Annotated in this window: 50 protein-coding genes and 1 tRNA gene (1 of these 51 running past the window's edge); 25 read left to right on the forward strand and 26 right to left on the reverse strand. The window is 67.7% G+C overall.

The window, feature by feature from the left end; all coding sequences use genetic code 11:
• Window positions 1-1,597 carry the 3' portion of a dihydroxy-acid dehydratase gene (ilvD, locus tag RMCB_RS29950; protein WP_062831692.1) on the forward strand. 314 nt of this gene lie to the left of the window's left edge, so 1,597 of the gene's 1,911 nt are visible here — the last part of the coding sequence; its start codon lies off the left edge, out of view; its stop codon occupies window positions 1,595-1,597.
• Here ilvD and RMCB_RS29955 read toward each other — a convergent pair.
• From RMCB_RS29955 to RMCB_RS29970, 4 genes are read right to left on the reverse strand one after another with little or no spacing between them, the layout of a single operon-like run.
• Window positions 1,581-3,071 carry an aldehyde dehydrogenase family protein gene (locus RMCB_RS29955; protein ID WP_062831638.1) on the reverse strand — a complete coding sequence of 497 codons (1,491 nt, stop codon included), beginning with the start codon at window positions 3,069-3,071 and terminating at the stop codon, window positions 1,581-1,583. The genes ilvD and RMCB_RS29955 overlap by 17 nt on opposite strands.
• Before the next feature lie 33 nt (window positions 3,072-3,104).
• Window positions 3,105-4,409 (reverse strand): alanine racemase, encoded by a 1,305-nt coding sequence (locus RMCB_RS29960; protein WP_062831639.1) that lies wholly within the window; start codon window positions 4,407-4,409, stop codon window positions 3,105-3,107.
• Window positions 4,410-4,411: 2 nt separating this feature from the next.
• Window positions 4,412-4,759, reverse strand: a complete 348-nt coding sequence (locus RMCB_RS29965) for a hypothetical protein (RefSeq protein ID WP_029373597.1) — start codon at window positions 4,757-4,759, stop codon at window positions 4,412-4,414.
• A gap of 12 nt (window positions 4,760-4,771) precedes the next feature.
• On the reverse strand, window positions 4,772-6,244 hold the full coding sequence (locus tag RMCB_RS29970; RefSeq protein ID WP_062831640.1) for an APC family permease: 1,473 nt from the start codon (window positions 6,242-6,244) through the stop codon (window positions 4,772-4,774).
• Between the two features lie 232 nt (window positions 6,245-6,476).
• On the opposite strand from RMCB_RS29970, the gene RMCB_RS29975 reads away from it, so the two are divergent.
• Window positions 6,477-7,172 (forward strand): FadR/GntR family transcriptional regulator, encoded by a 696-nt coding sequence (locus RMCB_RS29975; protein ID WP_062831641.1) that lies wholly within the window; start codon window positions 6,477-6,479, stop codon window positions 7,170-7,172.
• 44 nt (window positions 7,173-7,216) lie between these two features.
• On the opposite strand, the gene RMCB_RS29980 is transcribed toward RMCB_RS29975, so the two are convergent.
• The 4 genes from RMCB_RS29980 to RMCB_RS29995 form a co-directional block, all read right to left on the reverse strand.
• Window positions 7,217-8,653 (reverse strand): amidase, encoded by a 1,437-nt coding sequence (locus RMCB_RS29980; protein WP_062831642.1) that lies wholly within the window; start codon window positions 8,651-8,653, stop codon window positions 7,217-7,219.
• Between the two features lie 141 nt (window positions 8,654-8,794).
• Entirely contained in the window at window positions 8,795-9,280 is a 486-nt protein-coding gene (locus RMCB_RS29985; RefSeq protein WP_062831643.1) for a GNAT family N-acetyltransferase, read from the reverse strand.
• The gene (locus RMCB_RS29990) at window positions 9,277-10,365 is read right to left on the reverse strand and encodes an isochorismate synthase (protein WP_062831644.1); all 1,089 of its coding nucleotides are present in this window, start codon (window positions 10,363-10,365) and stop codon (window positions 9,277-9,279) included. The genes RMCB_RS29985 and RMCB_RS29990 overlap by 4 nt, the downstream gene beginning before the upstream one ends.
• The gene (locus tag RMCB_RS29995; RefSeq protein WP_062831645.1) at window positions 10,362-10,976 is read right to left on the reverse strand and encodes an acid phosphatase; all 615 of its coding nucleotides are present in this window, start codon (window positions 10,974-10,976) and stop codon (window positions 10,362-10,364) included. The genes RMCB_RS29990 and RMCB_RS29995 overlap by 4 nt, the downstream gene beginning before the upstream one ends.
• 57 nt (window positions 10,977-11,033) lie before the next feature.
• Here RMCB_RS29995 and RMCB_RS30000 point away from each other — a divergent pair, with 57 nt between their 5' ends.
• A complete protein-coding gene (locus RMCB_RS30000) occupies window positions 11,034-11,831 on the forward strand; it encodes a ParA family protein (RefSeq protein WP_029373590.1) in 798 nt (265 codons plus the stop codon).
• Between the two features lie 9 nt (window positions 11,832-11,840).
• Complete coding sequence (locus RMCB_RS30005; RefSeq protein WP_029373589.1) at window positions 11,841-12,542, forward strand: PP2C family protein-serine/threonine phosphatase; 702 nt, start codon at window positions 11,841-11,843, stop codon at window positions 12,540-12,542.
• 12 nt (window positions 12,543-12,554) lie between these two features.
• On the opposite strand, the gene RMCB_RS30010 is transcribed toward RMCB_RS30005, so the two are convergent.
• Together RMCB_RS30010 and RMCB_RS30015 are read right to left on the reverse strand one after the other, a co-directional pair.
• Window positions 12,555-13,772, reverse strand: a complete 1,218-nt coding sequence (locus RMCB_RS30010) for an Rv3212 family protein (protein WP_062831646.1) — start codon at window positions 13,770-13,772, stop codon at window positions 12,555-12,557.
• Window positions 13,773-13,788: 16 nt separating this feature from the next.
• A complete protein-coding gene (locus RMCB_RS30015) occupies window positions 13,789-15,315 on the reverse strand; it encodes a DEAD/DEAH box helicase (RefSeq protein WP_029373587.1) in 1,527 nt (508 codons plus the stop codon).
• A 298-nt stretch (window positions 15,316-15,613) separates the two neighbouring features.
• Between RMCB_RS30015 and RMCB_RS30020 the strand changes: the two genes are divergently transcribed.
• Window positions 15,614-16,312 (forward strand): ferritin-like fold-containing protein, encoded by a 699-nt coding sequence (locus RMCB_RS30020; protein ID WP_029373586.1) that lies wholly within the window; start codon window positions 15,614-15,616, stop codon window positions 16,310-16,312.
• Between the two features lie 6 nt (window positions 16,313-16,318).
• Here the strand turns inward: RMCB_RS30020 and RMCB_RS30025 are convergent, their stop codons facing one another.
• Window positions 16,319-17,137 carry an MmpS family transport accessory protein gene (locus RMCB_RS30025; RefSeq protein WP_062831647.1) on the reverse strand — a complete coding sequence of 273 codons (819 nt, stop codon included), beginning with the start codon at window positions 17,135-17,137 and terminating at the stop codon, window positions 16,319-16,321.
• Between the two features lie 267 nt (window positions 17,138-17,404).
• Between RMCB_RS30025 and RMCB_RS30030 the strand changes: the two genes are divergently transcribed.
• Window positions 17,405-17,644 carry a DUF3107 domain-containing protein gene (locus RMCB_RS30030; RefSeq protein ID WP_029373584.1) on the forward strand — a complete coding sequence of 80 codons (240 nt, stop codon included), beginning with the start codon at window positions 17,405-17,407 and terminating at the stop codon, window positions 17,642-17,644.
• 10 nt (window positions 17,645-17,654) lie between these two features.
• Here the strand turns inward: RMCB_RS30030 and RMCB_RS30035 are convergent, their stop codons facing one another.
• Window positions 17,655-18,305 carry an HTH-type transcriptional activator FasR gene (locus RMCB_RS30035; RefSeq protein ID WP_029373583.1) on the reverse strand — a complete coding sequence of 217 codons (651 nt, stop codon included), beginning with the start codon at window positions 18,303-18,305 and terminating at the stop codon, window positions 17,655-17,657.
• 184 nt (window positions 18,306-18,489) lie between these two features.
• On the opposite strand from RMCB_RS30035, the gene RMCB_RS30040 reads away from it, so the two are divergent.
• The 3 genes from RMCB_RS30040 to RMCB_RS30050 all read left to right on the forward strand — a co-directional run bounded on the left by RMCB_RS30040 (window position 18,490) and on the right by RMCB_RS30050 (window position 21,729).
• On the forward strand, window positions 18,490-19,524 hold the full coding sequence (locus tag RMCB_RS30040) for a DUF3152 domain-containing protein (RefSeq protein ID WP_029373582.1): 1,035 nt from the start codon (window positions 18,490-18,492) through the stop codon (window positions 19,522-19,524).
• A 120-nt stretch (window positions 19,525-19,644) separates the two neighbouring features.
• Window positions 19,645-20,838 (forward strand): adenylyltransferase/sulfurtransferase MoeZ, encoded by a 1,194-nt coding sequence (gene moeZ, locus RMCB_RS30045; protein WP_029373581.1) that lies wholly within the window; start codon window positions 19,645-19,647, stop codon window positions 20,836-20,838.
• Between the two features lie 36 nt (window positions 20,839-20,874).
• The gene (locus RMCB_RS30050) at window positions 20,875-21,729 is read left to right on the forward strand and encodes a TIGR02569 family protein (protein WP_029373580.1); all 855 of its coding nucleotides are present in this window, start codon (window positions 20,875-20,877) and stop codon (window positions 21,727-21,729) included.
• A 109-nt stretch (window positions 21,730-21,838) separates the two neighbouring features.
• Here RMCB_RS30050 and RMCB_RS30055 read toward each other — a convergent pair whose 3' ends face one another.
• Both RMCB_RS30055 and RMCB_RS30060 read right to left on the reverse strand, forming a co-directional pair.
• Window positions 21,839-22,135, reverse strand: coding sequence for an MGMT family protein (locus RMCB_RS30055; protein WP_029373579.1), 297 nt, complete (start codon window positions 22,133-22,135; stop codon window positions 21,839-21,841).
• Between the two features lie 2 nt (window positions 22,136-22,137).
• Entirely contained in the window at window positions 22,138-22,893 is a 756-nt protein-coding gene (locus RMCB_RS30060; RefSeq protein WP_276063722.1) for an alpha/beta fold hydrolase, read from the reverse strand.
• A 179-nt stretch (window positions 22,894-23,072) separates the two neighbouring features.
• Between RMCB_RS30060 and RMCB_RS30065 the strand changes: the two genes are divergently transcribed.
• Both RMCB_RS30065 and RMCB_RS30070 read left to right on the forward strand, forming a co-directional pair.
• A complete protein-coding gene (locus tag RMCB_RS30065; RefSeq protein WP_109784466.1) occupies window positions 23,073-26,225 on the forward strand; it encodes an ATP-dependent helicase in 3,153 nt (1,050 codons plus the stop codon).
• Window positions 26,226-26,230: 5 nt separating this feature from the next.
• Window positions 26,231-29,500, forward strand: a complete 3,270-nt coding sequence (locus RMCB_RS30070; RefSeq protein WP_062831693.1) for an ATP-dependent helicase — start codon at window positions 26,231-26,233, stop codon at window positions 29,498-29,500.
• On the opposite strand, the gene RMCB_RS30075 is transcribed toward RMCB_RS30070, so the two are convergent.
• From RMCB_RS30075 to RMCB_RS30085, 3 genes are all read right to left on the reverse strand, one after another.
• Window positions 29,497-29,988 carry a DUF2231 domain-containing protein gene (locus RMCB_RS30075; RefSeq protein WP_062831650.1) on the reverse strand — a complete coding sequence of 164 codons (492 nt, stop codon included), beginning with the start codon at window positions 29,986-29,988 and terminating at the stop codon, window positions 29,497-29,499. The genes RMCB_RS30070 and RMCB_RS30075 overlap by 4 nt on opposite strands.
• Window positions 29,989-30,019: 31 nt before the next feature.
• Window positions 30,020-30,733, reverse strand: coding sequence for a VIT1/CCC1 transporter family protein (locus RMCB_RS30080; RefSeq protein ID WP_062831694.1), 714 nt, complete (start codon window positions 30,731-30,733; stop codon window positions 30,020-30,022).
• A 69-nt stretch (window positions 30,734-30,802) separates the two neighbouring features.
• Window positions 30,803-31,192: a DoxX family protein gene (locus RMCB_RS30085; protein WP_029373573.1), complete on the reverse strand. Its 390-nt coding sequence runs from the start codon at window positions 31,190-31,192 to the stop codon at window positions 30,803-30,805.
• 53 nt (window positions 31,193-31,245) lie between these two features.
• On the opposite strand from RMCB_RS30085, the gene RMCB_RS30090 reads away from it, so the two are divergent.
• The gene (locus RMCB_RS30090; RefSeq protein WP_029373572.1) at window positions 31,246-32,340 is read left to right on the forward strand and encodes a potassium channel family protein; all 1,095 of its coding nucleotides are present in this window, start codon (window positions 31,246-31,248) and stop codon (window positions 32,338-32,340) included.
• A 92-nt stretch (window positions 32,341-32,432) separates the two neighbouring features.
• The gene (gene nudC / locus RMCB_RS30095) at window positions 32,433-33,299 is read left to right on the forward strand and encodes an NAD(+) diphosphatase (protein ID WP_072278579.1); all 867 of its coding nucleotides are present in this window, start codon (window positions 32,433-32,435) and stop codon (window positions 33,297-33,299) included.
• Between the two features lie 85 nt (window positions 33,300-33,384).
• Here the strand turns inward: nudC and RMCB_RS30100 are convergent, their stop codons facing one another.
• A complete protein-coding gene (locus RMCB_RS30100) occupies window positions 33,385-33,633 on the reverse strand; it encodes a mycoredoxin (protein WP_062831652.1) in 249 nt (82 codons plus the stop codon).
• A gap of 108 nt (window positions 33,634-33,741) precedes the next feature.
• On the opposite strand from RMCB_RS30100, the gene RMCB_RS30105 reads away from it, so the two are divergent.
• From RMCB_RS30105 to RMCB_RS30130, 6 genes are all read left to right on the forward strand, one after another.
• A complete protein-coding gene (locus RMCB_RS30105) occupies window positions 33,742-34,896 on the forward strand; it encodes an acyl-CoA dehydrogenase family protein (protein ID WP_062831653.1) in 1,155 nt (384 codons plus the stop codon).
• Window positions 34,881-35,921, forward strand: coding sequence for an acyl-CoA dehydrogenase family protein (locus RMCB_RS30110; RefSeq protein WP_407662156.1), 1,041 nt, complete (start codon window positions 34,881-34,883; stop codon window positions 35,919-35,921). Before RMCB_RS30105 ends, RMCB_RS30110 begins: the two co-directional genes overlap by 16 nt.
• Window position 35,922: 1 nt before the next feature.
• The gene (locus tag RMCB_RS30115) at window positions 35,923-36,777 is read left to right on the forward strand and encodes an HTD2 family dehydratase (RefSeq protein ID WP_062831654.1); all 855 of its coding nucleotides are present in this window, start codon (window positions 35,923-35,925) and stop codon (window positions 36,775-36,777) included.
• 88 nt (window positions 36,778-36,865) lie between these two features.
• Window positions 36,866-38,980 (forward strand): ATP-dependent DNA helicase UvrD2, encoded by a 2,115-nt coding sequence (locus tag RMCB_RS30120; protein WP_062831696.1) that lies wholly within the window; start codon window positions 36,866-36,868, stop codon window positions 38,978-38,980.
• 107 nt (window positions 38,981-39,087) lie between these two features.
• Window positions 39,088-39,393 (forward strand): hypothetical protein, encoded by a 306-nt coding sequence (locus RMCB_RS30125; RefSeq protein WP_234792287.1) that lies wholly within the window; start codon window positions 39,088-39,090, stop codon window positions 39,391-39,393.
• Window positions 39,394-39,539: 146 nt separating this feature from the next.
• Window positions 39,540-39,857 carry a WhiB family transcriptional regulator gene (locus RMCB_RS30130; protein WP_036426048.1) on the forward strand — a complete coding sequence of 106 codons (318 nt, stop codon included), beginning with the start codon at window positions 39,540-39,542 and terminating at the stop codon, window positions 39,855-39,857.
• 84 nt (window positions 39,858-39,941) lie between these two features.
• On the opposite strand, the gene RMCB_RS30135 is transcribed toward RMCB_RS30130, so the two are convergent.
• The 3 genes from RMCB_RS30135 to RMCB_RS30145 are packed head-to-tail and all read right to left on the reverse strand — an operon-like array spanning window position 39,942 to window position 43,593.
• A complete protein-coding gene (locus RMCB_RS30135; protein WP_029373563.1) occupies window positions 39,942-41,276 on the reverse strand; it encodes a macrolide-binding ATPase MABP-1 in 1,335 nt (444 codons plus the stop codon).
• Window positions 41,277-41,318: 42 nt separating this feature from the next.
• Window positions 41,319-42,161: a TOMM precursor leader peptide-binding protein gene (locus RMCB_RS30140; protein WP_062831656.1), complete on the reverse strand. Its 843-nt coding sequence runs from the start codon at window positions 42,159-42,161 to the stop codon at window positions 41,319-41,321.
• Window positions 42,162-42,213: 52 nt separating this feature from the next.
• Window positions 42,214-43,593, reverse strand: a complete 1,380-nt coding sequence (locus RMCB_RS30145; RefSeq protein ID WP_062831657.1) for a zinc-dependent metalloprotease — start codon at window positions 43,591-43,593, stop codon at window positions 42,214-42,216.
• A gap of 91 nt (window positions 43,594-43,684) precedes the next feature.
• Here RMCB_RS30145 and RMCB_RS30150 point away from each other — a divergent pair, with 91 nt between their 5' ends.
• The 4 genes from RMCB_RS30150 (at window position 43,685) to RMCB_RS30165 (ending at window position 49,542) form a co-directional block, all read left to right on the forward strand.
• Entirely contained in the window at window positions 43,685-44,719 is a 1,035-nt protein-coding gene (locus RMCB_RS30150; RefSeq protein WP_029373560.1) for a YlbL family protein, read from the forward strand.
• A 96-nt stretch (window positions 44,720-44,815) separates the two neighbouring features.
• Window positions 44,816-47,803, forward strand: a complete 2,988-nt coding sequence (locus RMCB_RS30155) for a UPF0182 family protein (RefSeq protein WP_062831658.1) — start codon at window positions 44,816-44,818, stop codon at window positions 47,801-47,803.
• Between the two features lie 184 nt (window positions 47,804-47,987).
• A complete protein-coding gene (locus tag RMCB_RS30160) occupies window positions 47,988-49,382 on the forward strand; it encodes an FAD-binding oxidoreductase (RefSeq protein ID WP_062831659.1) in 1,395 nt (464 codons plus the stop codon).
• A gap of 86 nt (window positions 49,383-49,468) precedes the next feature.
• Window positions 49,469-49,542, forward strand: a tRNA-Met gene (locus RMCB_RS30165).
• Between the two features lie 119 nt (window positions 49,543-49,661).
• Here RMCB_RS30165 and RMCB_RS30170 read toward each other — a convergent pair.
• The 3 genes from RMCB_RS30170 to RMCB_RS30180 are packed head-to-tail and all read right to left on the reverse strand — an operon-like array spanning window position 49,662 to window position 53,159.
• Window positions 49,662-51,065, reverse strand: coding sequence for an MFS transporter (locus tag RMCB_RS30170; RefSeq protein ID WP_062831660.1), 1,404 nt, complete (start codon window positions 51,063-51,065; stop codon window positions 49,662-49,664).
• Between the two features lie 43 nt (window positions 51,066-51,108).
• On the reverse strand, window positions 51,109-52,410 hold the full coding sequence (locus RMCB_RS30175) for a flavin-containing monooxygenase (protein ID WP_062831661.1): 1,302 nt from the start codon (window positions 52,408-52,410) through the stop codon (window positions 51,109-51,111).
• Window positions 52,411-52,445: 35 nt separating this feature from the next.
• Window positions 52,446-53,159: an SDR family NAD(P)-dependent oxidoreductase gene (locus RMCB_RS30180; protein WP_062831662.1), complete on the reverse strand. Its 714-nt coding sequence runs from the start codon at window positions 53,157-53,159 to the stop codon at window positions 52,446-52,448.
• A 196-nt stretch (window positions 53,160-53,355) separates the two neighbouring features.
• On the opposite strand from RMCB_RS30180, the gene RMCB_RS30185 reads away from it, so the two are divergent.
• Window positions 53,356-54,384: a LysR family transcriptional regulator gene (locus RMCB_RS30185; RefSeq protein ID WP_063979685.1), complete on the forward strand. Its 1,029-nt coding sequence runs from the start codon at window positions 53,356-53,358 to the stop codon at window positions 54,382-54,384.
• Window positions 54,385-54,747: 363 nt separating this feature from the next.
• Window positions 54,748-55,008 (forward strand): hypothetical protein, encoded by a 261-nt coding sequence (locus RMCB_RS30190; RefSeq protein WP_062831663.1) that lies wholly within the window; start codon window positions 54,748-54,750, stop codon window positions 55,006-55,008.
• Window positions 55,009-55,027: 19 nt separating this feature from the next.
• Here the strand turns inward: RMCB_RS30190 and RMCB_RS30195 are convergent, their stop codons facing one another.
• Both RMCB_RS30195 and RMCB_RS30200 read right to left on the reverse strand, forming a co-directional pair.
• Window positions 55,028-56,116 carry an IS630 family transposase gene (locus tag RMCB_RS30195; RefSeq protein ID WP_062831664.1) on the reverse strand — a complete coding sequence of 363 codons (1,089 nt, stop codon included), beginning with the start codon at window positions 56,114-56,116 and terminating at the stop codon, window positions 55,028-55,030.
• 36 nt (window positions 56,117-56,152) lie between these two features.
• On the reverse strand, window positions 56,153-56,560 hold the full coding sequence (locus RMCB_RS30200; RefSeq protein WP_234792288.1) for a cupin domain-containing protein: 408 nt from the start codon (window positions 56,558-56,560) through the stop codon (window positions 56,153-56,155).
• Window positions 56,561-56,758: the final 198 nt, after the last annotated feature.

Consider the following 56,758-nt stretch of genomic DNA (forward strand, 5'->3'; position numbering starts at 1 on the left):
GTACATGGTCAACGCGCACCGCGCCGACGCGCTCGTGTGTATCTCCAACTGCGACAAGATCACTCCCGGCATGTTGATGGCGGCGCTGCGCCTCGACATTCCCACCGTCTTCGTCTCGGGCGGTCCGATGGAGGGCGGCACAGCCACGCTGGTCGACGGAACGGTGCGCAGTGGCCTGCACCTCATATCTGCCATGGCCGATGCGGTCGCCCCCGACATCTCCGACGCCGACCTGCAGCGCGTCGAGTCCGCGGCGTGTCCGACCTGCGGATCGTGCTCGGGCATGTTCACCGCGAACTCGATGAACTGTCTCACCGAGGCGATCGGACTGGCCCTGCCGGGGAACGGGACGACACTGGCGACCCACACCGCGCGCCGGCGGCTCTACGAAGACGCAGGCGCGACGGTGGTCGAACTGGCGAGGCGCTACTACGAGGAGGACGACGAGCGCGTGCTGCCGCGCAATATCGCCTCTGCCGCGGCATTTTCCAATGCCATGGTGGTCGACATCGCCATGGGTGGTTCGACCAACACGATCCTCCATCTGCTCGCAGCGGCGCGGGAAGCCGAGGTGGACTTCGACCTCACCGACATCGAGTCCCTGTCGACGCGGATTCCGTGTATCTGCAAGGTCGCACCCAACGGCAGGTATCTGATGGAGGACGTGCACCGCGCCGGTGGTATCCCCGCGGTGATGGGTGAGCTGCGGCGCGCGGGTCTGCTCGACACCGAAGTGCATGCCATACACGCCGATTCGCTCGCCGCGTGGCTCGATGAGTGGGATCCGAGGTCGCCGACGGTCTCGGCCGAGGCGGTCGACCTGTTCTACGCCGCGCCCGGTGGCGTGCGTTCGAGTTCGGCATTCTCCCAGTCCCGCCGTTGGGAGAGCCTCGACCTGGATGCGGAGGCCGGCTGTATCCGCGATGTCGCCCATGCGTATTCCGCGGACGGCGGCCTGGCGATCCTGCGCGGGAACCTCGCCGAGGACGGATGCGTGGTCAAGACCGCCGGGGTCGACGACTCGATCCTGCGCTTCAGCGGACCCGCGGTGGTCGTGGAATCGCAGGAGGAGGCGCAGGACGTCATCCTGACCGGCAGGGTGCGGCCCGGTGACGTCCTGGTGGTGCGATACGAGGGGCCGCGCGGTGGCCCGGGGATGCAGGAAATGCTCTATCCCACTTCGTATCTCAAGGGCGTCGGGCTTGCCAAGGTGTGTGCGCTGATCACCGACGGACGGTTCTCCGGCGGATCGTCGGGGCTGTCCATCGGGCACATCTCGCCCGAGGCCGCGGCCGGTGGCCTCATCGCTCTGGTGCAGGACGGGGACCGCATCGACATCGACATCCCGGCTCGCCGCATCGAATTGCAAGTCGACGCTGCCGAACTCGATGCCCGCCGCCATCGACTGGAGCAGGGCGGTGGGTATTGGCCCAAGCACCGCGACCGGGAGGTGTCGCCGGCATTGCGGGCCTACGCCGCGATGGCCCTCTCGGCGGATCAGGGGGCGGTGCGCGACGTGTCGTTGATCGAAGCTGCGAGTCGGGCCGGCGCCCCGGCCCGACTCGCAGCGACGGGAGCGCCTACAACGCAATGTTGACGGCTTTGGTCTGGGTGTAGAGGCCGATCGCCGCTGCACCCAGTTCCCGGCCCCACCCGGACTGCTTGTATCCGCCGAACGGCATCGCCGTGTCGAAGCCGTTGTACTGATTGATCCACACCGAGCCTGCCTGCAGTTGCCGGGCCAGCCGATGAGCCCGCGAGAGGTCACGCGTCCAGATCCCTGCCGCCAGTCCGTAGATCGAGTCGTTGGCCGCGGCGGCGATGTCGTCGTCGGCCCGGAACGGCATGGCAGCCACCACCGGGCCGAAGATCTCTTCGGAGACCACGCTGAATTCGGGTTGTACATCGACGAATACGGTCGGCTCGACGTAGAAACCCGTGTCGCCCCATCGCTTTCCACCACACAGGGCGCGCGCCCCGTCTGCCAGACCGGCGGCCAGGTAGCCGGTGACCTTGTCGAACTGGCTCTGTGAGATCAGCGGTCCGAGCTGGGTCACGGGATCGAGGCCGTGGCCGATGGTGACGCGTGACGCGGCGTCGGCCACCGCTGCGGTGAACTCGTCGAATATCTGGTCCTCGACGAACAACCGCGTTCCGGCGACACAACACTGGCCGTGGTTGAACAACCAGGCGTTGAGTGAACCGGTCACCGCAGCGTCGAGATCGGCGTCGGCGAACACGATGTTGGGGCTCTTGCCGCCCAGCTCCAGCGACACCTTCTTGAGGTTGCCGCCGGCGGCAGCCAACACCCGTTTGCCGACCTCGGTGGAACCCGTGAACGCGATCTTGTCCACGCCGTCGTGTGCGGCCAGCGCGGCGCCTGCGTCACCGAACCCCGTCACAACGTTCACCACGCCGGGCGGGAAACCGGCTTCGATGAAGAGCTCGCCCAGCAGAACTGCCGAAAGTGGGGTTTGCTCGGCGGGTTTGAGCACGACGGTGTTGCCTGCCGCCAGTGCCGGGGCGAGCTTCCAGGCAGCCATCAGGATCGGGAAGTTCCACGGCACGATGAGGCCGCAGACGCCGACGGGCTCACGCAGTGTGTACGCGTGGAACTGGCCGCCCGCAACGAAGGGCATGGAGACGTCGACCGTCGTGCCCTCGATCTTCGTGCACCAGCCGGCGTAGTAGCGGAAGACGTCGGCGGCCCAGGCCACGTCGACCGCCGCCGCGACCGTGGCGGATTTGCCGTTGTCGAGCGCCTCCAGCTGGCCGATCTGTTCGGCGCGTTCGGAGAGCAGATCACCGACCCGCCACAGGAGGCGCTCGCGTTCATTGGGTTTCAGGTTGGGCCACACATCGAAAGCGCGGCGGGCAGATCGCACGGCCCGGTCGATATCCTGCGCGTCTGCCCGGGCGACGTCGGCGAGCCACCGTCCGGTACCGGGGTCTTCGGTCGAGAACGTTCGGCCGGAGCCGGAGTCGACCCACTGGCCGTCGATCAGCAGGCGCTTCGGACCGTCGAGGAAGCGGGCGACCGCGGGCAGAACGGCATGGCCGGCAACGGTCATGGGATCGGTTGTCGTGGATGGCATGGTCTTGCCTCAGTTCTCGGCGCGGTAGTGCCGGCCCACCGCATCCAGTCGGTCGAGGGTGTGCTGCAGCGGTAGGACATTGAAGGTCTCGTCGAGTTGGTTGCAGGCGGCGTCGAAGACGCCTTCGACGCGCGGCTCCCCGGTGGAGATGCCGCTGACCGCCGCGGTGTAGCCACGTTCGAGGAAGGCCTGGGGATGATGGACCACCAGCACGGTGTCGCCGATCGCGGGCATCGGCTCGCCCGGGCCGAATACCCCGTGGGCATCCACCATTTGGTTGTAGAGGTAAGGAATCCGGCAACCGCGAGCGGTGTCGAGATCGGTGCCTGCGGCCGCCGCCATGGGTTCGGGGTCATAGAGGTCGGAGACGAAGCTGAAGACGCCACCGGTCGTGTAGACATTGTCACCCCAGAAGTGGCTGACTTCGCTGACCACGACTTGCGCCGGCCGTTCGGCCATGTCCTGCTTGGCGTGGAAACCGCCCGAGCCGGCGAGTGACACGCCGGGCTCCACCTCGGTGACGCCGTAGCTCGCCAGCACCGGAAACGTCCCGACGTTGGCGTTGCCGCCGACGTTGAGATGCAGATCCCGCAGACCGAGCTCACGCTCCAGCAGTTCCTTGGCCCGCAGCATCGTGAAGAATGCCTCGGTCGGTTTCACCACCGAAGGATCGCCGGTCTCCCCGTAGCTGATGGCCGAAAACTGGGTCAAGCCGGCGACTTCCACGTTCGGCAGGTCCAGCAGCGGCCGGATGCCGGCAACACACGTATCCTCGGTCCACCCGCCGACCAGGCCGCTGAACGCGCCGTCGTCGACCCCGACAATCGGCGTTCCCGTCGACGCCTGGTTGGTCACTCTGACATAGAGTCGCTGCGTGATTCCGAGCCGCGATGCGGCCGCGGACACCCGCTGGGCGGCTTCGTAGGTGTAGACGGTGATGAACTCGGGGCGCATGGCGACCACGGCGGGCACCTGGGCAGCCGGGATGTTCTGGATGTGGCCGACGTTGCCGAGCGGGAAGCCGTAGCGGTGAATCCGATGTGCCTGAAGCGTTTCCACCGCACACGTGGACGGGATGCCGCACTCCAGCATCACCTTGGTCATGAACGGGTTCAGGCCGTTCTGCTTGGTCATGGCGTACACCCGCAGCCCGTGCTTGTCAGCGGCCGCGGCCGTACGCCGGGCATTGGCGGCGATCATGTCCAAGTCGATCAGTTGCGTCGCCGACGGAACCGCCCCTGCTCGGTGCAGCTCGATGGCCGCGGCGAGCATGGCTGGGTTGAGTTCGAAGGCGCGGTCGAGAAGTGTGCTCATATCTAGCTTTCGGTGTAGTAGGCGGCCAGTTCCGGAAGTGACATGGCCGGGGGATTGTCGAGGTCGAGTCCTGTGCAGCTGCGCAGACGGTCCTTGAACCACCGGTCGAACGGACGTGACGATGCGCTCATCCTCTGCACGGCCACCGAGAAGTCGACGGATTCCAGGTACGCCACCAGGATGTCGTCATCGCCGGATCGGGCGATGAACCATGCCTCCTTGCCGACTTCGAGTTCGCGTTGTGATTCGGCGTAGGCCTGCGCGCGAGGTCCGGCCAGTTCAGCCAGGAACTCCTTGGTGGCCGGGGTCTGTTCGGCGAGGATCGGGAGGTGCAGGAGCGTGGGGGACATAGGGTTTCCTTTTCACTTGGAGGGGGTGGAGACGGTGGTTGTGGTGTCGCCGTCGGGTACGGGGTCTCGGTGGCCGAAGTCGGCGTAGTCGGCCGGCCGTGCGCGACGCATGTAGTACGCGCCCAGCAGGCCGAGCCCGAAGGCCACGGGTAACAGCACCCAGAGATGGTTCATCAGGTTCGACGTCGCACCTGTCAGCGCCGGGAAGTGCCAGATGGACAGGCCGATGCCGGTTGCGAGGAGTACGGCCGCGGCGGTGGGTGCGATGGTGGTGCGCCACAGTTCGCGGTCGGCCCGGTGTGCGAAGAACCCGACCACCGCGCAGCTGGCAAGCCCTTGCAGGCACAGCATTCCCAACGCGCCGAGGCCGAGGAAGCCGGCGGCGATGTCCTCCACGTCGAGGCGGGTGAGCGCCATGATGACAAGGACCGCGCCCGCGAATCCCAGCTGAGTCCGGCTCGCGACGTGTGGTGAACCGTGTCGCCGGTGTACCCGGGCGAGCGTGCGGGGCAAGGCACCGTCGCGGGCCAGCGCGAACATGTAGCGGGCCGTGGCGTTGTGAAAGGCGAGCAGCGCGGCGAACAGACTGGTGCATACCAGCAGATGCATGATGTGGTCGGATATTCCGCCGACGTACAGGCTGTTGGCCTTGAAAACGAAGTCTGAATCCTCTTGTGCCGCTTGGACTGCGCCGTCGGCCCCGAACGCCGCGATCAGCGACCACGTGGTGAGCACGTAGAACCCCGTGATGAGCGCCAGCGCGATGTAGGTTGCTCTCGGGATGGTGCGACGTGGTTCGCGTGCCTCCTCGCCGTAGATCGCGGTGGCTTCGAAGCCGGTGAACGACGAGAAGGCGTAGACGATGCTCACCCCGATCGTTGCGGTGAACACCGAGCTCGGTGTGAACGATTCCAAGGGGAATGCGCCGGGGCCGTTCTTGACCAGGACCATCACGTCGAGCAACCCGAGGATGACGAACTCGGCCGCCAGTAGGACACCGAGCACTTTGGCGCTGAACTCGATCCGGAAGTAGGAGAGCGTCACGAGCACCAGGTAGGCCAGCAATGACCAGACCTGCCAGGGCAGTTCGATACCCAAGTCGGCTGACGCGGCGCCCTGGGTCGAGATGCCGACGAATGCGATCAGCGCGACGACGTAGGCGTTGTAACAGATCAACGCGATCATGGCCGCCCCCATACCGAAGGCACGGCCCAGCCCTCGCGTGATGTACACGTAGAAGGCGCCGGCGCTGACCACGTGGCGGCTCATCGCCACGTATCCCACGGCGAACAGCGCGAGGGTCACGCCCGCGATGACGTAGATGCCCGGGGTCCCGATGCCGTTGCCGTGGCCGATGGATGCGCCGGCCCCGACGAACATCGCTCCGAGCGGGGATGCTGCCGCCACGACCATGAAAACGATTGCCCCTGTGCCGATCTGGCCGGATCGCAGAGTTGGGGGAGGATTGCCGTCCGAGGAAGCCATACTGGCCAACTTTCTTGGGTGATGAAAGGGTCTGCGGCCCAGGCGCTGTCGAGGCCGCGGGCCGGAGAGGACGCCGCATCGGCGGCTCACAGCAGCGTATAAGTCATCAGACAACCTGACAAGAGGAGCCTCGTGATTGGGTCAACATCGAGGCGCCCGGGGTTGGCTGGCTCACGCGCCGGGTCCGGGTGGTTGCGGCCAGACACGTCAGACAAGCTGATAGCGTTTCGCCATGGCAGAGCTTCGGAGGTTCTCGCTCGTAGAGCAGGCGGCAGACCAGATCGCGGCGCGTATCACGGCGGGCGAATGGGAAATCGGAGCCAAGTTGCCCGCCGAGTCAGCGCTGGCCGCCGAGCTCGGGATCGGCAGATCCACGGTGCGCGAGGCGGTCAAGGAGCTGCGAGGTCGGGGACTGGTCGAGGCCCGGCAGGGCTCAGGCGTATTCGTCATCGCACTCGAGCGATCCGAGGAATGGGATGCGATACTGCGCCGGGCCGACATCGACGACGTCCTCGAAGTGCGGGAGGCCATCGAGGTGAAGGCCGCTGAGTTGGCCGCCGGCCGTAGGGATTCCAGGGATCTCAGCCGGCTGAAGGCAACGCTGAAGAGCCGAGCCGATGCCGAGGGTGGCCGATCGGATGACAAGCTGGTGGATGCCGACATCGAGTTCCACCGCGCGATCGTGCGCGCCGCGCACAATCCGGTGCTGTCCGAACTCTTCGAATCGTTTGCGCCGCGCATCCGGGCGGCGATGCTGGACATGCTGGGTATGTCCCCCGACGACCGGCACCGCCATGACCAGGACGCGCATTCGCAGATCATGGAGGCGATCCGCCAGCGCGACCCGGTCAGGGCCGCGGCAGTCATGCTGGGGCAGCTGGAATCCGACCGCCGGGGTAACGAACAAGCGGCCACGCCGGCCGACTGATACCGGTGTTGCCGCCGTATGCACGGCGGCAACACCGAACCCGGCTAGCCTTGGGCGGCAAGCACATCCGGGCGGTGATGCAACCACGGCCGGACACGCTCAAAAGCCGCCGCGGCTCGCAGCACCGCGGCGTCGGCCCGTAGGCCACCGACGATCTGCAGCCCGACGGGCATTCCCGCGGCGGTGAATCCGGCGGGCACCGAGATCGCCGGATTGGTCGTCATGTTGAACGGGTAGGTCAGCAGCCAGCCCATGAGCTGGTGCGGCAGTGGCGCATTCGACAAACTCTCGGGACAGAACTGGTCGGCGGCGAACGTGGGTTGGGTGGTGACCGGCGTGACAAGGTAGTCGAAGTCCCGCATGAACGCCGTCATCTGGTCCACCATGCGACCGCGTGCGGCGTCGGCTCGCTGGATATCGCGTGCGCCCAGACGTGCGCCCGCCGTCATCACTTCGATGAGTTGTTCGTCGACGCGGCCTTTCTCTGCATCCCAGTCGGCAGCGTCGAGCATCGACGAATACACCGGCGCCCAGACGCCTTCCCACATGACCTGTTCGGGATTGTCCCAGCCCGGATCGGCTTCTTCGACAACGCAACCCAGTTCGGCGAATGCCGAGACCGCGCTGCGGCAGATGTCACTGATCTCGGGGTCGACGGTGGCATATCCCAGACCTGGCGACCAGGCGATGCGCGCACCTTCGATGCCCTGGTTCAGCGCCGCAACGTAGTCGACGCCGTCCGACGGCAGCGAGAGTGGATCGGCCGGGTCGAATCCCGCCATGGCGTTGAGCATCAGCGCGGTGTCGGCCACCGTGCGGGTGATCGGGCCGTGGTAGGCGAAAGTGTGAAACCTTCCGGCGAGCCGCGTCTGCGGGATCCGGCCCAGCGCCGGTTTGAACCCGACAACGCCGTTGATGGCAGCCGGAATGCGTACCGATCCACCGCCGTCGGTGCCCTGCGCGAGCTGGCCGATGCCCGCTGCGACAGCTGCGCCCGCACCACTGCTCGACCCGCCCGCGGTCATGCCGTGCTGCCAGGGGTTGTGCGTCGTGCCGTAGAGATGGTTGGAGGAGTTGGCCTTGTACCCGCCCTCCGCCGGATTGGTCTTGCCGAGAAACAGACCGCCCGCCGACTTCAACCGCGCGGCGACCGGTTCGTCGTGCTCGGACACGGCATCCTTGAACGCGACGATGCCGGAGGTCGCAGGCGTGCCTGCCACGGCGCACACTTCTTTGAGGCTGAACGGGATGCCGTGCAGCGGCGAGACGTGTTGTCCGCCCGCGAGCTGCTCGGTGAGCACCCTTGCATCGGCCATCACCTGGTCGGGGTCGTGGTAGACGAACGCGTTGAGCTTCGGATTGACGTCGGACAGCCGTCGCAGCACGGCCTCGGCGACGTCGAGCGGCGTGACTTCGCGCGCGGCGATCCTGCTGGACAACTCGACCGCAGGCATCCAGCACAGATCTTCGTAATCGGACATGGCCCTCACTTTCCACGGGTTGCTTGAAGCAGGCCTGCCCGATGAAGCCTACAACTTATCAGACAACCTGATAAGTCCCACGGGTGCGAAACCGCCCCGCGGCGATGGGAGGGACCCGTCGAGCGGTCGGGGCCGAAGCCGTCAGCCGTGCTCGCGAGCCAGCGCGGTGAGCTCCGGGCCAGACACGCGGTAGGTGGTCCATTCGGTCTGCGGTTTGCCGCCGACGGCGTCGTACAGCGCGATCGCGTTGACGTTCCAGTTCAACACCGCCCAGGTGAGCCGGGAGTACCCGTTGTCCACGCATTCGGCGGCCAAGGTGGCCAACAACTTTCGGGCCAGACCGCGGCGCCGGAACGCGGGCCGTACATAGAGGTCTTCCAGGTAGATCCCCGCGACCCCGTCCCAGGTGGAGAAGTTCAGGAACCACACCGCGGTGGCAGCCATTTCGCCATCGATCTCGACGATGTGCCCGTAGGCCACCGGCTTCTCGCCGAAAAGCGCGGTGTGCAACTGGGTTTCGGTAACAGTGCACTCGTCGAGCGCCTTCTCGAACTCGGCGAGCTCGCGGACCATCGCGGCAATCTCGATCTCATCGCCGGGCCGGACCCGTCGGATCACTTCGGTCATGTTGCCCCCAGTCCTCTCAGGATGGTCCGGAATTTGGTGGTGGTCTCGTCGACCTCGTCGTCGGGGTCCGATTCGGCGATGATGCCGCCGCCGGCGTGGGCCAGGGCTTCCCGGCGGTCCGCGGACAGCACCGCGCACCGGATCGACACCACCCAGCGACCGTCGCCGTCGGCGTCGCACCAACCCACCGCCCCCGCGTAGAACCCGCGGTCGCCTTCCAACTCGCCGATGAGCGCGGCGGCCGTGTCGGTGGGAACCCCGCCCACGGCGGGGGTGGGGTGCAGGGCGAGTGCGAGATCGATTGCGGTGATGTCTTTTCCGCGTAACCGTCCGCGCATCGGGGTGCTCAGGTGCCACAGGGCGTCGGTGGCGTGCAATTCGGGTTCGGCGGCGATCTGCAGGTCCACGCACAGCGGATCGAGGGCCTTGCGCATGACGTCGACGACCAGTTGGTGCTCGTGGCGATTCTTCGCCGAGGCGGCCAGCGCGTCCGCGTTGGCGCGGTCGGTGCCCGGATCGGCTGACCGTGGCGCCGAACCGGCGAACGGCTGGCAGATCACCGTGTCGCCCTGGCGGGCGACGAGCAGTTCGGGGCTGGCTCCCACCAGGACGGTTCCGGTGTAGCGCGGGCCCGCGGGCGACAGGTCCGCGAGGTACACGGTCGCGGCCGGATCGGCGTCGGCCAGCTTGCGCAGCACGATGCGCGGGTCCCACGCGCCGTCCGCGGTGAGCTGCAGCGCCCGGGCCAGCACCACCTTGTCCAGTGCTGCGGCCGGATCCCGCAACCGCGCCATCGCCTCGGCCACCCGGTCGCGATGCACCGCACTGGCGGGCAGTGTCTGCCGCGACGTCACCGAAGGCGTCGGTCCGGCCGGCCAATCGGGCAGCGCCTCGGCGCGGTGGACCGTCATCGGTTCGTGCAGAGCGGCCGGCTGTGTTGTGTCAAATGGCAAGGCGCCCACAACGATCGACGCTGCGCCGGATCGCAGTGCGGATTGGGCGTCGGGAATCCGCGGATATCCGGTCCGCACACCCTCGGTGATCAGCGCCCCAGACGGGCCGGCCAGCACAAATCCTGGGGTCATTGTGGCGGCAGGCACGGATTGGTATGGCCGGTCAGCCCGAGGGCGGTGATCTGCCGTACCCCGTGTTCGAAACCGCACACCGCGATCGACGCCGCCACCATCGAGAACCGGATGCCCTCTGCCAGCGGGAGCTCCACCCAGCGGGTCAAGATTGCCCGGGAGAAATGACCGTGCCCGACGAACACCACGTCCCGGGTTTCCAGGTATCCCAGCGCCAGCTCGATCGCCTGGTCGGCGCGGGCGCTGACATCGGCCACGCTCTCGCCGCCGGGGCAGCCATGCGTCCACACCAGCCAATCGGGCACGGTCTCACGGATCTGGCTGGTGGTGGTCCCCTCGTAGTCGCCGTAGTCCCATTCGGCGATCAGCGGGGAGACCTCGTCGACGGTCAGGCCGGCGAGCTGGGCGGTGACCTGCGCGCGGTGCCGGGGGCTGCTGATCACCATCGGGTTCTCCAGCTGCAGGTCGGCCAGCGCCTCGGCGGCCAGCTTGGCCTGCTCTCGGCCGGTGTCGGTGAGATCGAGATCCGTGCGGCCGGTATGCCGGCCTGACTTGGACCATTCGGTCTCGCCATGACGAAGCAACACAAGGCGATGCTGCACGACGCTCACACGGCGATTCTGCCGCACGTCCGGCGGAGGCCGTCGGGTGCGTGCTTGGATGAAGGTGTGACGCGGGTATTAGCGGTCGCCAATCAAAAGGGTGGGGTAGCGAAGACGACGACAGTGGCGTCGTTGGGAGCGGCGATGGTCGAACTCGGTCAGCGTGTGCTGCTGGTCGACCTGGACCCGCAGGGGTGTTTGACGTTCTCGTTGGGCCAGGACCCCGACAAGCTGCCGGTCTCGGTGCACGAGGTGCTGCTCGGTGAGGTCGAGCCGGGTGCGGCGCTGGTGCAGACCGATGAAGGTATGACGTTGCTGCCTGCCAACATCGACCTGGCGGGTGCCGAGGCCATGTTGTTGATGCGGGCCGGCCGCGAATATGCGCTCAAACGGGCGCTGGCCAAGGTCGCCGACCAGTTTGACGTGGTGATCATCGACTGTCCGCCGTCGCTGGGCGTGCTGACCCTCAACGGGCTGACCGCCGCCGGCGAGGTGATCGTGCCGCTGCAGTGTGAGACGCTGGCGCACCGCGGCGTCGGGCAGTTTCTGCGCACCATCGCCGATGTCCAGCAGATCACCAACTCCGATCTCACCCTGCTGGGCGCGCTGCCCACGCTCTACGATTCGCGCACCACCCACAGCCGCGACGTGCTGCTCGACGTGGCCGACCGCTATCAGTTGCCGGTACTCGCACCGCCGATTCCGCGCACGGTGCGCTTCGCCGAGGCCACCGCGTCGGGTGCATCGGTGCTGGCCGGGCGTAAGAACAAGGGCGCAGAGGCCTACCGGGAGTTGGCCGAGGCCCTGCGCAAGTACTGGAAGTCCGGGAAAGCGATGGCCACCTTCACTCCAGAGGTGGTGTAGCCGGACCTCATGGCGCGAGTGCTCGCGGCCGCGACGGCCACCGATCAGGGCCCGGTCCGGGTCAGTAACCAGGACGCGGTGCTGGTCGAGGGAGCGCTCTACGCGATCGCCGACGGCTTCGGCGCGCTCGGGGACCAGGCCAGCCGGCTGGCCCTCGACACCTTGCGGGCGGGATTTCTGGCCGCACCCGACCGCGACGGGCTCTTGGCCGCGGTGCGCCGGGCCAACGAACAGGTGTGCGCGCGCGTCGCCTCGGACGGTGCGAGCTCGGGCTGCACGCTGACCGCGGTCGCGATGTTCGACGACGAACAGGGCGGCCCGATGGTCGTCAACATCGGCGATTCACCCCTGTACCGCATCCGCGACGGCCGCATGGAACAGCTCACGGCCGACCACAGCGTTGCCGGAGAGTTGGTGCAAGCAGGGGAGATCACCCGCGAGGAGGCCCGGTTCCACCCCCACCGCCATCTGCTGACCCGCGCGCTGGGTATCGGGACGGTGATCCGGGTCGATGTCGCCGACCTCGAGTGCCGGCCCGGCGATCGCCTGCTGATCAGCAGTGACGGACTGTTCGCCGCGGCAGACGAGGCCGCCATCGCGGACGCGGCCAGTGCGGCAGAGCCCGAGACGGCGGTCCGGCAGCTGATCGAGGTGGCCAACAACGCCGGGGGCAGCGACAACACCAGCGTCATCGTGATCGACCTGGGCTGACCCGACGGATCGTTACGCCGCGCCGAGCGCGACGAGTTGATCGCCGCGCTGCTCCAGCAACGTCGATCCGGCCACCGCGGGCACCACCGGCTCGGCACTCGGCTGGCGGGTCAGCGCGATGTGTCGTTCCCCTGCTCCTGTGCCCGGATCGAACACGTCGTAGCCGTCGCTGACCGGGACCAGCAGGCGTCCGGCCATCTCGGTGGCAGGACCGACCGGGGTGGCCGTGCCCGCCGGGCTGACGGTGTACTTGTAGCGCAGCCCGTTGGCGTCGAACACGAGCACCGAATTGCCCGTCCACCAGGTGACCAGGTCACCGGCGCGGCTGGCCGTGGCCTGCGGGCTCGGCGGGCCGGGGAGCAGGGTGCTGGCGATGGTCGCGCCGTTGCGGTCGATGATGTTGACCGTCGGCTTCGGCGTCGGGACGTAGATCGCCGTGGTGGTATCTGCGACGGCGATGACCTGGGCGCCCGAATCGTCGGCCACCCCCGGCAGTTCCACGTTCCGGGTGTCGGGCTGGTCCTCCTCGTCGGCGGGCCGCAGCAGGGTCAGCCGCAGGTCTGCCCGCTTGGGGCAGGATTCCAGGACCGACACCGCCGACGAGCTGGCCGCCGCCGACACCAGCCGGCATACCGGCGAGGCGGGCACATCGGGTTTGATGCGGGCATCGAGCGACCCGTAGGACAACATCCGGACCATGTCCGAACGCCACATCTCCAGGCGGCTGTCCCCGGCCGAGAGCACCGTGGTGCCGTCGGAGGACAGGCGCACGTCAGGGTCGGAGTAGCTGCTGCGGGCAGGCCCACGGCGGCCGGTCTTGCCGTCGATGGTGCTCACCTGCCCACAACCGCGGCTGTCCGGATATGCCGCGACCGCGTACTGATACACCGAGGTCACGCCGCACAACTCGAGGTCGCGGGCGTAGCTCCACAGCGTTGCGCCGGTCACCGGGTCACGTCCGGTGACGGTGTGCCCTTCGCCGGTGACCACAGACCCGCCGGCGATCACCGGCACCGTGGTCTTGGGACTCGGGGCGGCCCACAACTGCTGTAGCCCGGCGGGTACCTCGCGGGCCGAGGTGAGATAGGGGACCGGCGACGCGGCGGGACGACTGACCGTCGCCCGCTCGTCGCTGGTCCACCAGATCAGGGCGGCGACGACGGCGACGACCACAACGATCGCGGCAGCCGCCACCATGTCGCCACGGGTGCGACGTTCCGGTTTGAGCATAGGTGGCGCGTGTCAGCTAGCCGGCGCTGGCGGCTTCGGTCTTGCGGGGGCGGCGCCGCCGGCGTCGCCGGGCCGCGGCCGGGGCATCGCCGTTGTCGGATTCCGCCACCGGGGCGTCGACGGGCTCCGCGGTCGTCTCGGCCGCGCTGGTCACCGCCTCGGGATGCCCGGTCGCCGGCTGGCCGGCACGGGTCCGGCGCCGCGTGCGGGTCCTGGCGGGCCGCTCCGCGGTGGAATCCGCCGACGAGATGCGCTTTTCCGACTTGTCGCTCTTGTCGCCGCGCTTGGCGGCCGTGCGCCGCGGGCTGCCCACGATGCCGGTGGCATCGGTCGGGATGCCGAGCTCCTCATAGATGTGGGGTGAGCTGGAATAGGTCTCGGCAGGATCGGGGCAGCCGAGGTTCAGCGCCTTGTCGATCATTCCCCAGCGGTCCAGCTCGTCCCAGTCCACCAGCGTGATCGCGACACCGGTCTTGCCGGCACGGCCGGTGCGCCCGATGCGGTGCACGTAGGCCTGCTCGTCCTCTGGGCACTGGTAATTGATGACGTGCGTGACGTCGTCGATGTCGATGCCGCGTGCCGCCACATCGGTGGCGACCAGCACGTCGACCGCGCCGGTGCGGAACGATTTCAGGGCCTTTTCCCGGGCACCCTGGCCGAGGTCGCCGTGCACGGCGTCCACCTTGAACCCGCGCTCGGCGAGTTCGTCGGACACCTTCTGCGCGGTGCGCTTGGTGCGCGTGAAGATCATCGTCGCGCCGCGCCCGGCGGACTGCAGGATGCGGCTCACCAACTCGGACTTGTCCAGCGCGTGGGCCCGGTAGGCGAACTGTTCGGTGGTGTCGTGCGTCGCCGCCGAGTGCGGGGCCTCGGCGCGGATGTGGGTCGGCTGGTTCATGAACGTGCGGGCCAGCGTGATGATCGGATCGGGCATGGTCGCCGAGAACAGCATCGACTGGCGATCGTCGGGAGTCAGCCGCAAGATGCGCTCGATATCGGGCAGGAAGCCCAGGTCCAGCATTTCGTCGGCCTCGTCGAGGACCAGCACTGACAGGCCGCCGAGCTGCAGATGGCCCTGCTGAGCCAGGTCGAGCAGCCGGCCCGGGGTGCCGACGACCACGTCGACGCCCTTGCGCAGGGCCTCGATCTGCGGTTCGTAGGGGCGCCCGCCGTAGATGGACGTCACGGTGAACGGGCGCTCGGAGGCCGTCCCGGTGTCCGCGGTCAAGTACTTCGCCGCTGCGGCCAGGTCGTCGTAGACCTGCAGGCACAGCTCACGGGTTGGCACGACGACCAGGGCACGCGGTGCGCCGGTCAGCGGGCGGGTCTGGTCGCCCGCCACCCGATGCAGCAGGGGTACGCCGAATGCGAATGTCTTGCCCATACCGGTACGGGCCTGGCCGATCAGATCGCTGCCCGCGAGCGCGAGCGGCAGGGTCAGTTCCTGGATGGCAAACGGATGCACGATGCCGTTCTCGGCCAGAGCACGCACGATTTCGTCGCGCACGCCGAGTTCGGCAAATGTTTTGTTGAGATGCGTCATGGTTGGTGGAGGTAGCCTTTCACTGTCAAACCTCATGGGGCGTCCACGCGCGCACGAGTTTCGACAATGACACGGCCGGTTCGCCCGGTACAGGCGGCGGTGCCGATCCGCGGGGCCCAGCGCTACGGGGCGGGCCAACTGCGTGCACGCACATTTCTTCGGTAGCGGCCTGGGCGGCTCGCAAGCGGGCTTTCCAGCCGCTGCAGATCCTGTTACCAGATGCCATTGTAGCTGGTCGGGGTCGCTGGGCCGATTTGCCGGGAAGTCGGCGGGCCCGGCGGAGTCTAAAGTTGGCCCCATGACATCGCCGCAACCCGCCGCAGAACAGATCGCCGAACCGGCTGTCCCGGCCGTCTCGGCCGACCATCCAGGGGTCGATGAATTGTTCGCGGTGCTGGCCTACGGCGAGGTCGCGGCGTTCTACCGGCTGACCGAAGAGGCGCGCATGGCGCCCGATCTGCGCGGCCGCATCAACATGGCAAGCATGGCCGCCGCAGAGATGGGGCACTACGAGACACTGCGAGATGCGTTGGAGCGCAGGGGAGTTGACGTTGTCGCGGCGATGACGAAGTACGCCTCGGCGCTGGAGAACTACCACCGCATGACCACCCCGAGCACCTGGCTGGAAGCTCTGGTGAAGACCTATATCGGCGATGCGCTCGCCGCCGACTTCTACTTGGAGATCGCCGACTCGTTACCGGAGGAGATCGCCTCGGTGGTGCGCTCGGTGCTCTCGGAGACCGGGCACTCGCAGTTCGTCGTCGCCGAGGTGCAGGCCGCGGTGAGCGACAGTGTCCGGCAGCGGCACCGGCTCGCGCTGTGGGCGCGCCGGCTGCTCGGCGAGGCCGTCACCCAGGCCCAGTTCGTGCTGGCCGACCACGACGAGCTGGTCGATCTGGTGATGTCCAGCGGGGAAGGCCTGACCCAGCTCGCCGAGTTCTTCAACCGGCTGCAGCACACGCATCACTCCCGCATGCAGGAGCTGGGCCTGGCCTGACCTCCGCTACTGCGTGCAGGTCGCGATCATCGTGTTGTTGGCCTGCTGGACCAGCACGGCGCCGTTGGCGTCGGTGATCGCGCAGTTGAGCTGACCGGTCACGCTGGTCGCCGTCACCGACTTGAGCTCGACTCCGGGGTTGAGGGTCACGCTCTTGGTCCACGGCAGTGCCACGTTGAACTCGGTCTGCAGGGCGCCCTGCTGATCGGTGTAGACGATGGTGACCAGGTCCAGCAGCGGCCGCGTGCCGGTCACCGTGTACGTGATGGTGCGTGGGCTGGCTTCGGCGGCCGGTGGGGCGGCCGCGGCCGGCGGTGCCGGTTCGGCCGTCGGCTCGGCGGTGGCCCGCGGGCTCGGCGTCACGGTCGTCACCGTCTCGGGCGACATGGCCGGACCGGGCGGCGGAGGTACGGGCTTTGACGTCGCGTCCTGGACCGGGGTGGTGGGCGACTGGCTGGTCGTGGGCGCCGCCGGGGACGTCGTGGTGACCGAAACCGAGCCGCTGTCGCCGCCTCCCAGGATGATCACCGTGCAGATGACCGCCACCAGCAGGATGACGCCCGCGACCGAGGCGACCCACATCCACCGCTTGTCGACAGGCTCGTAGTACTCGTAGATGTCGTCGTCGGCATCGTCGTGGCTGTCACCGGCGTAGGCGTCGTAATCCTCGTAGGCCGCGCTGTCGTCACCGCTGCGGTAGCTGTCGTAACTGCTGCGATAGCGGCTGCGGAAACTGCTGTCCGGATCGTACTGTCCGGGCTGCGGCGAATCGTCACCGAAGCGTTCGGCGGAACTCGTGTCATACGGCGAATAAGGCCTGGTCATGCGGCTTCCCAGTCGTCTCGTCCAATGTCGCTGCTGATGCTATCGAGACGGGTGTGACTGGTGAGGTTCGATGATCAGCGTGTCGGTCACGGTCCGGACTCGGTTCGGTCGCCGAAGATCTCCGTGCACCGCAGGCCGCTCCTCCGGCGTCGTCCGCACGCTTCGCGCACGGCGAACTCGCAATGGCCGACGCTGGCGGCACCGGCGCCACGATGTCCACTAGCCTGCTGAGGGACACGGACAGTAGCGAAAGAAAAGGGGTCCAGCGTGGAGGTCAAGATCGGCGTCACGGACAGTCCGCGGGAGCTGAGCTTCAACAGTGCGCAGACGCCAAGCGAGGTGGAGCAGCAGGTCACGGACGCGCTCAGCAAGGACTCGGGTGTGCTGGCGCTGACCGACGAGAAGGGTCGCCGGTTCCTGGTGCAGAACAGCAAGATCGCCTACGTCGAGATCGGCGCCGCCGATGTGCGCCGTGTCGGCTTCGGCGTCGGGGCCGAGTCCGCCTGAGTGCGGCCGTTCAGACGCGGGTGAGTGGCACGTGTGACAGTCCGCCCCAGGCGAACTGCACCGTGCCCTCCACCGCGGAGTCCTTGTCGATGGGCCGCTCGTTGTTGAGCCAGTAGCGCGCCGAGTCGACGCTGATCGCGACCAGTCCGACCGCGATCATCCGGGCGCGATGCGCCTCCAGGCCGGAATCGCGGCTGATCAAGTCGAACACCGCATCGGTGCACGCTTCTGTGGCCACCTTCACCTGGGCCGCCACCTGCGGCTCGGTGACGTAGTCGTTCTCGAAGATCAGCCGGTAGCCCTGACCGTCGTGCTCGATGAAATCGAAGAACGCCTCCACCGCGGCGCGCAAGCGCTGCCGGTTGTCGGTGGTGGTGCGCAGCGCCTGGCGGACGCCGGACACCAGATTGTCGACGTGGCGCTGCAACACCGCGAGATACAGCTCCAGCTTCGATGAGAAGTGTTGGTAGAGAACCGGTTTACTGACACCGGCGCGTTCGGCGATCTCGTCCATGCCCGCGGCGTGATATCCGCGGTCGACAAAGACCTCGCTGGCGGCTGCCATGAGCTGACCCCGTCGCTCGTCGCGCGGCATGCGGTTTCCCCGTCGACCGGTTGTCCGCTTGTCGGCTCTCCTCTCGGTGTTGGCGACGTCGCTCATGCAGTCCTCAATCTGGATTCCTCTGGCGCGCTTGGTCATGGTCGGCCAAGCTGCTCATCGCACGACAGTACTACCGACGCCGTACTCGTTGCGAAACGTCCGAGGGTTGCGAATTGGTGGCAGCGTGGTCACGGAGCAGACGCACGGGCGTCGTATTCACAGCGGGCTGTGCCATTCTGGATCGGTGACCTACGACCCGGGGCCCCGCGCGGGCAGCCGCGTCCCGGCACTGCGTGACGAATGGCGCGAGCCGCTGCGCGCCCAACGAGATCCGCTCGCGGTCGAGACGGGGCGGCCCCGGGTCAATCGAGACGAACGGGGCCAGTGGCGCAAGCAGACCTGGCTCGGCCGATTCGTCTCCACCTACGGCTGGCGGGCCTACGCGCTGCCGGTGCTCATCGTGCTGACCGTCGTGGTGCTGTACCAGACCGTGACCGGCACCACCAGCGCGCACGGCGGGCACGCCGACGACGGCCCGGTCCAGGGCTCACCCACCATCGACCATGCCGCCACCGCCATCATCGGCGCACCGCCCAAGGGCCTGACCCAGTTCGACGCCAACCTGCCCACGGGCATCCTGCCCGCGGGCGGACAGTTCACCGAGGCCGGCGCCAAGACCTGGCACATCGTGCCCGGCACCACCGAGAAGGTCGGCAAGGGCACCACCAAGTCGTTCACCTACACCGTCGAGGTGGAGGACGGTGTTGACACCACCGCCTTCGGCGGCGACGACGGCTTCGCCCGCATGGTCAGCGAGACCCTGGCCAACCCCAAGAGCTGGACCCACGACGGGATGTTCGGGTTCACCCGCATCGACGCCGCCAGCGGTATCGAGCCGGACTTCCGGGTGTCGCTGACCTCTCCGATCACCGTGCGGGAGGGCTGCGGCTACGACATCCAGCTCGAAGCGTCCTGCTACAACCCGTCCTACGACGGCCAGGCCCGGGTCTTCATCAACGAGGCCCGTTGGGTGCGCGGCGCGGTGCCGTTCCAGGGCGACATCGGGTCCTACCGGCAGTACCTGATCAACCACGAGGTGGGCCACGCCATCGGCTACCAGCGTCACGAGGCGTGCCGCGACGACGGCGCCCTGGCGCCGATCATGATGCAGCAGACCTTCTCGACGGCCAACAACGACGATGCGAAGTTCGACCCCGAGACCGTCAAGGCGGACGGGAAGACCTGCCGGTTCAACCCCTGGCCGTATCCCATCGCCTAGTCCCTGGAGCCGGTCCGGCAGCCGAATAGCGGCTACCGCGGCACGGGAAGCATGTCCGTCGGATTACCGTTGTGCCTACGTACGGTCCATGACTTGAGGAGACATGCGGTGTCCGCGAATTTGGGTGTGACGTTACCGCCGCTGGTTGAACCAGCTGCCGAGCTCACCCGCGAAGAGGTGACGCGCTACAGCCGCCACCTGATCATCCCCGACGTGGGCGTGGTCGGGCAGAAGCGGCTCAAGAACGCCAAGGTGCTGGTGCTTGGCGCAGGCGGGCTCGGTTCACCGACCCTGCTGTACCTGGCCGCCGCCGGGGTGGGAACCATCGGCATCGTGGAGTTCGACGTCGTCGACGAATCGAACCTGCAGCGCCAGATCATCCATGGCCAGGCCGACGTCGGGAAGTCCAAGGCGCTCAGCGCCAAGGAGTCGATCCTCGCGATCAACCCGCTCGTGACGGTCAACCTGCACGAGTTCCGGCTCGAACCCGACAACGCCGTCGAACTGTTCAGCCAGTACGACCTGATCCTCGATGGCACCGACAACTTCGCCACCCGGTATCTGGTCAACGACGCCGCCGCGCTCGCGGGCAAGCCCTACGTCTGGGGTTCGATCTACCGGTTCGAGGGCCAGGTGTCGGTGTTCTGGGAGGACGCTCCCGACGGCCCCGACGGCGAGAAACAGGGCCTCAACTACCGCGACCTGTACCCCGAGCCGCCACCACCGGGAATGGTGCCGTCGTGTGCGGAGGGCGGCGTGCTGGGCATCCTGTGCGCGTCCATCGCCAGCATCATGGGCACCGAGGCCATCAAGCTGATCACCGGAATCGGCGAGCCGTTGCTGGGCAGGCTGATGGTCTACGACGCTCTCGACATGACCTACCGGACCATCCGGATCCGCAAGGACCCGTCGACTCCCAAGATCACCGAGCTCATCGACTACGAGGAGTTCTGCGGCGCGGTCTCCGACGAGGCCACCGCGGCGGCACAGGGCTCGACCATCACCCCGCAGGAACTGCGGGAGCTGCTGGACTCCGGTAAGCCGTTGGCGCTCATCGACGTCCGCGAGCCGGTCGAATGGGAGATCAATCACATTCAGGGCGCCGAGCTGATCCCGAAGCCGACCTTCGAGTCGGGCGATGCCCTCGCCAAGCTCCAGGTGGACCGCACACCCGTTTTGTACTGCAAGACCGGGGTGCGCTCGGCCGAGGTGCTCGCGATCGTCAAACAGGCAGGGTTCTCCGATGCGATGCATCTGCAAGGCGGAATCGTGGCGTGGGCACGCCAGCTCGAACCCGACATGGTGATGTACTGACGGCCAGTTTGCGGGTCAACACCTTAGGCTGAGGTGGTGACTGTCGAGCGGCCGCCGGAACATGTGCTGGCGGCGTTCGGGCTGTCCGGGGTCCGCCCCGTCCCACTGGGTTCGAGTTGGGAGGGTGGTTGGCGCTGCGGCGAAGTCGTGCTGTCCGTGGTCGCCGAGCACGCCCGCGCGGCGTGGTCGGCGAAAGTGCGCGAGACCCTGTTCGTCGACGGTGTTCGGCTGGCCCGCCCGGTGCGTTCCACCGATGGGCGCTACGTGGTGGCCGGCTGGCGCGCCGACACCTTCGTCGCCGGAACCCCCGAGCCCCGTCACGACGAGGTGGTTTCGGCGGCAGTGCGCTTGCACGAGGCAACAGCAACCCTCGAGCGGCCCCGGTTCCTCACGCAACCCCCGGTCGCGCCGTGGGCCGACGTCGATGTGTTCATCGCCGCTGACCGGGCGGCCTGGGAAGAACGGCCGCTGCATTCGCTGCCGACCGGGGCCAGGGTCGCGCCCGGTTCCACCGACGGGCAGCGTTCGGTCGAGCTGATCAACCAGCTGGCCACACTGCGCAAGCCGACCAGGAGTGCCAACCAGCTCGTGCACGGCGATCTCTACGGCACAGTGCTTTTCGCGGGTGCGGCGGCTCCGGGGATCACCGACATCACTCCGTACTGGCGCCCGGCGTCGTGGGCGGCCGGCGTGGTGGTGGTCGACGCGCTGTCATGGGGCGATGCCGACGACGGCCTCATCGAACGCTGGGACACACTGCCCGAGTGGCCGCAGATGTTGTTGCGCGCGTTGATGTTCCGCCTGGCGGTCCACGCCCTGCACCCGCGGTCCACTGCCGCGGCGTTCCCCGGCCTGGCCCGCACCGCCTCCTTGGTGCGCCTGGTCCTGTAACCCGCGGGGGCACCCTTCTCCCGCGAGCAGTCCCCCGCAAGCGGGAGGGGCCCCCAGCGGAGGTACCCCGACACGCCGGCGTTCAAGAACCCAACTGTCTGCTCGCCCTCTAAAACTCGTGGCGGCACTCCCGCAGCGCGATCCGGCCGTCGACCGACAGCACGCCCTCGGCGCGCAGCAGTTCCAGCTGCCGGGTGGTCAAATGGGGCGCGGGCCGGCCCGACGCACGGATCACGCGGTGCCATGGCAGGTCCGACGAATCGGTGCGCATGATCCAGCCGACGATCCGCGGGCTGGAAAGCCCTGCCGCGTCAGCAATGTCGCCATACGTCGACACCCGGCCCGCGGGAATGGCGGCGACCAGCGCGCGGACCGTCTCCACCTGCTCCTCGGTCACCGCCGCCATGGCTAGCCCAGCCGTTCCTGGATCAACGCGGCCGTCTCGGCGGGCCGGGCCTGCGCCACCATGTGATTGCAATCCCAGTCCAGCAGTGTGAAATCGGATCCGAGCCGCTCGGCAAGCGCGTCGATCAGACTGTCCGTGGCATACGGCGGGCTGGTCTTGGTCGCCCGCACGAGCGTGGTCGGTGTCCCGGTGCGCGGCAAGACAACTGGCCGGGCCAACTCGCTCCAGTAGGCCATCATCGCGGGCATACAGATCCGCCAGCCGTATCGGCCGTTGGGCAGTTCGATCAGGTGCTCGTCGAGCTCGCGGTCCAGCTCCGCGGCGTCGACCTCACCCCAGGAACCCTGCACCTTCTCCGCTCGAGCTTCGGCGACGTCGGTGTAGTCCGGCGACGCCATCATGTTCTCGGCGATCTCCCGCATCCACTCACCGTCGAGGCCCACCGCGGGGTCCAGCAACACCAGCCCGGAAACCAGGTCCGGGTAGGTGGCAGCCAGTGTGAGAGCCACTGCGCCTCCGAATGAATGCCCGACCACCAGTGTCGGGCCGTCCAGCAGCGCCGCCAGGGCTTCGACGTTGGCCGCCAGGGTCCACGGCGCCGCCCACGACGACCTGCCATGCCCCAGCAGATCGGGCGCCAGGATCGACACCCCGGGCAGCTGGGAGGCCAGAGTCTGCCAGCGCTGACCGTGCCCGGTCACACCGTGGATCAACAGCAGCTCGGCCGGGGCTGACGGGCCATACCGGAGGACGTTCATATCGGGGGACACCCCCGTGATGGTGCCAGGGTCCGGCGCAGCAGGTTGTGGGACCCCTCGCTCCAATCCGCTCCTCTACTTGTCGGGACCCCTCGCTCCAATCCGCTCCGCTACTTGTCGGGACCCCTCGCTCCAATCCGCTCCGCTACTTGTCGGTGCCCTCTGGTGTCATGCCTTCCATGACTGCACATGTCGAACCGGCACTGGCGGGTACCGAGCTGCTGGCCCCGGGAAGCGCGGGCGTGGTGCGGCTGCTCGGGGGCCCCGGGACCGGCAAGAGTTCGCTGCTGGTCAACACCGCCGTCGACCACATCGCCGCAGGCGCCGATCCGGAATCGGTTCTGCTGCTGACCGGTTCGGCCCGGCTGCGGGCGGCTGCCCGGGCCGCGGTCACCGCGCGGCTGCTGGGAGCGGGGGAGCGGCACGTCGTGCGTGAGCCGCTGGTCCGCACGGTTCACTCGTATGCGTTCGCGGTGTTGCGGTTGGCTGCCCAACGCAACGGTGACCCGCCGCCGCGCCTGATCACCAGTGCCGAACAAGACGGCATCATCCGTGAACTGCTCGCCGGAAATCTGGAGGACGGGCCCAACTCGGGTGTCTCCTGGCCCGAACAGCTGTGGCCGGCGTTGAGCACCGCGGGTTTCGCCAGTGAACTTCGCGACCTGATGGCGCGCTGCACCGAGCGTGGTGTGGATCCGCTTGCGCTGCAACGGCTCGGCCGCTCGGCGCGGCGTCCCGAGTGGCTGGCCGCCGGGCAGTTCGCGCAGGCCTACGAGCAGATCATGCTGCTGCGCTCCGCGGTGGGCATGGCCGCTCCGCAGGCCACCGTGCCCGCGCTGGGTGCAGCCGAACTGGTCGGTGCCGCGTTGGAAGCTCTCGGCACCGACGCCGACCTGCTGGCCGCCGAACGCGCTCGGATCAGCTTGCTATTGGTCGACGATGCCCAGCACCTCGACCCGCAGGCCGCCCTGTTGGTGCGCGTGCTGGCGGCCGGCGCCGGGTTGACCGTGATCGCCGGCGACCCCGACCAGGCGGTGTTCGGCTACCGCGGCGCCGATCCGGTGTTGTTGCGCGACCCGGGCGATGCCGACGACGCGACCATCGTCCTGACCGATTCGCACCGGTGCGCCCCGGCGATCGCGACCGCCATCGCCGGGATCGGACGACGGCTGCCCGGCGTCAGCCCGACCCGCGAGATGCTCGGCGGCGCCACAACCGAGGGCACCGTCACCATGCGGCTCGCCGCATCCACCCACGCCGAATCGACGCTGATCGCCGACGCGTTGCGACGTGCCCACCTCGTCGACGGCGTGCCATGGTCGCAGATGGCCGTGATCGTCCGCTCGGTGCCGCGGGCCGGGACGGCATTGGCCCGAGCCCTCACCAGCGCCGGGGTGCCGGTCGAGTCCGTCGGCGACGTGCCGCCCGTGGCCCAGCAGTCTGCCGTCGCCGCCCTGCTCACCGTGCTCGACGCCGCCGCCACCGGCCGCCTGACCGGCGACAGCGCACTCACCCTGCTCACCGGGCCGATCGGGCGCGTCGACCCGGTCAGCCTGCGCCAGCTGCGGCGCGCCCTGCGTCGCGCCGACGGTTCGGCACCACCACGCGAATTCGGTGATCTCGTCGTCGCGGCCGTGGACACCGAACCCCGAGGGCTGCCGGTTGACCAGCTGCGCCCGCTGCGGCGGCTGCGTGCGGTGCTGACCGCAGCTCACCAGAGTGTGGCCGCCGGAGCCGATCCGCGGCACACGCTGTGGGACGTGTGGCTTGCGTGCGGGCTGCAGCGCCGGTGGCTGACGGCCAGTGAGCGCGGCGGAACCCTCGGCGCGCAGGCCGATCGCGACCTCGACGCGGTGACGACGCTGTTCGACATCGCCGATCAATACGTCAACCGGACGGCGGGCGCGTCGCTGCGCGGTCTCATTGATCACGTCACGGCGCTCGGGGCGCCGGCCGCCCCCACCGATCCGCGTCGACAGCCCGACGCCGTCGCCGTGCTCAGCGCCCACGCCGCGCTGGGCCGCGAATGGGAGTTCGTTGTCATCGCCGGCGTGCAGGAAGGGTTGTGGCCCAACACCGTTCCCCGCGGCGGAGTGCTCGGAACCCAGCACCTGGTGGATGTGCTCGACGGTGTCTCAACGCCGGCCGACGCCGCGGTGTCGACCCGTGCGCCGCTGCTGGCCGAGGAACGCCGGCTGCTGATGGCCGCGATGGGCCGGGCCCGCACCCGGCTGCTGGTGACCGCGGTGGACAGCGACGCCGGTGACGGTTCGCTGCTGCCCTCGCCGTTCTGCACGGAGCTGGCGGCCCTGGCCACCGACGCGCCGGTGCTGCCACCGCTGGAAGCGCCGCGGGTGCTCGTCCCCTCGGCGCTGGTCGGTCGGCTGCGCGCGGTGGTGTGTGCCCCCGAAGGCGCGGTCGACGAAGAATCCCGGACCTGTGCGGCAACGCAATTGGCCCGGCTGGCCCAGGCAGGGGTGTCCGGGGCCGACCCGGCAGACTGGTACGCCATGACCCCGCTGTCGACCGACGAGCCGTTGTGGTCCGGTACCGATCAGGTGGTGACGCTGTCGCCCTCGACGCTGCAGATGCTCGCCGACTGCCCACTGCGCTGGCTGTTGGAACGCCATGGCGGCGGCACGGGGCGCGACGTGCGCTCGACCGTCGGATCGCTGTTGCACGCCCTGGCCGCCGAATCGGGGCGCACCGAGAGTCAACTCGTCAACGAGCTCGAAAAGGTTTGGGATGGGCTGCCTTTCGAGGCGAAGTGGTATTCGGACAACGAGCTGGACCGGCACCGCGCGATGTTGGAGACGTTCACCCGGTGGCGCGCCGACACGCGGTGTCAGCTCACCGAGGTGGGCACCGAGGTCGACGTCGAGGGCGTGATCCGGCCCGAGTCGGGGGATGACGCGCCCGCCGTGCGGGTACGGGGCCGGCTGGACCGGCTGGAGCGTGACGAGGCCGGTCGTCTGGTGGTCGTCGACCTCAAGACCGGCAAGAGTCCGGTGACCAAAGAGAACGCGCAGCGCCACGCCCAGCTGGCCATGTACCAGTTGGCCGTTGCCGCAGGCCTGTTGACGGACGGGGCCGACGGTGATCCGGATGAGCCCGGCGGAGGGCGGCTGGTCTATCTCGGCAAGGCCGGCGCAGCCGGTGCCACCGTGCGCGAACAGGATCCGATGACACCGCAGACCCGCGCCGATTGGCTGACGGCGGTCGGTGACGCGGCGGCTGCCGCCGCAGGACCGCAATTCCTGGCCAGAGTCAACGACGGCTGCTCGAACTGCCCGGTGCGTTCGGCCTGCCCGACACAGGCGCCACGGTCATGACGGCCGTGACAGCCCGCTACAGCCCGGCTGAATTGTCCTCCGCGCTGGGCCTTTTCCCGCCGACGGACGAGCAGGCAGCGGTGATCGCGGCTCCTCCGGGTCCACTGGTGGTGATCGCGGGCGCGGGGGCGGGGAAGACCGAGACCATGGCGGCCCGGGTGGTGTGGCTGGTGGCCAATGGCTATGCCACACCGTCACAGGTGCTCGGGCTGACCTTCACCCGTAAGGCCGCCGGGCAGCTGTTGCGCCGGGTCCGCACCCGGCTGGCCCGGCTGGCCGGTGCGGGTCTCGCGCCGTCCCTGGGCACCGACGAAGCCGCCACCGTCAGCACCTACCACGCATTCGCGGGCACGCTGCTGCGCGAGCACGGACTGTTGCTGCCCGTCGAACCGGACACCCGGCTGCTGAGCGAAACCGAACTGTGGCAGTTGGCCTTTGACGTGGTGTGCGCACACCCGGGCCGGCTCGACACCGACAAGACCCCGGCCGCGGTCACCGCGATGGTGCTGCGTCTGTCCGGGGCACTTGCCGAGCATCTCGTCGACACCGATCAGCTGCGCGACACCCACACCGAACTCGAGCGGCTGGTTCACACTCTTCCGGCCGGGCCGTATCAGCGTGACCGCGGGCCGAGCCAATGGCTGCTGCGCATGTTGGCCACTCAGACCGAACGCACCGAGCTGGTACCGCTGATCGACGCGCTGCACCGCCGGCTGCGCACTGACAAGGTGATGGACTTCGGCATGCAGATGGCCGCCGCAGCGCGGCTGGCGGCCGGTTTCCCGCAGGTCGGCGAGCAGTTGCGGCAACGCTTCCGCGTCGTGCTGCTCGACGAGTACCAGGACACCGGGCATTCCCAGCGAGTTGCGTTGTCGGCGTTGTTCGGTCGTGGTGCCGACGACGGGCTGGCCCTGACGGCCGTCGGGGATCCCATCCAGTCCATCTACGGCTGGCGGGGTGCCTCGGCTACCAATCTGCCCCGGTTCACCACCGATTTCCCGTTGGCAGACGGCACTCCGGCGCCGAGCCTGGAGTTGCGGACCAGCTGGCGTAATCCGCCAAGCACCCTGCACGTCGCCAATGCCATCTCGGCTGAGGCGCGGCGCCGTTCGGTTTCGGTGCGTGAACTGCTGCCCCGCCCCGGCGCCGAACCGGGAACCATCCGCTGTGCATTGCTGACCGACGTTGCGGCCGAACGGGATTGGGTGGCCGATCAGATCGCCGACAGGTACCACGGCGCGCGGCAGGGCGGCGCAGCGGCACCGACGGCCGCGGTTCTTGTGCGGCGCAATGCCGATGCCGCGCCGATGGCTGAAGCGCTGGAGGCCCGCGGGGTCCCGGTCGAAGTGGTCGGGGTGGCCGGGCTGCTGGCAGTGCCCGAGGTGGCCGATCTGGTGGCGATGTTGCGGCTGGTCGCCGACCCCACCGCCGGGCCCGCGGTCATGCGGATCCTCACGGGGCCGCGGTGGCGGTTCGGTGCCAACGACCTCGCGGCGTTGTGGCGCCGGGCAGTCGAGCTGGACGACCGTCCGCACGGGGAGCCCGGTCCGGCCGACATCGTCGCGGCGGCCGCCCCCGACGCCGACGCCGCGTGCCTGGCCGACGCCATCTGCGATCCCGGTGCTGCCGAGAACTATTCGGCCGCGGGTTACCAGCGGATCGTGGCGCTGGGCCGGGAACTGACGATGCTGCGGGCGCATCTGAGCCACCCGCTGCCCGAACTGGTTGCCGAGGTCCGGCGGGTGGCAGGCCTGGACGCCGAGGCGCGCGCGGCTCGGCCCGTGACCGCGGGCTGGACCGGCACCGAACACCTCGACACGTTCTGCGATCTGGTGGCCGATTACGCGAGCCGCTCGGCTACCGATTACGCCGGCCGTCCCGGCTCCGTGGTCGAGGGACTACTGGCCTACCTCGACGCCGCTGCGGTGGTCGAAAACGGGCTTGCACCTGCCGAATTGGCGGTTTCACCGGACCGCGTGCAGATCCTCACCGTGCACGCGGCCAAGGGCCTGGAATGGCAGGTGGTCGCGGTGCCGCATCTGAGTGCGCGGGTGTTCCCCTCGACCGCGTCGGCGCGCACCTGGCTGACCGACGCCGCGGATCTGCCGCCGCTGCTGCGCGGCGACCGCGCCACGATGTCCGAGATCGGTGTGCCGGTGCTGGACACCTCGGATGTCAACGATCGAAAGATCTTGTCGGACAAGATCGCCGACCACAAGAACAAGCTCGAGCAGCGGCGGGTCGATGAGGAACGCCGGTTGCTCTACGTGGCCGTCACCCGTGCCGAGGACACCTTGCTGATCTCGGGGCATCACTGGGGTGCCACCGAGAGCAAGCCGCGCGGCCCGTCGGACTTCCTGTGTGAGATCAAGGCGATCCTGGAGGACGCGGCGGCCCAGGGACACCCGTGCGGCGAGATCGACCAGTGGGCGCCCGAGCCGGCCCCCGGCGAGCAGAATCCCCTGCGGGACAAGGCAGTCGAAGCCATCTGGCCCGCCGAGGCCGGTCCAGGTGACGACGTACGCCGCGGCGCCGAGCTGATCGGCCGGGCACTGGCCGGCGAGCTCGACGCCGGGTCTGACACCGACGGCTGGGCCGCCGACGTGGACGCGCTGCTGGCCGAACGGGACCGCGAGCCCCAGTCAGCGCCTGCTGAACTGCCCGGGCAGGTGTCGGTCAGCACGCTCGTGGAACTCAGCCGCGACCCCCGAGCCGCGCTGCAACGGCTGCATCGCAGGCTCCCGCAGCGTCCGGACCCACACGCCCTGCTGGGCACCGCATTCCACGAGTGGGTGCAGCGGTTCTTCCACGCCGAGCGATTGTTCGACCTGGACGATCTGCCCGGCGCGGTGGACAGTGAAGTGGGCCGTGGCTGCGCCGAGGAACTCGCCGAGCTGCAGGACGCGTTCGTGATGTCGCCGTGGGCGGCCCGCACGCCGATCGACGTGGAAGTGCCGTTCGACATGGTCATCGGCAAGACGGTTGTGCGCGGTCGCATCGACGCCGTGTTCGCCGACACCGACGGGACCACCACGGTCGTGGACTGGAAGACCGGCGAGCCGCCGGATACCCCGGACGCCAAGCAGCAGGCCGCGATCCAGCTCGCGGTGTATCGGCTGGCTTGGGCGGCGCTGCGCGGCTGCCCACCGGAAGCGGTGAGCGCGGCCTTCCACTACGTACGGTCGGGGCGCACGGTCAGACCGGAAACCCTGCCCGGCGCCGAGGAACTGGCTGCGCTGCTGGCCGATCCGGCGGCAGCGCCGGAGCAGGACTAGCCCTTGTTGGCCGAGGTGAGATGCGCGATCTCTTTGCTCCACACCGACTGGGCCCCGGCATCACCGATGCGATAGACCTGCACCATCGAGGCGACGCCGACCAGGATCGCCACCACGGCGACGATGGCGTTGTACAACACCCGGCGGTTGCTGTCGCGCCGCTCGGCGTACCGCAGCGCCACCAGGGCCAGAGCGACCACCAGCAAGGCCACCGAGAAATAGATCATGGTGTCGCCCAGCTCGGCATGTTCCTGCAGGATGGCGTCCGGGCTGCGGCGCAGGTCGTACAGCCAGTTGCCGGCCTGGATCGTGATGGGCGTCAAAATCGTTGTGATGACGGCCAGAACAAGGGTGACCCAGACCAGCTGGCCCCTGCGGGCGCCCGCCCACAGCGCGCAGATGATTTCCAGCACCGCGGTCAGAGGGGCGAGGATGACGATGGCGTGTACGAACAACACGTGCGCGGGCAGGCCGTTGATGACTGTCATGGGACTCCTTGGCTGATGGGAGGTGTCGAGCTCAGGTGATCGCGGCTCCGACCAGATGGCCGATCGCATAGGTGATCGCCAACGCCAGGCCGCCACCGATCACGTTGCGCAGCACCGCACGACCCTTGGGTGCGCCGCCCAGGCCGGCCGACACCGCGCCGGTGAGCATCAAGGCCAGCAGCACCGCAATTACGGTGACCGGGATACGCCACGTGGTCGGCGGCAGCAGGATCGCGAGCAACGGCAACAGCGCGCCGACGGTGAACGACAGCGCCGAGGACAGCGCCGCTTCCCACGGATTGGTCAGTTCGTCCGGGTCGATACCCAGTTCCACTTCGGCGTGCGCGGCGAAGGCATCGTGCTCGGTGAGCTCCTCGGCCACGGTGCGTGCCGTCGCCGGCGAGAGCCCTTTGGCTTCGTAGAGGCCGGCGAGTTCGTCCAATTCGGCTGCGGGGTCTGCTCTTAGCTCGCGGCGTTCCTTGTGCAGTAGTGCCTGTTCGGTGTCGCGCTGCGTGCTCACCGAGACGTATTCACCCAGCGCCATCGACACCGCGCCCGCGGCCAGGCCTGCGATGCCCGCGGTCAAGATCGGCCCGCGTTCCACTGTGGCGGCGGCCACACCGACGACGATGCCTGCGGTGGAGACGATTCCGTCATTGGCGCCCAGCACACCGGCGCGCAGCCAATTCAGCTTCGATGACACCGATCCCACGTGAGGTTCGGCCGGGTGGGCGGGACTCGACACGGCTGCGACGATATACACCGAAACTGTGAGCTGCCAGCAACGATAGGCTTGCCAAACTCCCGGCGGTGGCTAGGAGTTGCGATACACCTTCAGCGCCGTGGTGACCATCGGTACCTGGAGTGGCAGGCGGGCGATCGCCAGGATCCGCATGGGCCACGGCTTGTCCCACCACAGCCGGACCATGTTGAGGTTGCCCGGGAACACCGCAACGAACAGCGCCACCGCGGCAAGGGCGCCGAGCCGCCGGGTGCGCGGGGCGGCGAGTAGCGCGCCGGTCGCCAACTCGCCGACACCTGATGCGTAGGTGTAGAAGCGGGGCGTGCCGGGCAGCTCCGCCGGGATGATCGTGTCGAACGGTTTGGGGGCGACGAAATGCAATGTGCCCATGCCGAGCAGCATGACGGCGAGTCGCCGGGCGGTGCGTGCGGCGGCGGTTCGCTGAGGTGTGGCCGTGGTCATGGTTTCATTGTGGCGTGCGTCCGCTCCGATCGATCCCGGCATGACCGGTACTCGTGGCTAAAGGCAGACTGCGGCGCAGGCTCGCCGCCATTGACGAGAACCTGACCTCGCGGCCGGATGCCGCGCTTGTCGACGTGCTGCGGATCCCGGAGCCATTCGTCAGCCCGGGCCGCAGGATCGCGATGCGCGTGGTGTACGCGTTGACCGCCCTGATGGCGGCGGTGCTCATCGTCTACGCCGATCGGTACGGCTACCGCGACGTCGACAGTGTTCCGGATCCGAACCATCCGCTGTCGTTCCTGGATTGCCTGTACTACGCCACGGTGTCGCTGTCGACGACGGGCTACGGCGACATCACGCCCTATACGGATTCGGCGCGTCTGGTCAACGTCCTGGTCATCACGCCGCTGCGGGTGGCATTCCTGATCGTTCTCATCGGTACCACCGTTGAGACCCTGACCACCCAGTCCCGGCAGGCGCTGAAGATCCAGCGATGGAGGAGCAGAGTGCGTAACCACACCGTCGTCATCGGATACGGCACCAAGGGCCGCACGGCCGTGGCGGCCATGGTGGGTGACGAGGTTGCCCCGGCCGACATCGTCGTCGTCGACGAGAACGCCACTGCGTTGGAGCGCGCGAAGAGCGCCGGGCTGGTGACCGTCCACGGTGACGCCACCAAGTCCGACATCCTGCGGCTGGCCAGTGCGCATCACGCCAAATCGATTGTCGTCGCGACCGACAACGACGCCAGCGCGGTGCTGGTGACGCTCACCGCGCGGGAGCTGGCGCCCAACGCCAAGATCATCGCGGCCGCGCGGGAAGCCGAGAACCAGCATCTGCTGCGGCAATCCGGTGCGGATTCGACCGTGGTGTCCGCGGAGACCGCAGGCCGGCTGCTGGGCATCGCCACGCAGACCCCCAGCGTGGTGGAGATGGTCGAGGATCTGCTGACGCCCGACGCGGGCTTCGCGATCGCCGAGCGGGAAGTCGAACCGAAGGAAGAGGGCGGCTCGCCGCGGCACTTGCACGACATCGTGCTCGGTGTGGTGCGTGGCGGCCGGCTCGTGCGGGTGGACGACCCCGAGGTGGACGCGTTGGAGTCCGGTGACCGGCTGCTGTACATCCGCAGCGCGGACGTCGAGCGGTGACCGGGGGCGAGCGCAGCGACGGGCGGAAGACGACGAGCTTCGCACTGCGCAACGTGCCTCTGCTGTCCCGGGTCGGGGCCGACCGCGCCGACATGGTGCGCACCGACATCGACGCCGCGATCGCCGGTTGGGCCGATGCCCTGCTGCTACGGGTCGACCGCCGCAACCAGGTGCTGATCTCGCAGGGCAAGGTGGTGCTCGGCAAGGCCTCGTCGATCGGGGACAAACCCCCGGAGAACGCCGTGTTCCTCGGGCGTCTGTATGACGGCAGGCACGTGTGGGCGGTGCGCGGCGCACTCGAGGCACCCGAGGATCCCGATGCCGAAACCGAGGTGCTGGATCTCCGCCGCGCCGGTTCGGTGTTCGACGACACCAGCGCGCAGCTGGTGGCCACCGCGACGGCGCTGCTGAACTGGCACGACCAGGCCAGGTTCAGCGCGATCGACGGCGCGGCGACCAAGGCGGTCAAGGCCGGCTGGGCGCGCGTCAACGCCGCGAACGGTCACGAGGAATACCCCCGCATCGACCCCGCGGTGATCTGCCTCGTGCACGACGGTCACGACCGTGCGGTGCTGGCCCGGCAGGCGGTGTGGCCCGAGCGGCTGTTCTCGATCCTGGCCGGATTCGTCGAAGCGGGGGAATCCTTCGAGAGCTGTGTGGTGCGCGAGATCGCCGAGGAGATCGGGCTGACCGTCACCAACGTGCAGTACCTGGGCAGCCAGCCCTGGCCGTTCCCGCGGTCGCTGATGGTCGGCTTCCACGCGATCGGCGACCCGGAGCAGCCGTTCGCGTTCACCGACGGCGAGATCGCCGAGGCCGCCTGGTTCACCCGCGCGGAGATCCGGCACGCGCTGGAGCACGGCGACTGGAGTTCGGTCGATTCGTCGTCGCGGTTGCTGCTGCCGGGTTCGATCTCCATCGCGCGCGAGATCATCGAATCCTGGGCCGCGCTCGACTGACGTTTCCCGGCGAGCAGACGCGCGGGTACCGGAAACGCGGCGTGTCGCGGACCGGAGCGTCTGCTCGCGAGGAAAACGGACGGAACTAGCTCAGCTTGGCTTTGACCTGCTTGACGCTGGGGTTGGTCAGCGTCGACCCGTCGGCGAACTTCACCGTCGGCACCACATGGTTGCCGCCGTTGACCGAACCGACGAACTCCGCCGCGGCGGGGTCGCCCTCGATGTCGACCTCGGTCCAGCTGATGCCTTCGGCGCGCAGCGCTGTCTTCAGGCGCCGGCAGTAGCCGCACCAGCTGGTCGTGTACATGATCAGACCGGGGGACGTAGCAGTCATAGTCCACACAACGTAGCCGAACCGCCGCGGCATACCCGCAGTGACGCGGGTCTCTCGGTCGCGCCGCCCTCGGCGGTAAGTTGCAAACCGCATGGGACGGAGTGGAACATGACCAGGCTGGTGCCGACGGTGGCAGACGACCCGCACGGGCTCGACGACTTGCGGTTGCAGGTCCGGCAGTTCGTCGCCGAACAGCAGCAGGCCGGCCGTATCGGACGGTCTGCCGACTGCTGGTTGACGGGCTGGGACGAGGGCTTCACCCGGGCGCTGGCCGCCAGGGGCTGGCTCGGGATGACGGTTCCCGTCGAATACGGCGGGCACGGCCGCAGCCATCAGGAACGGTTCGTGGTCACCGAGGAGTTGTTGGCCGCAGGCGCACCCGTCGGCGCTCACTGGATCGCCGACCGCCAGATCGTGCCGTCACTGCTCAAGTACGGCAGCGAGGCACAGAAGCGAAAGTTCTTGCCCGCCATCGCCAAAGGCGAGTGTTACTTCGCGATCGGGATGAGTGAACCGGACTCGGGCTCGGACCTGGCCAGCGTCCGGACCAAGGCCGAACCCGTCGACGGTGGTTGGCGCATCACGGGAGCCAAGGTGTGGACGTCGGGCGCCCATCTCGCGCACGCCTTCATCTGCCTGGCCCGTACCGCCCCGTCCGACCCGGCACATCGGCATGACGGCCTGAGTCAGTTCATCGTCGATCTGCGCGCACCCGGCGTCGACATCCGGCCCATCATCTCGATGAACGGCAAGCACCACTTCAACGAGGTCATCCTCGACGGGGTGTTCGTGCCGGACGGCCCCGACGGCATGGTGTTCGGGACCATCGGCGAAGGCTGGCAACAGGTGACCTCTGAGCTGAGCTTCGAACGCAGTGGCCCCGAACGGTTTCTGTCCACCTTCACACTCTTGGCCGACGTCGCCGGGCACATGAGCGCTGGAACGCTGCCCCGGCACACCGATCTCGGTCGGTACGTCGCGCGCATCGCCGGGCTGCATCAGATGTCCATGGCCGTCGCGGGGGCGCTGCAACGCCATGAACCGGCCGACACCGCGGCCGCGGTCGTCAAGGTGCTGGGCACCACCACCGAGGGTGATATCGCCGACTTCGCCGATGTGCTCGGCATTCCCGACGGGATGGATGACGAGCCATACCGCACGATGCTCGCCGATGCCGTGGTGCAGCGTCCCGGCTTCACCTTGCGCGGCGGCACAAACGAGGTGCTGCGCGGTGTCATCGCGCGCGGATTGGGGCTGCGGTGAGCGTCGATCCCGATCTGGCCGAGATGATGTCGGCGGTGTTCGCCGCGCACCGCGAGCGTCACGCACCCACCGAGGGGCTCGACGAATTGTGGTCGCAGCTCGGCGAATTGGGCCTCGTGCGGCTCACCGGGGCTGAGACGTCCGGGGGGAGCGGCGCAAGCTGGGCCGAGGCGGCCGAACTGCTGCGCGCTGCGGCCTGGCACGCCGTGAGTGTGCCTGTGGCAGAACATGATCTGCTCGCCTGCTGGCTGCTGGAGGCCGCCGGGCTCGAGGTGGGCGACGCGAGGCGCACCGCCGCGCTGCTCGATGAGTCCGGCGCCGCGTGGGCGGTGCCGTGGGCCGCGACCGCGGAGCGCATCGTCGTCATCTGGCCCGACCGCGCCGCGTTCCGAGTAGCCGACGTCGACGTGACGTCCGTACGCCTGACCGCGGGTCGCAACGGCGCGGGCGAACCGCGCGACGCCGTCGTCGTCGACACCGGCGCGCTGACCGGGACGCCGGTGCCCGCCTCCGTCGTCGCGCAGTGGCGCCGGCGTGCCGCCCTCGTCCGCGCCATCCAGGTGTGCGCCGTACTCGACCGCATCCTGACGCTGACGGTGACGCACGCCCGCGAACGTATCCAGTTCGGCAGGCCGCTGGCGAAATTCCAGGCGGTGCAACATCTTGTGGCAGATATCGCCGCCGACGCGGCCCTGGCCCGTGCGGCCACCGATGCGGCGCTGGCCGAGGCGATGCGCACGGACTGGGCCTCCTCGCGTGCGGGCCAGCTGGATTTCCTTGTCGCCGTGGCGCGTTCGTGTGCGGGGCATGCCACGTCCGTGGTGGTCCGCAACGCCCACCAGGTGCACGGCGCCATCGGCACCACCCGCGAGCACCGCCTGCACGAGTTCACCGCCCGAGCGCTGGCCTGGCGTTCGGAGTACGGCTCGGTGCAGTCCTGGGACGACGCGCTGACCGAGCACGCCACCACGGCCGGGGCCGACGGATTGTGGGCATTGATCACCGCAACAGATTCGAGGACATGACATGCCGGAGACCTTGACGCGCCACATCGTCGATTGGGCACCCGAACCGGTCGAATCGTCGGATCCGTTGATCCCGCAGCGCGCGACGGACCTGTCAGCCACGCTCGACCTCGACGAAGCGTTCGCCACCGGGTCCGCGCTTCCGCCGCTGTGGCAGTGGATCTACTTCGCGGAATGGCCGCGGACGGCCGAACTCGGGGCCGACGGGCATCCCCGCGACGGGCATTTCCTGCCGCCGATCCCGAACCGCAGGCGCATGTTCGCCGGGGGCCGGATGACGATCAGCTCGCCGTTGGTGCTCGGGGAACCCGCCGTGCGTCGCTCCGAGATCGCCGGGACCGCCGTCAAACAGGGCAGCGCCGGTGAACTGCTGTTCGTGACGGTGCGCAGCACCTACCGCCAGGGCGAGACGGTGCGGCTCGTCGAGGAGCAGGACCTGGTGTACCGCAGCGACGACGGGCACTCGACGACCTTCACCAAGGCCACCGAACCGCTTGCCGCGCAAACGACTCCGTGGTCGGCAGCACCGACGCCCAACCCCGCGTTGCTGTTCCGCTTCAGTGCACTGACCGCCAACGCCCACCGCATCCACTACGACGAGCCGTACACCACCGGTGTCGAGGGCTATCCCGGGCTGGTCGTGCATGGTCCGCTCTTAGCGATCTACATGGCCGAGCTGGTGCGGGCGCACGATCCGCAGCATCGCGTCGGACGCTTCGATTTCCGGCTGCGGCGTCCGGTGTTTCTCGGTGACCGGATCCGGGTGCAGGGCGAGCCGGCCGACGGCACGGTGGACCTGAGCGTGGTGTCCGGATCCGGTGCCGCCCACGCCACCGCGACCGCGACGTTTGTATAACTGATCCGCGCTGGTCACGGCCCCGACATGCGCCGCGCCGGGGACCGGATCGGCGACCGTGTCACCGGGGGCTGCCATCATGGAGCCCATGTCGTCGCAGGCCCCCGTCGCAGCCCTGGACGATCTCGACGATGAGCAGCGCGAGGCGGTGCTCGCCGCCCGCGGCCCGGTATGTGTGCTGGCCGGTGCGGGTACGGGCAAGACCCGAACCATCACCCGCCGGATCGCGCATCTGGTCGCGGCCGGGCACGTCGCGGCCAGCCAGGTGCTCGCGGTGACGTTCACCGCACGTGCCGCGGGGGAGATGCGGGGCCGGTTGCGGGCGCTGGGCAACGAGTCCGGTGTGCCCACCGGCGCCGTGCAGGCGGTGACCTTCCACGCGGCCGCCCGTCGGCAGCTGCAGTACTTCTGGCCCAGGCTGGTGGGCACCACCGGCTGGGAGCTGCTCGACAGCAAGTTCTCCGTGGTGGCCCAGGCCGCCAGCCGCTCGGGCATGCAGACCAGCACCGACGACGTGCGCGACCTCGCCGGTGAAATCGAGTGGGCGAAGGCATCTTTGATCACGCCCGAGGCCTATCCCGCAGCCGTGGCACAGGTCGGCCGGGACATCCCGTTCGACGCGGCGAAGGTCGCAGCGGTCTACGCGGGCTATGAGTCGCTCAAGGCCCGCCGCGACGACACCACGCTGCTGGACTTCGATGATCTGCTGCTGCACACGGCCGCGGCCATCGAGAACGACGCCGCCGTCGCGCAGGAGTTCCGCGACCGCTACCGCTGCTTCGTCGTCGACGAATACCAGGACGTCACACCCCTGCAACAACGGGTGCTCGACGCGTGGCTCGGCGATCGCGACGATCTCACCGTCGTCGGTGACGCCAACCAGACCATCTACTCGTTCACCGGCGCGACCCCACGGTATCTGCTCGACTTCTCAAGGCGGTTTCCCGACGCCGCGGTGGTGCGCCTGGAACGCGACTATCGCTCCACGCCGCAGGTCGTGTCGCTGGCCAACCGGGTGATCGCCGCTGCGCGTGGCCGCATGGCGGGCAGCAAGCTGCATCTGGTGGGCCAGCGCGACCCCGGGCCGGAACCGACCTTCTCCGAACACCCCGACGAGGTCGCCGAGGCGACTGCGGTGGCCCGCTCCATCAAGAAGCTCATCGAATCGGGTACGGCCCCAGCCGAAATCGCGGTGCTGTACCGGATCAACGCGCAGTCCGAGGTCTACGAGGAGGCGCTGACCGAGGCGGGCATCGCTTTCCAGGTGCGCGGCGGGGAGGGTTTCTTCAGCCGTCAGGAGATTCGCCAGGCGCTGGTGGCGTTGCAGCGCAGTGCCGAGCGCGGCGCCGAGACCGACGATCTGGCCGCCGCGGTGCGGGAACTGCTCGAGCCGCTGGGGCTGACGGCCGAACCACCCGCGGGCACCCGGGCGCGCGAACGCTGGGAAGCGCTCGGCGCGCTGGCCGAACTGGTCGACGAGGAGGTCGCGTTACGTCCCGACCTCGACCTGCGGGCCCTGGTCGCCGAACTGCGCCAACGCGCCGACGCCCGGCACCCGCCGGTCGTGCAGGGCGTGACGCTGGCCTCGCTGCATGCGGCCAAGGGGCTGGAATGGGATGCGGTGTTCCTGGTCGGGCTGGCCGACGGCACCCTGCCCATCTCGCATGCGCTGACCCACGGTCCGGACAGTGAGCCGGTCGAAGAGGAACGCCGGCTGCTCTATGTCGGGGTGACGCGGGCGCGCGTGCATCTGGCGCTGAGCTGGGCGCTGGCACGCACTCCGGGCGGGCGGCAGGGGCGACGGCCGTCGCGCTTCCTCAACGGCATCGCGCCTGCGCTCTCGGGTGCCAAGGCTGCCGCCCCGGACCGCAATCGCCGCCAGCGTGGCCCAACCCCACGTTGCCGCGTGTGCAACGCGACGCTCACCACGTCCGCTGCGATCATGCTGCGGCGCTGTGAAACCTGTCCGGCGAACCTCGACGAGGACCTGCTGGCCGAGCTCAAAGAGTGGCGGCTGCGCGTCTCCAAGGAGATGAAGGTGCCCGCCTATGTCGTGTTCACCGACAACACGCTGATCGCCATCGCCGAGACCCAACCCACCGATGACGCGGCGCTGGTGGCTATTCCCGGGATCGGTGCGCGCAAGCTCGAGCAGTACGGCGCCGATGTGGTGGCATTGGTCAAAGGCCGCCAGAAATCGTAAAAATCATGCCAAAACCGCAGGTAGAAAATAGGTTGTGCGATTTGACTGCTAGGCTTTAGTCTCAAGATCAACAACTCTGACGGCGAGATGGAAGGAGGGTGCCCGAAATGATCAGCAACATCAAACTCAGCGGTGTCGTGGTCGCAGGCATGCCCTCGTCCTTCCGCGCTGGCTATGTCTTCAGCGCCCCTGCCGGGCAACCCGTAGCTGCCCGTGCCGCTGTGGCCGCTGCCGCCCGTGCTGGGTTGGCGGCCGCTGCTGGCGTTGGTGCGGTCGCCGTTGCTGCAGCCCCCGCCGGGCGGCATCTGCTCATTGCCAATGCTGTGTGGCCGCCCGTCGCAGGATTTGCCCCGCAGCACAAGCGCCGCACCGCCGCCACGCCCCGCGTGTCCGTGGATTGGAGCCCCACCTAGGTAGAGCTCTCACCACCGCCGAATGGCCACGGACCCGCAGTCAAACCGGATCCGTGGCCATATTTGTCGGTACCCCCGAGAAATCTGGTCGCAGATCCATCGACAGACAGATAGATCGCCGAAACAACGACCAGGAAGCAGGGGATATGTACATGTCCATTGCGATGAACGCTCCGGGGATGAGCTTCACGCCGGTGACATGCGAGAAGCGACTGCCGGCGGTGCCGTGCCACATCGAGGACCCGGATCTGTGGTTCGCGGAGAGCCCCGTCGACCTCGAGCGCGCCAAGGCGCTGTGCGCGGATTGCCCGATCCGCACCGAGTGCCTGGCTGCCGCCTTGGAGAGGCAGGAGCCGTGGGGTGTGTGGGGCGGCGAGATCCTCGACCGCGGCAGCATCGTGGCCCGGAAGAGGCCGCGTGGCCGTCCGCGTAAGGACGCCGGGAGCAATCCGGCCGCGGCGTGATGCCGCGGCCGGATTTCCCGCCACACGTCCGCTATTCGTGCTGGAGTGACGTCTGAAGGGTCGGCGTCACTCCAGCCTTCGGGTTCAGGCAGCTTCTTCGGCGAATCCTGGAACCAGTGCCGTGGCAATCGATTTCACCGGCACGTGGGCATCAAGCTGACAGCAGATGGCGATGGTCGAGGCGATCACCCGCAGCGGAATGGCGAGGTTGGCCGGTAGGTCGAGTTGGCGGGCCATCTTGATCTGAGCGACCGAGTTGTCCATCTGCCCCGCGGCCATCCGCTGGATCCAGCGACGGGTGTAATGGAACACGTCGACCTCGATGGGTTCGACGTACTGGCGCAGCATGTCATCGACTTCCTGCACCGAAACCTGTTGGCCCTTCTGAATGAATCCGGCTTCTTCCATGGCGGGCAGCAGCTCGTCGTAGTTATGGTCACGCGCCAGCCGGATGGTGCGCCCCAGCGACGGCGGGAAACCGCCGGGCATCGGTGCGACAGCGCCGAAGTCGATGACGCCCATGCGGCCGTCGGGCAGCAGCATGAAGTTTCCGGGGTGCGCGTCGCCGTGCATCATCTCCAGCCGTGCGGGCGCGTCGAAGGTGAGCTCGCTGAGCCGAGTGCCCATGAGGTCGCGTTGTTCGGGTGTGCCCTCGCGGATGATCACCGACATCGGGATGCCGTCCATCCATTCGGCGATAACGACTTTGGGTGCGCTGGCCACGACGGCGGGCACCGCGAAATGCGGATCGTTGCGATAGGCCTTGGCGAACGCGCGTTGGTTCTCGGCTTCCAGCCGGTAGTCCAGTTCCATCTCGGTACGTTCGGTCAGCTCGTCGACGATGCCCTGGATATCGGCACCGGGGGCCAGCTGCTTGAAGACGCCGACCAGGCGCTGGATGGTCTTGAGGTCGGCGCGCAGGGCTTCGTCGGCGCCCGGGTACTGGATCTTCACCGCGACTTCGCGGCCGTCGGACCAGATGCCCTTATGCACCTGGCCGATGCTCGCCGAGGCGACCGGGGTGTCGTCGAACGAGGCGAACCGGTCGCGCCACTTGGTGCCCAGCTGGCCGTCGAGCACCCGGTGCACCTTGGCCGCCGGCAGCGGGGGAGCGTCCTTCTGCAGCTTGGTCAACGCCTCGCGATACGGTTTGCCGTACTGCTCGGGGATGGCGGCCTCCATCACCGACAGAGCCTGCCCGACTTTCATCGCGCCGCCCTTGAGCTCGCCCAGCACGGTGAACAATTGCTGTGCGGCCTTGTCCATCAATTCGGCGGTGACCTCGTCCTTGGACTTGCCGGTCAGGCGTTTGCCGAGGCCGAGTGCGGCGCGGCCGGCCATGCCACCCGCCAGGCCGGCGAGCTTGGCGTTGCGTGCGACGCTTCCCCGTTTGATGTCAGACACCAGACCATCATCCACGACAGTCCTGAACGGGCCACAACTTAGTGGCAACATTCGTTTTCAGCATGGGCACTCCGGATGGCGTGACCAGCGGCGTGCGCTGATCGAGTAGCCGTCGGCGTCGAGTTCGAGTGTGGTGTTCAGCGTCGGTGGTGGTTGCGGTGCACGTCGCGAGTCACCGGCCTCCCGTACGGCCTGGATCACCAGGTCGATCTGGCGCAGCGCCAGTGCCGCGGTGGCCAGGATGGTCGCCCGCCCGGCTGTGCCGACGGTGCCGCGCAGCTGCGCGGCCAGTGCGGGCCAGGCGGCGTCCCGGTCGCGGCGGTGCAGGTCGGCGCAGTGCAGACAGCTGGTCAGCCCGGGGATGACGAGCGGCCCGACCAACCCGGCGCCGTCGCGCAGCCGCACCGGAAGATGCGCCACCGCGGCTTCGTGCAGTTCGCGTAGCACCCGCGGTTCGGTGACCTGGTAGTCGGCGAGCACGACGAGGTCGGTGGCCTCGGGGACCGCCGACGCGTGCGGCCGACTGGTGTGCCGGACCAGTGCTCCCGAGCAGCGCAGCGCACTGGTGAGCAGTTCCGAGAGTGGTCCGCGTCCATGGATGCGCACCGACGGGGTACGCGACGGATGAGGTGTCGCGGCGGTGACGAGGCCTGCGTCGGTCAGCGCGGCGATCAGCTCATCGACAGCCTCGGCGGCATCGAATTCTGTTGCCGCCGTGGCGAGTTCGTCTCGGGACGCGCCGCCCTGCAACGTGTGCAGCAGGTCGGCGAGCTGCGCCTGGGTGATCGGTTCCGGCGGGCGGACCAGTACCGCGCGGCGGGGATCCCAGCCGACCTGAACCGCTCCGTCGGGCCGTAGCAGCACGGGGCGGCCGGGTGCCAGCACATACCGCGTCGTCATGGCATGACTCTGCCACGGCCCGCGGCACCGCCCCGTCAGTTATCCACAGGCCTCAGGACTCGTCGCGTCGCTCGGTGTCGTCGCCCTGTTCCTTCTGCAGATCGGCGATGGCCTGCTCGAAGGCGCTGTCGATGTCGCTGGTGTCGCCGCCGATCATCCGGTCGATGAAACCGGCGGGCTCATCGAGATCGGACGCGTCGGGCAACAGGTCGGGGTGCTGCCACACGCCATCGCGCGCGTCGGCGCCGACCGCCTCGGTCAGTCGCTCCCACAGGGCGGCCGCCTCGCGCATCTTGCGCGGACGCAGTTCCAGGCCGACGAGCGTGGCGAAGGTCCGTTCCGCCGGGCCGCCGGTGGCTCGGCGTCGGCGCAGGGTCTCCGACAACGCCTCGGTGCCCGGAATCCGCTCACCCAGCGCCGCGGAGACCACGGTCTGCACCCAGCCCTCGATCAACGCGAGCAGGGTCTCCAGCCGTTCCAGGGCGGCTTCCTGCTCGGGGGTGGCTTTGGGCTCGAACATGCCCTGGCTGAGCAACTGTTCCATCTCGGACGGGTCGGTCAGCGAGGCCGGGTTGAAGCCCTTGGCCATGTCCTCGATGCCGGACATGTCGACCTTCATGCCCTTGGCGAATGCCTCGACCGCGCCCAGCAGCTGGCTGGAGAGCCACGGCACGTGGCTGAACAGCCGATGATGGGCGGCTTCGCGGGCCGCCAGGAACGTCAGGATCTCGCTGCGGGGCCGCTCAAGACCCTCCGACAGCGACTCGATGGCCTCGGGCATGAGCGCCGCAACCCCTTTGGGGCCCAGCGGCAATCCGATGTCGGTCGAGGTGAGCACCTCGCGGGACAGCTGGCCCAGGGCCTGGCCGAGCTGGGAACCGAAGGCCATGCCACCCATCTGCGACATCATCGCCAGCAGCGGGCCCGCCATGGTCTTGGCTTCCTCGGGCAACGCCGAGGCCCACACCGTCGAGATCTGCTCGGCGACCGGATTGCACAGCCGCTTCCAGGTCTCCAGGGTGTTGTCCAGCCAATCGCTCGGCGTCCACGCCACCGTGCGGGTGGTGCCGGCCGGCAGCGGCGTGACACCGTCGAGCCAGGTCTCGGCGAGCCGGACCGCGTCGGCGACGGCGTTCTTGGTCTGGTCGGGAACCGGGGCGACGAAGCCGATCGAATTGGACGCCAGCTGCCGCGCGAGGTCGTAGTTGACCGGGCCGGACTGGCCGCCGCCGGCCATCGCAGTGCCTGCCCCGCTGAACATTTCGCCGAGTTTGGTGAAGATCTGGCCCAAGTCACCCATGTCGAAACCGGCGCCGCCGGCTCCGAGGCCGAATGGATCGGCGCCGGACCCGGAGCCGGAATCAGGGTCTTTCTTGCGCTTGTCGCGCTCGGGGTCATCCCCGGCGGAAAAGCCGAAGGGCAGGTCAGCCATAGCCCCAACGGTACTCACCACAGGGCCCCTTCGTGACGCTGCGGGTCACGCTGTCAGTGAACCTGATGTCGCAGGCTTTACTGTTGGCGGCGTGAACAGGCGGATTTTGACGCTGCTGGTGGCTCTCGTGCCGATTCTGGTGTTCGGTGTGCTGCTTTCCGTGGTGACGGTGCCCTACGTGTCCCTAGGGCCGGGTCCGACCTTCAACACACTCGGTGAGGTGGAGGGCAAACAGGTCGTCGACATAAACAGCACCGGGGAGACCGTTGTCGTCCACCCGACGTCCGGGCACCTCAACATGACGACGGTGTCGCAGCGCGACGGGCTGACCCTGGGGCAGGCCCTGACGTTGTGGATGTCGGGCCGTGAGCAGCTGGTGCCACGTGACCTGGTGTACCCGCCCGACAAGTCCAAGGACGAGATCGACCAGGCCAACACCAGCGACTTCAAGCGGTCCGAGGACAACGCCGAGTACGCCGCGCTGGCGTTCTTGAAGTACCCCATGGCGGTGACGGTGCAGACCGTGACCGATCCCGGCCCCTCGGCGGGCAAGCTCAAACCCGGCGACGCGATCGACGCCGTCAACGGCAAGCCGGTGGCCAAGCTCGACGAGTTCCAGGCGCTGCTCAAGGCGACCAAGCCGGGGGACACCATCGTCCTCGACTACCGCCGCAAGAACGCTCCCGCGGGCACCGCCACCATCACCCTGGGCCACAACCCCGACCGGGATTACGGCTTCCTGGGGGTGGGGGTGCTCGACGCGCCGTGGGCGCCGTTCGACATCAGCTTCAACCTGGCCAACATCGGCGGTCCGTCGGCGGGCCTGATGTTCAGCCTCGCCGTCGTGGACAAGTTGACCACCGGCGATCTCAATGACGGCAAGTTCATCGCAGGCACCGGGACCATCACCGGCGACGGCAAGGTCGGCTCGATCGGCGGTATCACCCACAAGATGCTTGCGGCGCACGAAGCCGGGGCGACGGTGTTCCTGGTGCCCGCGGAGAACTGCGCCGAGGCACGTTCGGCGCCGCAGGACGGTATGGAATTGGTCAAGGTCGACACTCTCACGGGAGCCGTCGACGCGCTGCATACGCTTTCTGCCGGTGGCGAACCCCCGCGCTGCTGAACCGCCCGCCGGGGGTGACTGGCTAGAGTTGGGGGAAATCCGGCAGGCCGGACACGGCAGGCCAGTAATCCGGGAACCCGAGACTGGAGTTGACGAGTGGGTATGCGGCCCGCGGCGAGGATGCCGAAGCTGACGCGACGAAGCCGGGTTTTGATCGGGCTGGCGCTGGTGGTGGTCCTGCTGTTGCTGATCGGGCCGCGGTTCGTCGACACCTATGTCGACTGGCTGTGGTTCGGTGAACTGGGATACCGGTCGGTGTTCACCACGGTGCTGGTCACTCGCCTCGTCGTGTTCCTCGTCGCTGGACTGCTGATGGGCGCGATCGTGTTCGCCGGGCTGGCCCTGGCGTACCGCACGCGTCCGGTGTTCGTCCCGGCCGCGGGGCCCAATGACCCGGTGGCCCGGTACCGCACCACCGTGCTGGCCCGCCTGCGGTTGTTCGGCATCGGGCTCCCGGTGTTCATCGGTCTGCTGGCCGGGATCGTCGCGCAGACCTACTGGGTGCGGGTGCAGCTGTTCCTGCACGGCGGCGAATTCGGAATCACCGACCCGCAATTCGGGCGCGACCTCGGGTTCTATGCGTTCGATCTGCCGTTCTACCGGTTGGTCCTCACCTACCTCTTCGTCGCGACGTTCCTGGCGTTCATCGCAAACCTGCTGGGCCACTACCTGTTCGGTGGTATTCGGCTGGCCGGGCGCACCGGTGCGCTGAGCCGCTCGGCCCGCATCCAGCTGATCAGCCTCGTCGGTTTCCTGATCCTGCTCAAGGCGGTCGCCTACTGGCTCGACCGCTACGAACTGCTCAGCGTCACGCGGGCGGCCAAACCGTTCACCGGTGCCGGCTACACCGACATCAACGCGGTGTTGCCCGCCAAGCTCATCCTGTTGGCCATCGCGGTGATCTGCGCGGTGGCGGTGTTTTCCGCGATCGTCTTGCGAGACTTGCGCATCCCCGTCATCGGCGTGGTGCTGTTGCTGCTGAGCTCGCTGGTGGTCGGAGCGGGCTGGCCGCTGATCGTCGAGCAGTTCAGCGTCAAACCCAACGCCGCGCAGAAGGAAAGCGAATACATCAGCCGGAGCATCACGGCGACCAGGGAGGCCTACGGGCTCACCAGTGACACCGTGACCTACCGCAACTACGAGAGCAACGGGCAGACGACGGCGGCCCAGGTCGCCGCGGATCGGGCCACCACGTCCAACATCCGGCTGCTCGACCCGACCATCGTCAGCCCGGCATTCACTCAGTTCCAGCAGGGCAAGAACTTCTACTACTTCCCGGATCAGCTGTCCATCGACCGCTACGCCGGCCCGGACGGCAACCTGCGGGACTATGTGGTGGCCGCACGTGAACTCAACCCGGACCGCCTGATCGACAACCAGCGGGACTGGATCAACCGGCACTCGGTGTACACCCACGGCAACGGCTTCATCGCCTCGCCCGCCAACACCGTGCGCGGTATCGCCAACGACCCCAACCAGAACGGCGGCTACCCGGAGTTCCTGGCCAGTGTCGTCGGCGCCAACGGCGGTGTGGTGTCGCCCGGCCCGGCCCCGCTGGATCAGCCCCGCGTGTACTTCGGCCCGGTGATCGCCAACACGCCTGCCGATTACGCGATTGTCGGCAGCAACGGCGCCGACCGCGAATACGACTACGAGACCAACACCGAGACCAAGAACTACACCTATGAGGGCAAGGGTGGCGTTCCGATCGGCAGCTGGTTGTCGCGCAGCGTGTTCGCCGCCAAGTTCGCCGAGCGGAACTTCCTGTTCTCCAACGTGATCGGCGAGAACAGCAAGATCCTGTTCAACCGTGACCCGGCCAAGCGCGTCGAGGCCGTTGCGCCGTGGCTGACCACCGACACCAGCGTGTACCCGGCGATCGTCAACCGCCGCATGGTGTGGATCGTCGACGGCTACACCACACTGGACAACTACCCGTATTCGGAGTTGACGACGCTGTCGAGCGCGACGGCCGACTCCAACGAGGTGGCGGTCAACCGGCTGGCGCCGGACAAGCAGGTGTCCTACATCCGCAACTCGGTGAAGGCCACGGTCGACGCCTACGACGGCACCGTGACCCTCTACGCGCAGGACGAGTCCGATCCGGTGCTGCAGGCCTGGGAGAAGGTGTTCCCCGGCACCGTCAAGCCCAAGAGCGACATCTCCCCGGAACTGCAGGCACACCTTCGGTATCCGGAAGATCTGTTCAAAGTGCAGCGGGCACTGCTGGCGCGCTACCACGTGGACAACCCGATCACGTTCTTCTCGGCACAGGACTTCTGGGATGTGCCGCTCGACCCGAACCCGACGGCGAGCAGCTATCAGCCGCCGTACTACATCGTCGCCAAGGACATTGCGAACAAGGACAATTCGTCGTCGTTCCAGTTGACCAGCGCGATGAACCGGTTCCAGCGTGACTTCCTGGCCGCGTATGTCAGCGCAAGTTCGGATCCGTCGAGCTACGGCAAGATCACGGTGTTGACCATTCCCGGTCAGGTCAACGGTCCCAAACTGGCGTTCAACGCGATCAGCACCGACACCGCGGTCAGCCAGGACCTCGGTGTGATCGGGCGCGACAACCAGAACCGCATCCGCTGGGGCAATCTGCTGACCCTGCCCGTGGGTGAGGGCGGATTGCTTTATGTCGCACCGGTTTACGCCTCGCCGGGCACCAGCGACGCGGCGTCGTCCTACCCACGTCTCATCCGGGTGGCGATGCTCTACAACGACAAGGTCGGCTACGGGCCGACAGTCAGTGACGCGTTGACCGAGTTGTTCGGTCCCGGGGCGGGGGCGACGGCGACCAACGTCGCACCCACCGACGCCAAACCGCCGGTGCCAGGCCAGGCGCCGGCCCCACCGCCACCGGCGGCCGATCAGGGCAGCCGCGCACCAGAGGTATCGGTGCCGGTTCCCGGGCAGCCGCCCGTGCAGTTGTCGCCGGCGAAGGCCGCGGCGCTGCAGGAGATCGACGCGGCGGTGGCAGCGGCCCAGGAAGCCCAGCGCAGTGGTGATTTCGCGAAGTACGGACAGGCCCTGCAGGGCCTGGCTGACGCGATGAAGAAGTACGACGCCACCAAGTAGCCTTCCTTTTTCGCGCGAGCACCTTTCTCGCGCGAGCAGACACGTAGGTCCCCGACACGCCGGTGTTCGGGGACCTACGTGTCTGGTGGCCGCGTCCGACGCCTTAGCTGGACGACAAGTGAACACCAAGTCCTCATAGCGATGCTGTGCGCCGAGATTCGCACTGCCATCCGAGAGGACCCCGATGACCCTGACCGATCTTCCCTACGACGACTTGGCCGACGCCCTGACGGGGCTGCGGGCCCACGTCGCCGCGCCCGTGGCGTTCCCGGGTGAGGCCGGCTATGAGCAAGCCGCACCGTGGAATCTGGCGGCCACTGTGCAGCCGGCTGCGGTGGTGCTGGCGACCACGGCCTACGACATTGCCAACACCGTGGGTTTCGCCGGGCGTCGCGGATTTCGGGTCACCGTGCAGGCCACCGGCCACGGTGCGCTGAGCGTCGCCTCCGACACCATTCTCGTGGTGACCGCGGGGATGACGGGTTGCACCGTCGACCCCGTCGCCCGCACCGCCCGGGTCGCTGCCGGGGCCACCTGGCAGCACGTGCTCGACGCGGCGGCCCCGCACGGATTGGCTGCGCTGTGCGGTTCGTCACCCAACGTCGGAGTGGTCGGATATCTCACAGGAGGAGGCGTCGGGCCACTGGTGCGTACGGTCGGCCTGTCGGCGGACTACGTGCGATCGTTCGAATTGGTCACCGGGGCAGGGGAGGTGCTGCGCGCGACGCCCGAAGAGAACCCAGATCTGTTCTGGGGCTTGCGCGGTGGCAAGTCGACGCTGGGTATCGTGACGGCCGTCGAGATCGACTTGCTACCGATCCCCGAATTTTACGGTGGCTCGCTCTATTTCGACGGCGCCGAGGCTCCGCTCGTGCTGCGGGAGTGGGCACGGTGGTGTGCCGAACTGCCGGAAAGTATCTCCACTTCGGTTGCGCTGCTGCAGCTTCCCGAGATGCCGGGCGTTCCCGAGCCGCTGGCCGGCAAGCTCACGATTGCCGTGCGCTACGTCGCGGTCGACGAGTTCGACGATGCAGAGCGACGGCTGGCGACGTTACGGGCAGCCGCGAGACCCATCCTCGATACCGTCGGCGTGCTGCCCTATGCGGCGATCGGTGCCGTGCATGCCGACCCGGTCGACCCCATGCCCACGTGCGAAAGTCACACGCTGCTCCGCGAATTCACCTCGGAGACCGTCGAGGTGATCTTGGCGGCCGCCGGGCCGGATTCGGGTTCGATGCAGACCATCGTCGATGTCCGGATGCTGGGCGGGGCGCTCGCGCGCGAAGGAGCGCACCGCAGTGCGTTCTGCCACCGCGACGCCGCCTACGCAGTGACGGTCATCGGGGTGCCGGCACCGCCCATCGCCGAGGCGGTGCGGTCGCAGGCCGATGCGCTCGTGGCCGAGCTCACGCCGTGGTCGACCGGTGGGCAGCTGCCGAATTTCGCACCTTCGGACGACGCCGGACGGGCAGCGCGCGTCTATGACGAGGACACCCGGCACTGGCTGGCCGCCCTGGCCGAACGATACGACCCCGCCGGAGTGTTCCGATGCGGTCAAGTGGTGCGTTTCGTGGACTGATTTCAGCGGCTGATTCCGCCAAAAACGGCCTTTGACCATACGATTTGGAGCAGCGCCAACCGCTTCGGTAACCTTGAGTTCACCAACGCGGGGTGGAGCAGCTCGGTAGCTCGCTGGGCTCATAACCCAGAGGTCGCAGGTTCGAATCCTGTCCCCGCTACTAGCGAGAATGGCCCCCGGAGATTTCTCCGGGGGCCATTCTCATGTCTGGCGGGAACCTTCGCAGAGCGAGCGCCTGCCTCTCAATCAACGACCATCACGCAAGGCCGACTTGCTGATTCAGGCAGGGCTTTTGCGGGCCTCGCCGGTCAACGTGGGGCGGACGTCACGAGCGGCCGGATCCGTGCCGCCTGCCGTCGCGGTCAGTGACCGGTTCCGCGTTTCCTCGGCCCAGAAGATGCTGATGATCAGCCCCAGCACAGTCAGCCCGACGCCGATGAGCATCGTGGGCCCGGTACCGATTCCGCTGAGTGACAACGGCACCAGGTAGGTGCCGATGGCCGCACCGAGCCGGCTGATCGCAGTGGCCACCCCTACCGCGGAGGCCCGGACCTGAGTCGGGAACAGTTCGTTGGGGTAGATGAAGACCAGGATGGTTCCTGCGCCGTTGATGAGAGTGAAGAGGAAGAAGAAGGTGATGACGAACCAGCCCGGCGCGTCTGGCCATATCCCGAGCGGTAGTAATGCCAAGGCGCCCAACAGGAAACTGCCGATCATCAGCGGACGTCTCCCGCGCGTCTCCACCCAGCGCAGGGCGGGGAGGCTGCCGACGAGGAACCCCAGGTTCAAGATGATCTGGCCGAGGGTCTCCTCGGCCCCGCCGTCGCCGAAGCCGAACTGCGACAAGATGATTGGACCATAGGTGAACAACGCGAACTGGGGGATGGCGATACACATCCAGGTGAGGCCGCAGAACAGGACACGGCGCAGGTAGTCGCCGCGTGCGAGCTCGATCAGTGAGGCCGTCTGTTGCGGTTGCTCTTCGGAGCCCACCAACGCGGTGACTTCCTGTGTCGTGACGTCGCGTCCGAGCACGGCAGCGATGTGTCTGCGGGCTTCTTCCACACGGCCGCGGCATATGAGCCAGCGCGGCGACTCATGGGCACCCATGCGCAGGATGAGCACGATGACTCCGAATACCGCGCCGCTGGCCAGCATCCACCGCCACGCCTGGACTCCGTAGGCAGAGGTCAGGGCATAGCCGACGAGGTAGGCCAGCACCGCGCCGACGAGCCAGATGGTGGATAGCAGCCCGATCACTGCTCCTCGGTACTTCTTCGGCATCCACTCGGTGAGCAGTGAGGTGGCGATCGGATAGTCGGCGCCCACGGCGAGGCCGACGACGAAGCGCAACGCGATGAGCTGCCAGCCGGTACCGATCCACAAGCACGCCAACGACGCGGCGATCATGAGTAGCAGGTCGGCGGTGTACATGAGGCGACGCCCGATCCGGTCGGTGATGGGACCGAATACGAGGCTGCCGACGAACAGACCGATCAGCGATGCCGCACCCGCGATGCCCATGGCGTTGGAGTCCAGCGCCAGGTCTTTACTGGCGCCGGTGAGCGCCACCCCGACGATGCTGAGCAGGTAGCCGTCCAGGAAGGGGCCGCCGGAGCAGGCGAGGATCAGCCTTTTGTGATACCGGGTGAGCGGGCTGTCATCGATCAGATGGGTGGCCATCGGCGTGTTCTCGTTTCTGGAAGCCGTTGTCGCTGCGGGTGTCTCATCTGTTGGTTGCATTGAGCAGTCGCTCCTCGGTGGTGGCCTCAAGCGCGTCCAGGAGCCGGTTGGTGTCGGCGATCTGCTCGAGCCAGATGTCGCGCGGGATGTCGATCCGGTCGTCGGGCTGCTGCAACCGGGCGAAGTAGGCGGCGATGCCGGCCCCGTGGCTGCCGGCGTCCTGATGCAGGCGCATCATGCGTTCGGCGATCTTGGTCTGGACGCCGTAGATCGGAATCTGCGGACCGCGAGGGGCGGTCAGGCCGATGTAGTAGAGCTTTTCGAGTCCGGCGGGAACGATGCCGCCGGCATAGCGGAGCGGCCGGCCGTTGCGCCTGGTGACCAACTGATCGTCGAGGAACGGCAGCGTCGCATGGAATCCGGTTGCCCACAGGATGGTGTCGTACTCCTTGGCCGTGCCGTCGGCGAAGTGCACGGTGTTGCCGTCGAAGCGTTCCAGACCGTGCCCCTTCACCGTGATGCGGCCGTGGTGAATCCAGTACAGCAGGAGGTCGTTGACGACGGTGGCTCCGTCGGCGAGCGTGCGGTGTTGTGGTACGGGCAGTCCAGGGTAGTCGGCGTTTTCGCCGATCGAGACGCGGGCCAGCAGGCGGGCGATGAGATCTTGTTCGGCGGGCGAGAATTCGGCCAGGAACGGGACTTCCTGGCGCGGTCGGCCGAAGTACATCTTAGGTTGGAAGTAGGACCCGTGCCGCACGACGATGTCGACGTCGAGGCGGTGCTGGGCGACGTCGACGGCCAGATCGCAGCCGGAGTTTCCTGCGCCGACCACGAGCACCCGCCGTCCTTGGATGTCGCCGGTGTTGCGGTAGACGCCGGAGTGGATCTGCTTGCCGGTGAATTGTCCGGGAACATCGGGGATCTTCGGATCCCACAGGTGACCGTTGGCGACGAGCACACCGTCATACGTGCCTGCGCCGGCGCTGGTGGTGACCGTCCACCCGGCGCTTCCCACCGGTCCGGGCCCGTCGATGGGGGTGACCGACAGCACTTCGGTGTTGAAGGAGATCCGTTGGTCGTGTCCGCGGGTGGTGGCAAAGGAGGCGATGTAGTCGCGGACCTGATCGCGGCGCGGGAAATGAGGGTAGTCCTCCGGCATCGGGAATCCCTCGAACGTGGTCATGTTCCGCGACGTGATGAGATGCAGTGCGTCGTAGTCGGTGTTCCAGTGACCGGCGACGCGATCACTTTTTTCGTAGCAGTCCACCTGGTGTCCGCGCGCATTGAGGACATCGAGTGCCGAGAGGCCGGCGGCGCCGGCTCCGATGACGCAGTAGTTGGCCATGATTTTCCGTTCGCTGAAGATGTGTGGTTGTCGGGTCAGCGGATGACGTCGCCGCCGGAGAGCACGACCGTCTCGCCGGTCATGAACGCCGCATCGGGACCGCCGAGAAGCAGTACCCAGCGGGCGATTTCATCCGGTTCGGCAACGCGGCCAAGGGGTATCGATGCGGCCGCGGCGGCCATGCGGCCGGTCGCTGCGTTGCCCGGGGTGTTGACCCAGCCGGGAGCGATGGCGTTGACGCGGATGCCGCGCGGGGCCAGTTCCAGCGCCAGTTCTTTGGTCAGCATGACCACCGCGGCCTTGGATGCTCCGTACAGCAGCTGACCGGGCGACACGGTGAACGCGTCGACGGAGGCGAAGTTGATGATCGAACCGCCGCCGCTCATGTGGGCGACGGACTCGGCGGTGACGTTGAGGATGCCGAGGACGTTTACGTCGAAGACGCTGCGGTAGAGCTCCTCGGTGAAGGTGTCCAGTGTGCTCGGCGGGTAGATACCGGCGACATTGGCGACCAGATCCAGGGGCCGCTGCACCAGAAAGTCGGACAAGGCCCGCCGTACGTCGTCACGGCGGGTGACGTCGGCCTGCACGGTCCGGACGGTCTCGCCGGCGACCGAGTATTCGATGACGTCGCGGTCCAACGCGAGGACATCCCAGCCTTGCTTGAGCAGGGCGGTGACCGTCGACCGGCCCATCCCGCTGGCCGCTCCAGTGACTACAGCTGTCGGATTGTGTTGTCCATTGTCCATTGATGACTCCTTGGGGTGATCTTCGTCGCTGTTGCGCTGACCAGTTGTTTCCTAGTTTGAGAGGTGATCTCGGCACCGTCTACGGGCGATATGGAGCGCCAGATCAAGGTTTTTCCTATAGATTGGCGGTCATGTGCAGGACGCGATACACCGCTGTTTCAGCAGCGTTTCGCGGCGCCGGAGCGGGCGACTAGCCGTGGCCGAAGGGCCTACGCTGCGGCAGCTGCGTTACTTCCTGCGCGCCGTCGAGGCCGGGTCGTTCTCGGCCGCTGCGGCCGCCGAGTACATCGCGCAGCCGAGTCTTTCGGTGCAAATCCGCAGACTTGAGCACATCCTCGGTGCGCAGCTGTTCACCCGAACCAGCCGGACGCTTGCGCTCACCGACGTCGGGCGCCTGATCGTGCCTTTGGCGGAGCAGACGCTGCGCAGCGCCGACGACCTGACGGCCACCGCACGCGTCGCGCGCACCCTCACCGGCGGCGAGGTGTCCTTCGGCACCTTCAGCAGCGCTCACCGCTATCTCCTCGCGCCGCTCGTCGCGGAATTCCGCACCTTGCATCCGCGGGTACGGGTCCGCATTGTCGGGCTGAACTCATCGGAAGTCGCCGACGCCGTGCGTTCTGGAGACTTGGAAGCCGGACTGGTGCAACTGCCCATCGACGATCAACGGCTGACCGTGAGCCCGCCCGTGTTGGTCGACGAGGTCGTCTACGTCAGTGCTGACCCCGCCCGGACCGCGCGGCCCGTCACCATCGCGGACTTGGCGGACGCCACCCTCATCCTCTCGGAAGCTCACTGGCAGACCGAGGATCCGCTACGGCGGGGCATTGCCGAACGCGCCCGCGAACTCGGCGTGACCATCACTCCCGACATCGAGGTTGAGTTCCAGTCAGCAGCACTCGAATTGGCGGCTGAAGGTATCGGCGACACCATCGTTTCGCGGTTCACCGTGCTGCGTTACGAGCATTCGAATCGCATCGGTTGGGTGTCACTGGACCCGGCCTACCACGAGAGCTTCTCCTTCATTACCCGAGCCGGGGGAGCGATTTCTCCTGCCACGCGAAGGTTCATGGCTCTGGCCAACCGCCACATGGCCGCTCTGAACAAACGAATGACAGCGCGTATGGGCGAGCACGTGCAAAGCGCGCTGCTCGACACACGCTACGACAGTCCAGCGGTGGCTTCGCCCGGCCAGCCAGAGCCGGGGTTCTTCACGGAGCCCTGAACGTAAGCCGAATTGTCGAGAAGCACCTCGATCGGTTGCGCATTCCTGCGGATTTATTTCTCACGCAATTACATCCCTGCCACGAGGGAATTCTGAAAATCAGCTGTCAGTTCGCTGAATGTGCCGAACGATTCTGTCAGCCGAACGGCGTTGTGCAGCAGCGGCTTACAGGTATCGCGTCTTTGTTCGAATTCCACTGTCGATTGCGTTGCGCGAGCAGCATGGTGCCAATCGGAGGCCATTGACTTCCAAATGCAGCGGTACTACAGTTCTGCGGACGAGTTAAGGCCAGGCAACAATGTCTCACCGGATTAAACTCTCGTCGGCCGCAGTGGTGCGACCGTGATCCCAACAAAGGGAGCCATGGTGGAAAAGATCACCGACAAGAAAACCAACTACCCGTCGATGTTCGGTGTGCTGTTCGCGGCGATCCTGCTGTTTACGGCCGGCTGCGTGGCGTACTGGGTGATCGTGCACCAGACGGGGCATGGTGAGCTGTTCTGGAAGCTGAGCGGCGTGGCGGCCTTGACCGCGATCGGCGGCGCCTTTGGTGGGCTCGCCCTTCGGAAGCCGCTCAGCGCATCTGTGCGCGCCTATCGGTCATTGACCGATGAGCGCCGATAGGCCGAACGATTGGTCCCGTCTAGTGTGCTGCGCCGGGGATCCGTTGACGATGCGGGGCAAGGCATTCGAGGATTTCGTCAGCTGACTTGGTCCAGTTGAATGGATGTGGGCTTTTGTTCCAGGTGCTGATCCAGTCTCGGATGTCGTTCTCGAACGCCTGAATCGAACGGTAGACGCTGCGACGGAGATTCTGGTGGGTCAGCAACCCCGACCAGTGCTCGATCTGGTGCAACCACGATGAATACGTCGGGGTGAAGTGCATATGGAACCGAGGATGAGCGGCCAGCCACTTCATGATCGTCGGTGACTTGTGCGTCGAGTAGTTGTCGCAGATCAGGTGGATGTCCAAACCGGCGGGTACGGCGCTGTCGACCTTGACCAAGAACTTCTTGAACTCGGTCGCGCGGCGCCTGCGGTCTGGTGATCCGCACACCTCGCCCGTCGCCAGGTCCAACGCTGCGAACAAGGTGGTTACCCCGTGGTGCGCATATTCCATGGTGCGCCAAGGTATCCCGAACGTCATCGGCAGTACGGCCGCACCGTGGTCCAGGGTGTGGATCTGGGCCTTTTCGTCAACGCACAGCACTAGGGCCTTCTCTGGAGGGTCCAGATACAGCCCCACGACATCGCGCACCTTTGCGACGAACTGAGGGTCGGCGCTGATCTTGAACGTGTCGGTCCGCTGGGGGCCAATTCCGAACGATTTCCAGATCCGGCCCACCGCGGATCGTGACAGCCCCGTCTCGGCGGCCATCGTGGAGCGTGACCAATGTCTGCCGTCTTTGGGCTGCCGCTCCAACGTCGCGACGACCACATCCTCAACGGCCTCATCGGTGATGGTGCGCGGCGCACCCGGACGAGGCTTGTCAGCTAGTCCGTCGAGCCGATTGCCGATGAACCGTTGCCGCCACTTGCACACCATCTCCTGTGAAACGCCAAGATCCGCAGCGACCTGCTTGTTGGTATCGCCTGCCGCGCAACCCAATATGATTCGGCACCGCTGCGCGAGGGCCGGTGCGTTCGCCAGCTCAGCCCATCGCTTCAACGTCGCGGACTCGTCGCCGGTCAATACCAGCTCAGCGACCGGCCTGCCTCTGCGTGCGACCACGTCAGTCTCCAACGGCGCGGTGGCGGACCCCGGGGCTCAGATTTCGAAGTATCGGAAGGAGTGGGATTCCCTACCGTCGGGGTTGGGGCCGTAGGTGGTGACCATCCGCGCGTACACGGGGGCCGAGTAACGGGCCGTGCGTCCGGGATTCACGCGTGCCGTGTCACCCGGTCCCAGAATGACGGACTCGCCGTCGCACTCGATGTGGAGCTCTCCTTCCACGACGAAGGCCGTCTCGCTGTGGGGGTGGAAATCCTCCCAACCACATTTATCCATCTCCCACTCCATGAGGATGAAGTCGTCCCATGCGCCCACCGGGTCGGCGGTGATGAATCTGCAGCGCATCCGGGGCCATTCGGCTTTCGTGGGCTTCATCGACTGCGCAGGCCAGGAGTCGATTGCTTTCCCCGTCAGTGTCGAGGTCGGGGGAGTGGATGTTGTCATGTCTCTCCGTTCTTTGGGACACGCCGCACTGCGCAACGCTCCGGCGCCACGTCAGGACGAGGGGGACAGGATGTTTCACGTACACGCCGGGTCCCGAACGGCGCGGAGTCTGCCAACCTGTTCTGCCGCAGGGGTTTTCGTCGGCACGCCCCAGTCTCCCGCTCTCGGCTCGGATGAGGTACCTCACCCCTCGCGAGG

The sequence above is a fragment of the Mycolicibacterium brisbanense genome (genome assembly GCF_001570425.1).
Lineage (GTDB): Bacteria > Actinomycetota > Actinomycetes > Mycobacteriales > Mycobacteriaceae > Mycobacterium > Mycobacterium brisbanense.

What these genes read in the sequence shown, in the direction of transcription:
- RMCB_RS30005 (WP_029373589.1), top strand. Translation starts at nt 11,841, where the DNA reads ATGGCGCGAGTGCTCGCGGCCGCGACGGCCACCGATCAGGGCCCGGTC.
- RMCB_RS30025 (WP_062831647.1), bottom strand. Translation starts at nt 17,137, where the DNA reads ATGACCAGGCCTTATTCGCCGTATGACACGAGTTCCGCCGAACGCTTC.
- RMCB_RS29985 (WP_062831643.1), bottom strand. Translation starts at nt 9,280, where the DNA reads ATGACCGAAGTGATCCGACGGGTCCGGCCCGGCGATGAGATCGAGATT.
- RMCB_RS29960 (WP_062831639.1), bottom strand. Translation starts at nt 4,409, where the DNA reads ATGAGCACACTTCTCGACCGCGCCTTCGAACTCAACCCAGCCATGCTC.
- RMCB_RS29965 (WP_029373597.1), bottom strand. Translation starts at nt 4,759, where the DNA reads ATGTCCCCCACGCTCCTGCACCTCCCGATCCTCGCCGAACAGACCCCG.
- RMCB_RS30065 (WP_109784466.1), top strand. Translation starts at nt 23,073, where the DNA reads ATGACTGCACATGTCGAACCGGCACTGGCGGGTACCGAGCTGCTGGCC.
- RMCB_RS30020 (WP_029373586.1), top strand. Translation starts at nt 15,614, where the DNA reads ATGACATCGCCGCAACCCGCCGCAGAACAGATCGCCGAACCGGCTGTC.
- RMCB_RS30115 (WP_062831654.1), top strand. Translation starts at nt 35,923, where the DNA reads ATGCCGGAGACCTTGACGCGCCACATCGTCGATTGGGCACCCGAACCG.
- RMCB_RS30010 (WP_062831646.1), bottom strand. Translation starts at nt 13,772, where the DNA reads ATGCTCAAACCGGAACGTCGCACCCGTGGCGACATGGTGGCGGCTGCC.
- RMCB_RS30170 (WP_062831660.1), bottom strand. Translation starts at nt 51,065, where the DNA reads ATGGCCACCCATCTGATCGATGACAGCCCGCTCACCCGGTATCACAAA.
- RMCB_RS29970 (WP_062831640.1), bottom strand. Translation starts at nt 6,244, where the DNA reads ATGGCTTCCTCGGACGGCAATCCTCCCCCAACTCTGCGATCCGGCCAG.
- RMCB_RS30140 (WP_062831656.1), bottom strand. Translation starts at nt 42,161, where the DNA reads ATGACGACGCGGTATGTGCTGGCACCCGGCCGCCCCGTGCTGCTACGG.
- RMCB_RS30145 (WP_062831657.1), bottom strand. Translation starts at nt 43,593, where the DNA reads ATGGCTGACCTGCCCTTCGGCTTTTCCGCCGGGGATGACCCCGAGCGC.
- RMCB_RS30130 (WP_036426048.1), top strand. Translation starts at nt 39,540, where the DNA reads ATGTACATGTCCATTGCGATGAACGCTCCGGGGATGAGCTTCACGCCG.
- RMCB_RS30100 (WP_062831652.1), bottom strand. Translation starts at nt 33,633, where the DNA reads ATGACTGCTACGTCCCCCGGTCTGATCATGTACACGACCAGCTGGTGC.
- RMCB_RS30075 (WP_062831650.1), bottom strand. Translation starts at nt 29,988, where the DNA reads ATGACAGTCATCAACGGCCTGCCCGCGCACGTGTTGTTCGTACACGCC.
- RMCB_RS30035 (WP_029373583.1), bottom strand. Translation starts at nt 18,305, where the DNA reads ATGAGCGACGTCGCCAACACCGAGAGGAGAGCCGACAAGCGGACAACC.
- RMCB_RS30085 (WP_029373573.1), bottom strand. Translation starts at nt 31,192, where the DNA reads ATGACCACGGCCACACCTCAGCGAACCGCCGCCGCACGCACCGCCCGG.
- RMCB_RS30200 (WP_234792288.1), bottom strand. Translation starts at nt 56,560, where the DNA reads ATGACAACATCCACTCCCCCGACCTCGACACTGACGGGGAAAGCAATC.
- RMCB_RS30055 (WP_029373579.1), bottom strand. Translation starts at nt 22,135, where the DNA reads ATGGCGGCGGTGACCGAGGAGCAGGTGGAGACGGTCCGCGCGCTGGTC.
- RMCB_RS29955 (WP_062831638.1), bottom strand. Translation starts at nt 3,071, where the DNA reads ATGACCGTTGCCGGCCATGCCGTTCTGCCCGCGGTCGCCCGCTTCCTC.
- RMCB_RS30105 (WP_062831653.1), top strand. Translation starts at nt 33,742, where the DNA reads ATGACCAGGCTGGTGCCGACGGTGGCAGACGACCCGCACGGGCTCGAC.
- nudC (WP_072278579.1), top strand. Translation starts at nt 32,433, where the DNA reads ATGGTGCGCACCGACATCGACGCCGCGATCGCCGGTTGGGCCGATGCC.
- RMCB_RS30120 (WP_062831696.1), top strand. Translation starts at nt 36,866, where the DNA reads ATGTCGTCGCAGGCCCCCGTCGCAGCCCTGGACGATCTCGACGATGAG.
- RMCB_RS30160 (WP_062831659.1), top strand. Translation starts at nt 47,988, where the DNA reads ATGACCCTGACCGATCTTCCCTACGACGACTTGGCCGACGCCCTGACG.
- RMCB_RS29980 (WP_062831642.1), bottom strand. Translation starts at nt 8,653, where the DNA reads ATGTCCGATTACGAAGATCTGTGCTGGATGCCTGCGGTCGAGTTGTCC.
- RMCB_RS30060 (WP_276063722.1), bottom strand. Translation starts at nt 22,893, where the DNA reads ATGAACGTCCTCCGGTATGGCCCGTCAGCCCCGGCCGAGCTGCTGTTG.
- RMCB_RS30190 (WP_062831663.1), top strand. Translation starts at nt 54,748, where the DNA reads ATGGTGGAAAAGATCACCGACAAGAAAACCAACTACCCGTCGATGTTC.
- RMCB_RS30175 (WP_062831661.1), bottom strand. Translation starts at nt 52,410, where the DNA reads ATGGCCAACTACTGCGTCATCGGAGCCGGCGCCGCCGGCCTCTCGGCA.
- RMCB_RS29975 (WP_062831641.1), top strand. Translation starts at nt 6,477, where the DNA reads ATGGCAGAGCTTCGGAGGTTCTCGCTCGTAGAGCAGGCGGCAGACCAG.
- RMCB_RS30125 (WP_234792287.1), top strand. Translation starts at nt 39,088, where the DNA reads ATGATCAGCAACATCAAACTCAGCGGTGTCGTGGTCGCAGGCATGCCC.
- RMCB_RS29990 (WP_062831644.1), bottom strand. Translation starts at nt 10,365, where the DNA reads ATGACCCCAGGATTTGTGCTGGCCGGCCCGTCTGGGGCGCTGATCACC.
- RMCB_RS30015 (WP_029373587.1), bottom strand. Translation starts at nt 15,315, where the DNA reads ATGACGCATCTCAACAAAACATTTGCCGAACTCGGCGTGCGCGACGAA.
- RMCB_RS30180 (WP_062831662.1), bottom strand. Translation starts at nt 53,159, where the DNA reads ATGGACAATGGACAACACAATCCGACAGCTGTAGTCACTGGAGCGGCC.